Raw genomic sequence first — 57,671 nt, forward strand, 5'->3', positions numbered from 1 at the left:
TTATATGGTTAGAACTTGATTACGAGTTCTTTGTTTTATTACCGCGCAATATTTCGTCAACCATACCAAATTCTTTTGCTTCTTCGGCTCTCATCCAGTAATCACGGTCTGATGCCTTGTCAACTTTTTCATACGATGCGCCGCTATGATCAGCAATGATCTGGTATAATTCTTTCTTCAATTTGGTGATCTCATGGTAAGATATCTCGATGTCAGACTGCTGACCTTGGGCACCACCAGACGGTTGGTGTATCATAACACGTGAGTGTTGTAAAGCTGCTCTTTTTCCTTCGGCACCAGCGCAAAGCAATACAGCTGCCATTGATGCTGCCATACCTGTACAAATAGTCGCTACATCATTTGATATTAATTGCATGGTATCATAAATACCAAGTCCTGCATATACAGAACCACCAGGTGAGTTTATGTAAAGCTGGATATCGCGTTTAGCATCGGCAGATTGCAGGAATAATAATTGCGCCTGGATAACATTAGCATTTTGGTCATAGATAGGATCGCCCAGGAAAATAATACGGTCCATCATTAAACGCGAGAACACGTCTAATTGTGAAATATTTAACTGGCGCTCTTCAATAATATAAGGTGTATAGTTCATTGGGCTAATACCGGTTGGCATATTGCCTCTTTCAACGCCGGCAATAAACTTATCTACGTGATGACCACCAATTCTATGGTGCTTAACAGCGTATTTCCTGAATTCATTTTTATCAATATTACTGCTCATGATTTTTTTGTTAGTGTGCGGGTTTTAATCGCGATAAATATAGTTGTTACTTAAATACTTTTATTAACAGAAAGTTTTTTGAAAGTAAATTTATTTGGGGAAGAAGTCCGGAAAATCGAAAAAGTCCTGAAATTCCGAAAGATGAATGTGCTGTTTGATATTGGAATACGGGACTTTTCCATAGCGATGGGTTTAAAACCCATCGCTATGAATGAATTTTTGAAAAACACAAAAGCCCGAAAGTAAAAGCTATTCTCTTACTTTCGGACTTTACTGACTTTTCGGTCTTTCGGACTTAATTTTTATTTCCGAACTCGCTTGTAAAATCTGTATAAGAAATTTCTTTCGGCTCTAAAGTAACAACGCTTTTTATGTAGTCAAATACTCTTAATGCTTTTACATCTTCAAATATTTTGTTTGCATTTTCTTTGTTTTGCAGGTATTGTACAGCATATTGACCCAATTGCTCTTCGTCAATAGGCTGACCGTACATAGTAAACTGCTGACCTAAACGCGCCTTTGCCAGTTGGAAAACGTCCTCGTATTTAATCTCAAGTTCGTTGTCTTTAATTATTTTGTTTTCAATTAAAGTCCATTTAAGGTTTTGGGCAAAATCGTTATAGCCGCCTGCTAGTTCCTCGGGGGTAAGTTTTTCGTTGGTTGCCTGTAACCAGCGTTTTAAAAACTCGTCGGGCAACTCAAAGCTTACCTTACCTAAACCATATTGATAAATGTCGCCCTGCAGTTTGCGTTCCGCATCCTGCTGCATCATGGTTTCAATTTCTTCGGTAATTTTAGCCCTGAACTCTTCTTCAGTTGTTACTACACCTTCACCAAATAATTTGTCAAAGAACTCCTGGTTTAAATCTCCTTCTTCTAAACGGTTAACATTTTTAACAGTTAAACGGAAGTCCGATTTTAAATCTGCCGCTGTTTCTTCGTCAATTTTTAACAAGCCTGCAACTTTAGCTGCGTCTTTGTCAAATGCTTTCTGAATATCAAGCGTAACCTCATCACCTTTTTTCAGGCCGATCAATGATGCTTTTACAGTTTCATCTTTTACCTGGTCCAAACGAACCGATGCGGTATTGCTGATGCCATCCTCAAAAACAGAACCATCCGGCGAAAGCTGAACCAATTCGCCATAAAGCACATCGCCATCTGCCGATACGTCAGGATTTGTCATTTTGCCATAGCCGCGACGGATGTTTTTGATACGCTCTGCCAGTGTAGCCTCGTCGGCTTTAATAACATATTGGGTTAATTTATCTTTTGATGAGAAGTCGATACCGAACTCAGGAGCCAGGCCAACTTCATAGTTAAATTCAAAGTTGTCGGCAAAATCCCAGTTGTATTCGCGCTCATCACCACGTTTTGGCAATGGCTGACCTAAAACTTCAAGTTTTTCGTCCTCTAAATATTTATTCAAAGTGTCCGACAGCATGTTGTTTATTTCATCAACCAAAATGCTTTTGCCGTACATCCTTTTAATGTGCGATGAAGGCACCATACCCGGGCGGAAGCCTGGTATTTTTGCTTTTTTAGCGTGTTCCTTAATGGCTTTCTCAACACGTGGTTGGTAGTCCTCGGGGTTGATATTGATTTTTACAACTGCATTCAGGTTATCAATTTTCTCCTGTGATATATTCATCTTTTACCGGTATTTTAAACTTTAAAGTATCTAAGCGAAGCTCCTAAATTATATGCAAATAAAAAGCCCCTGCTTTTGGAGGGGCAAAGGTAGGAAAAAAGTATTGAAGTTCGAAAAGTCGGGGAAGACGTAAAAGTTGATTAAGTGAATGGTTGATTAGGTGAATGGTTGAGTGGCGAGAGTTATTAAACCACTCACCATTCTCAACTCTCCACTCACTCCGACTTAACAAAACTGTTCGCCGTAAACTTAACTACCGTATTTTTTACCGGCTTTAATGTTTTTATATAAGCGAACATCGCGCGTAAGTCGCTTTCGGTTATGCCGCTGTAATCATACCAGGGCATTATGGTTTGGGCCTCGGTGGGCGATACTTTAGCTGCTTTCTCACGATCGCTAAAAGTTTTAAAACGCTGTACAAATGCGTCGGCTGTCCAGCTGCCAATACCAGTTTCTTTATCCGGGGTAATGTTGGCCGACCGGACGGTGTTATTTCCCATCCTGAATTCGCGGCCTCCGGCAAATTCCATACCGGCTACCATTTCGCCTTTAATGTTTTGTGTGTGGCAATCCATACAGGCGCCGGCGTTAACCAGGTAAGCTCCATATTTCAAAGTATCGGCCGGGTTGGGAATGGTGCCCAGGGTTGCTTTTTTAGGCATAGTATGCACCAAAATGTTCAGCGGGAAATTATAGGTTGCCCTCGGGTAGCTGGCGTGTACCGGCTTTAGTATACGCAGGTAAGCTATTATCGCGTAAACGTCTTCGCGGGCCAGTTTTGAGTAAGATGGCCAGGGCATCAACGGAAATATAGCCACGCCATCCTTCCGCACGCCTGTAGTAATAGCGCGGAAAATTTCGCCGTCCGTCCAGTCTTTTAATTTATAGGGAGTAATGTTAGGTACATGTACGCTGCCCGGAAAACTCACCTTTTCATCGAACACTTCGCCGCCCTGGCCGAGTTTGCCGTCAAGCACCGGGCCGGCATAGCGCGAAAAATCGCGTTGCGAATGGCAATCGGTACAAAGTGCCACGTGGTTTGCCAGGTATTCGCCCCTTGCTACCAGTTGGGCTGTGGGCGTTACATGTATGTCTTCCGGCGGGCCAACATTTGGAAGGCAAAGGGTAATGTACGATATGGCAGAAACTACCACAAGTACAATTGCTATAACCAGGTATAGCAATACTTTTTTAAACTTTTTCATGACGGGTTGATTAGGTTGATTATGTTAGATTGTTTGATATGTTTGCTTGTTTTTAACGGATTGGGTTAAACTCACAAATCTTACCCGCCATACAACCAACAAATAATCAACCACGCTCTTAATCAACCCAATCAACTGGATTTAGTCCGCTTTTTCCACAGATGAAGCACCCGATTTATCGTTGTTTACAGTCGGATTGCCTTTATATTTCACGTCAGACGCGCCGCTTGAGTGCACATTTAATTTATTTAGCACATTGACTTCGCTATGGCCAATGCCCGAACTGCTGATGCTGCAGTTGCTAACTACAAAATCAAACGCATGCAATTTGCCGCTGCCTGCCATCTCCACATCATGGCTCGTTGCCTGTCCTTTTAAATTTATAGTAGTAACGCCACTGCCTGTTGTGCGCACATTGGCTGCATTAAGGTCCATGGTTAATTTTGTAGCACCCGTTAATGTGAATTCAATATCCTGGGTAGTTATTTTGCCGTCCGATTCAACTTCAACCGCACCCGAAGCCTTTAACTCATTCAAGCGTTTAATACCAACAAACACGGTCATCTCGCCTGTGTTGCAAAGGTTGCGCTTGGTCGAAATCTTCAGTCTGTCGCCGCTTACTGTGGTGCGGATATATTTGAGCAGGTTATCATCGGCAGTAATTTTTATACCAAGCGTACTATCCTGTTTTAAGATTACTTTAAAACCGCCCGAAATGGTGATTTTTTCAAACCCGTCGACTTTCCGACTCTCTGATTGCTGGTGGCCTGAGCCGTGTACACAACCTAACCTGCACGAAGCCAGGCCGCCAAGCGTGATACCTGCAATTGCCAGGGCGAATAATAACTGTATTTTTTTCATGGCTTTTTTAAGTTTTGGACTTAATACTGATTGGTTAAGTTACATCAAATTTAAAAAAAACTGCCATATTTTTTATGGCAGCTTTTAAATATATGCTTGTTATTTTATTTGAGGATTAAAGGTCGGCTAAATCAAATCCTTTAGCTGTTACCTGGCTTTGTGCTTGTTTTTTTGAAGTGTGGCAAGCTACCAGGTTTTTGTGATCAACATTTTCGTCGCGGTCGCAGCTTAAAGCGTATTCATTTACGTTACCGCTAAGGCTGGCTTTAGCGTCGTCGTTTACAGTTAAACTGGCGCTAAAGGCATCGATGTTTAATTTGGCAGATGCATGGTTGTGTAAATCAACGTCAAACTCAATTTTTGAAATATCACCGAATGATTTTACTTCTGAATTATCATAAGCTGATATGGCGCGCAAATCGTTTGCGGTAACCCACACTACCAATTTATCGGTGCTGTATGAAGCGATTCTCAATACACCGTTTTTGCTTTGTACCAAAGCACTTTGGCTGTAATATTTGTTGTAAACTTTTACCTGGTCGGCAGCGCCGTCTGATATGTAAAGCTGAACGTTACCGCGTACTTCAATTTTGTTGATGGCGCTAACGTCGGTTAAAACTGTATAGCTGTTATCTGTATTTTTTACAGTGGCTGCTGAAGCTGAATTTGTTACTCCAAAACCTAAAACTAAGGCTGCGAAGATGGTTATGATTTGAGTTTTCATGATATGTTTTATTTTGATTGTCAAGTAATTATATTTTCTAATTTCTGAATACACCAATAAGACGAACCCAAATAAAGTTCGTTACAGCAAACAGGCCCCTATTAGGTATAGAGGTGGTTTTACTCGGTAAACCGGGAAAAATGGTCGGTGAAAAAGGCCGGAAAAAAGTTCATGGTTGATGGTTCATAGTTCATGGCCGCTGCAATTGGCGCAGAGCGTCTTTTCTTGATTCCTGGATCTTGACTCTTGGTTCTCTTCTTTGCCATGAACCATCAGATATCAACCATGAACTTTTCCTATCTTGCCGCAACAATTTGCAGCTATGGAATATGTTTTAGGAGTAGATATTGGCACGGGCAGCGTAAAGGCTGTGGCTGTAGATTTGCAATGCCGGTCGTTTGCCGATAACCAGTTATATTATTCATACAACGCGCCTAAGCCCGGTTACCATGAGCAGGATCCGGAACTAATATGGGAAGCCTTTAAAACCTGCATCGAGGGTATTGTTGCCAAAATTGGTCACGCACCTTTGGCTGTAAGCCTCAGCAGCGCCATGCACAGTTTAATTGCTGTTGATGCAGAGGGCAGTGCCTTGGCCCCAATGATCACCTGGGCCGACAGCCGCAGCGCCGGTATTGCCAAACAATTACGACAAACCGATAGGGGAATGGCTATTTATAAAGCAACCGGCACACCGCTGCATGCCATGTCGCCGCTTTGCAAAATCATTTGGATAAGGGAAAATGACCCCGCACTATTTAATAAAACGTATAAGTTTATATCGATAAAGGAATACATCTGGCATAAGCTGTTTAACGAGTTTGAGCTGGATGAATCGAATGCATCATGCACCGGGTTATTTGATATTGAGAAGTTTGTGTGGTATAAAGATGCGCTAAACTTGGCAGGGATTACTCCCCAATTATTATCAAAAACTGTTGCTACCGATTTTGTAAGAAATTACACAGGCGAAGGTAATGCTGGGGTAAATTCGTTAAAACTAAACACTCCATTTATTATCGGAGCCAGCGACGGCTGCCTGGCTAACCTGGGCAGTATGGCTGATAAACCGGGTGTGGCTGCCATTACCATTGGGACCAGCGGCGCTGTAAGGGTTGCCAGCAATAAACCGTTGCGAAATGCTGCGGCCATGACTTTTAGCTATATCCTTAACCGCGACACATATATCTGCGGTGGCCCAATAAATAATGGCGGGATAGCCCTGCAATGGTGGCTGAAAACAAATAACCCAAACCCAACCGACGCCGATTACGACCATTTTTTTAATCAAATAGCCGCCATTCCCGTCGGTAGCAACGGCTTGTTGTTTTTACCATACCTAACAGGCGAACGCGCCCCAATATGGGACAGCGAAAGCTGCGGCACATTTTTCAATGTAAAGCTGCAGCATATCCAGGCCCATTTTTCGCGCGCAGTGCTGGAAGGCATTTGCTATGCGCTTAAAGATGTTTTGGATGCCGTACAGCAAAACGCGGAACCAATCACGCAAATTAACGTCAGTGGCGGCATAGTAAAATCAAACCTGTGGATCCAAACCCTGGCCGATATTACCGGCAAAAAACTGGTCGTAGTACAAAGTGACGATGCCTCTGCAATTGGAGCCGGCTTTATGGCTTTGAAAAGCATTGGGACGATTGAGGAATATCCGACCTCAAACTATGGGGATTTGAAGGTGTTTGAACCGGATGCGGGGAATGGTGCCGTTTATGCAAATGATTTTGTTATTTATAAGCAGTTGTATGCGGATTTGAAGGGGACGATGCATAAGGTCGCAGGGATTTTGTAGGAGACGCGATGCTTCGCGTCTCTCGCTGACAGGTTGTATAACTGCTAACGAATGTTACTTTTAATTTCCGTTAACCTAACGTTATCATTTCAACTTTACCATCATCCCGCCCAAATAATGCAAATCTTATTTTTAGATTTGAAAGGATGGTCTTATGCATATAGGTAATCCATCCAAACCAATTTTAAATAATGGTTAACACCGAACGTGAAAAATTAGTTGAAGCTATAGGTAATCCCGATGAAATATGGGATATAATAGTTGTTGGCGGTGGCGCTACCGGGCTGGGTACCGCGCTTGATGCCGCGTCGCGCGGGTATAAAACCTTGTTGCTTGAACAGTCCGATTTTGCCAAAGGAACGTCAAGCCGCAGCACAAAACTGGTTCACGGTGGCGTTAGGTACCTGGCACAGGGAGATATCGGGTTAGTGCGTGAAGCCTTGTACGAACGTGGATTGCTATTAAAAAACGCTGCACACCTGGTGAAAAACGAGTCATTTATCATCCCCAATTACAACTGGTGGAGCGGGCCGTTTTATACCATAGGGCTAACCATTTACGACCTGCTGGCAGGCAAGCTAAGCTTCGGACGGTCAAAACACATTTCAAAAAAAGAAACAATCCGCAGGCTCCCCGGTATTCAGCAGAAAAATTTATACGGCGGCGTGGTGTATCACGATGGGCAGTTTGATGATTCGCGCCTTGCAATAAACCTTGCCCAAACCTCTCTCGAACAGGGGGCAACGGTTTTAAACTATTTCCAGGTTACTGGTTTACATAAAGAAAATGGGAAAATAGCAGGCGTTGTTGCCAGCGATATGGAGACGGGTAAGGTTTATAACCTGAAAAGTAAAGCTGTAATTAACGCAACAGGTGTTTTTGTTGACGATTTGCTTCAGAAAGACGAACCGCATAAAAAACCACTTGTAAAGTCGAGTCAGGGCATTCACATTGTGGTCGACAAATCATTTATGCCGGGCGATGATGCCGTGATGATACCCAAAACCGATGACGGACGGGTGCTTTTTGTAGTACCCTGGCATGGCAAACTTTTGATAGGCACTACCGATACCCCACTTGATAAGCACAGCCTGGAGCCGGTGGCTTTAGAAGAGGAAATAGGCTTTGTAATGCGCAATGTGGGCGAATATTTAACCCGTGTGCCAGGAAGAGGGGACGTCCGCAGCATATTCGCCGGCCTGCGCCCGCTGGCTGCTCCGCAGGAAGGCTCAGCTAAAACTAAAGAAATTTCGCGTAGCCATAAACTCATCGTATCCGGCTCGGGCTTAATCACCATAACAGGCGGTAAATGGACAACGTACCGGAGGATGGCACAGGATACAGTTGACAAAGCTATTGAAACGGCCGGCTTAAGTCCCCGCGCCAGTGTAACAACAAACCTGCCTATACACGGCAACAAAAACGACGTCGACCGTAATGACCATCTGTATGTTTACGGAACAGACAGAGATGCAGTCCTTCATCTCATTAATGAAAATGCTGAATGGGGAAAGCCCTTACACCCGGCGCTGGAATATACACAGGCAGAAGTGATTTGGGCAGTACGGCACGAAATGGCACGTACGGTAGAAGACGTACTTGCCCGCAGAGTAAGGGCGCTTTTCCTTGATGCACGTGTAGCCATTGAGATGGCACCAATAGTTGCGCAGTTAATGGCAGGTGAGTTGAAGCAGAACGATGACTGGGTAAAAAAACAGGTTGCCGCATTTAATGACGTATCCCGGAACTATTTATTAATTCCTTTTGGTTGATTAATGATAGTTCGTACTTAATTTGTAATTTCCCCCAACCAATTACCAACCTTCATGAAAATAGCTCAGGGCACTTTCTGCCATGAACTATGAACCATGAAATATGAACCACACGATGAACCAAGACTATATTTTGGCTTTAGACCAGGGCACCACCAGCTCGCGGGCTATAATTTTTGACCACGACGGGCAGATACGCTCCGTTGCACAGAAAGAATTTACCCAGATATTTCCACAGCCCGGTTGGGTTGAGCACGACCCCAATGAAATATGGTCCACCCAGGCCGGAGTAGCCGCTGAGGCTACGACGAAAATGGGCATCAATGGCAAAAATATTAAAGCCATTGGTATCACCAATCAACGGGAAACTACCATAGTCTGGAACCGCGAAACCGGGTTACCGGTTTACAATGCCATAGTTTGGCAGGACAGGCGGACGTCCGAATATTGCGACAAACTGAAAAACGAAGGTCTAACCGATATTATCCGCTCCAAAACAGGGTTGATAATCGACTCCTATTTTTCAGCGTCAAAAATAAACTGGATTTTAAACAACGTTGATGGCGCTAAAGAACTGGCTGAACAGGGCAAGCTTGCCTTCGGCACGGTTGATACCTGGCTGGTATGGAAATTCACCCGTGGCAGGGTACACGTTACCGATGTAACCAACGCCAGCCGCACCATGTTGTACAATATCCGTACCGAGCAGTGGGATGGCGATTTGTTAAAGATATTCGGCGTACCAGCCAACATGCTGCCCGAAGTAAAACAATCCAGTGAAATTTACGGCGAAACCGACACCACTATATTCGCTTCAAAAGTTCCCATCGCCGGTATAGCAGGCGACCAGCAGGCGGCCTTATTCGGGCAGATGTGCATTGATAAAGGCATGGTCAAAAATACCTATGGTACCGGCTGTTTTATGCTAATGAACATTGGCGGCGAGTTTATCGAATCGAAAAATAATCTGCTCACCACTATCGCCTGGAAAATAAACGGGCAAATTCAATACGCATTCGAAGGCAGCATATTTATCGGCGGCGCTGTAGTACAATGGCTGCGCGACGGCCTGGGCATTATCAAAACCTCGGCAGACGTTGAGCAGCTTGCTTTAAGCGTAACCGATACCGGCGGCGTGTATTTTGTCCCCGCATTTGCGGGGCTGGGTGCACCATACTGGGATGCGGATGCTCGTGGCACCATTGTGGGCCTTACCCGCGGTACAACAGCGGCCCATATTGCCCGTGCTGCAACAGAGGCAATTGCCTACCAAACTGTGGACGTTTTAAAGGCGATGGAAGCCGACGCAGGCCTGCCGATAAAAGAACTAAGGGTTGATGGCGGTGCAACGGCCAATAACCTGTTAATGCAGTTCCAGGCCGATCTACTGGGTTGTAAAGTAATCAGGCCCCGCATAGTTGAAACTACGGCATTGGGTGCAGCCTACCTGGCTGGTTTGGCTGTGGGTTATTGGAATAACGTAGAAGAGATTCAGCAGCAATGGCAAACTGAACGCGACTTTGTGCCGGTTGAAAATACAGCCGCAGTGCAGCAGGCAATGGCAGGGTGGAAGCGGGCTGTAGCGGCTACGCAAAGCTGGTCCGCAAATTTGTAGACGCGATGCTTCGGGTCTCCCGCTTATAAGCAACCACCACACAGTTTAAAATATTAACAGCAAGAAATTACCTCAAACCCAAACAATATGTCACCATTTCTAGCCGAACTGATCGGCACCATGTTACTTATATTATTAGGCGACGGCGTTGTTGCCAATGTGCTATTAAACGATACTAAAGGCAATAACAGCGGCTGGATGGTAATAACCACCGCCTGGGGCCTTGCCGTTTTTGTAGGTGTAGTGGTTGCCGGTCCGTATAGCGGCGCACATTTAAACCCTGCGGTTACAATAGGTTTGGCTGTAGCCGGCAAATTTGCCTGGGCAAAAGTGGGTTCATATATCGTAGCGCAAATGCTGGGTGCGTTTTTAGGCGCATTTTTGGTGTGGGTGATGTATTACGACCATTTCAAGAAGACCAACAACCCCGGATTCATTCTCGCAATATTTTGTACCGGGCCCGCTATCCGTAATTATGTTTCCAATATCGCCAGCGAAATTATAGGTGCCTTTGTATTGATATTTGTTGTCTTTTACATAGCCGATGGCCAGATCATTCCAAGTAAAACGCCCTTAGGTCTTGGTTCGGTAGGAGCATTGCCGGTGGCATTTTTGGTTTGGGTAATTGGTCTTGCGCTTGGCGGTACAACAGGTTACGCTATAAATCCCGCCCGCGATTTAGGCCCACGAATTGTCCACTTTCTTCTCCCCATAAAAAACAAAGGCACCAGCGATTGGCAATACGCATGGATACCTATAGTTGGGCCGATTGCGGGTGCTGTTATTGCTGCAGAACTGTTTTTGCAGTTAAAATAGTCTTGGGATTAATTTTTATCTTGACTCTTGTTTCTTGGCTCTTGATTCTGCCCGGCAAAAACCTTAATTATGTATTTATGCTGAATTAATATAATTTAGCGATATGAAGCTCACAGCATTACGCCCTGTTATTTATTCCAAACAGGTAAAATTTACCGTCGAATTTTATATCGAAATACTTGGCTTTACCTGCAACGGGGTTACGGAGGACTGGACCTGGGCCAGTTTGTCGCGCGATGAGGTGGAGATAATGGTGTCTTATCCCAACGCCCATGTTCCGTTTGATAAACCAACCTTTACTGGTTCTATTTATATCACTGTAGATAATGTTGACGAATTATGGGAGCAACTGAAAGTAGTCACCCATAATTGCTACGGGCTGGAGACGTTTGATTACGGCATGCGGGAGTTTGCCATTTATGATAACAATGGATATTTGATACAATTCGGGCAGCCCGTCTAAATCTTTTGGCAGGGTTGCGTTGGTGTAAATGCTTGACAAGCGTTCCATTTTCGCACTCAAAAAGCAAAGGAACTAGGTGAAACCTAGCTTTATATTGAGACCAATACTTTGTTAAAACCGGCCATAAGCCTATATCATAAGCTTGGTTTTAAAAAAATAGCCGGTCCGCCATCACCGTACGAGCGGAGTAACATACAAATGGAAATGATCTTATAAGTGGTTACTTCGACGATCGTCATTGGAGGAACGATCCGCCAGCTGGCGAACTGCACATGCAAATCAAAAGAGAATGAATTAACGGGTGACCTAAAAGCGGCGTTTAGGTCACCACATTATTAAGGTTCATGAATGTCCTGCGTAAAGATAGCTTTCCCGAATAAGTCGGGATAGGCTATTCCTCGCCATCACGGTCTACTTTGTCTTTATTGCTTCCTCTGCGCTTTTTCCCAAACTGCGCTTTGCTTCTTGGTAAAGTAGCGGATAATCCCCATCAGCACAGCAAAATTCATCACGCAAAAATAGTAGGGTACAAACAAGGCTTTGATGCGAATTTGCCGTTTCTCCATAATAAAGCCGAGAAAGGCCAGGAAGTAAAACAAAATTTGAGCTACAAATATGCTGTTGTATAAAAAAGTGCGGGGCAAAAACGCATTCAGCACAAATATTAGTATCAGCAGGAAGGGGGTAACCGTCCACCTCAATACACGATGGCTGACATACTGAAAGGACAGCACCGGGAACTTAAAGGGATTAAACAATTGTGGCAGTCGTAATATAGATTGTATGCCGCCTGCCGCAATCCTTATTTTACGTTTCAGTTCTTCCGAAACATTTTCCGATGCGTTTTCTATCGCATAAGCCTCGGGTTCGTAAACTATACGGTAACCTTTGGCAGCTATTAACATCGATATCATAAAGTCATCCAGTACGGTATCTGCAGGCACGTCCTGGTAAAGCGATTTGCGTACACTGAACAACTCGCCCGCAGCACCCACCACCGAGTAAAGTTCCGAATCCCATTTTTTTAATGCCGATTCATACTTCCAATAAAAGCCCTCGCCGGCGGCACTGGCATCTGCGTTTTCATCCATTTGTACCCGCTTTTCGCCGGCAACGCAGCCCACGGTTTTATCGGCATAATGCCTGCAAATATTAATGATGGCATCGGCGTTTAAAAATGTATTGGCGTCGGTAAAAACAGCAATTTCAGTTGTTACATACTCCATGGCGCGATGCACAGCAGCAATTTTGCCTGCGCGCTGTGGCTGGTGCAAAAGCTGTACCTGCGGATATTTTGAAATAATATCAGGTGTCTTATCCGACGAACCATCAGTGACAAACAGCAGTTTTAGTTTTCCTTGGGGATAGTTAAGCTTTAAACAGTTGGTGATTTTATCCTCCATGTAGCTTTCCTCGTTGTAAGCGGCAACCACCAGGGTGCAATCGGGCAGCGTGTCATTATCAGCAAGGGGGATTATGCGCCTGCCTTTTAAAGCCCGCTTTATCTTGATTAAAAAATAAAGGAAAATACCATACCCGGCAAAGGTGTAAAAAACAATAAAAAAACTGAGCCAGAAGATGATGATCATGATATGGTTTTAATGGGATAGCCCAGGTTTTTACTGTTTTTGCCATGAGTGAAATTCCACCACGTGGCCCTTAGCAGCATTGATATAAAATTAAAGTTTTTATCTTTTATATACGATAAAATATTACGCGGTACTACCAACAAAACAAAGTAAGGATAAAAAATAAGTTTGCTAACAAAAGGGGCATTGCGCCTGATGAACAGTATACGGTTGCGGTTCATAAAGTATTCTTTCAGCTTGCTTTTTTTGCCAACAGAAATCGATTCTTTGTGGTAAATAAGGGCCTCAGTACAAACCCAAGCTTCGTATCCTGCCCGCTTAATGTGCTCGCACCAGTCAACCTCTTCATAATATAAAAAGAAGTTCTCGCTCATCAGGCCAGCCTTTTCGATAGCTTCTTTGCGTATCATCATAGCGGCGCCGTGGCAGTAGGCCGTAGGGGCGGTGATGTTATTATATTGGCCAGTATCCTTTTCGCGCAGGCCTATACAGCTATTTCGGCAGGTATAATAGTTCATTTGGGTATAACCGGCGTATTGAATTAAACCCTTATCGCTGTAATATTTTATCATGGGCGATAGCATACCGACTTCCGGCTTTGAATCCATTACCGCAACCAATTTCTCAACTAATCCACCAGTAAACTCGGTATCGTTATTAACCAAAAAAAGGTAATCGCCTGTAGCTTCTTTTATACCCAGGTTATTACCCCCGGCAAAACCCAGGTTTTCTTCCGACCGGATAAATTTCACATGCGCATAGTTAGCCTGCCAATTATTTATAGAAATAACTTTGCTGCCATTATCAACCACTATAATCTCAAGGTTCCCGTAAGTAGCAGGAATTGATTGCAACAGTTCTTCAGTAACCTTTGGCTGGTTAAAATTTACAGTAATAATAGAGACTTTCTTCATCCTGGTTTAACAGAATTATTCTTTAGAGGCCCTGTCCAGGCATTTTTGAAGCACAACTGCAAATTCTTTATCATTTGGCGGGGCAAATATGGTGTTGTGTTCGCCGGGTATATCATGTACGTTTACACCTTTAAGGGCAAATTTCTTCCACCCCATAAATTCATAATCATCCATATAAAAGGTGCGTTTTTTAGCCCTGAAGAGGTCCAAGGTAATCTCCAGTGGTTTCTGAAAATAATTGCGTTTTGCCTTCGCGCTAGCCTCATCAATCTCATTGTCATAGGCAAAAAAACCTTTCTGATTTTCGGTATTGCCTGTTATCTTCCACCACGCGCGTATGATGCGGCGGCGTATCAGTTCGCTTTTGTATTTGAATATGCCTTTAGGGTCCTCGGCCATCAACGCAAAGCTGTTAAACAGCTTCATAAACCCAAGGCGTACTCGGTTAAAGGCGCGTTTTACCGGCGGGTCAAATATGTCAGTCTGCTTGGCATAAGTATCAAACACAGCCAGCAGCTTCACTTCTTTACCCATGGCTAAAAGCTGGTGTGCCATCTCGTAAGCTATGGTGCCGCCCAGGGAATATCCCGCAAGCGCATACGGTCCGGTCGGGTTTTGGGCGATAATTTCAGCAATATAATTCGCCGCAATTTCTTCCATCACATCCAACGGTTCATCAATACCATTCAAGCCGCGGGCCTGTAAGCCAAACACCGGCTGGTCATCGTCCATGTTCATCGCCAATGCATTAAACAACAATACATTTAAGCCTGCACCATGCACAATATACAAGGGCATTTTTGTGCCTTTAGGTTTTATATGTACCAGCGAGTCCCAAGTAATGGATTTGGAATCGATGTTCAGCATCAGCGACAGTTTCTCGATGGTTGAATGCTCAAACAACGTGGCAAGCGGCAAGCGCTTACCTGTAAGCTTTTCAATCCGCGCCATTATCTGTAAAGCCACTAATGAACGTCCCCCAAGCTCGAAAAAGTTATCGTAAATGCTTATTTTCTCAAGCCCCATCAACTCCTGCCAAATCTCAGCAACCTGGCTTTCAATTTCAGTGCGTGGTGCAACGTATTCGCCGAGCCGGGCAATAGTGTTGTAGTCTGGTTTAGGCAGTGCTTTCCGGTCTATCTTGCCGTTTGGCGTAATAGGGATGGCCGTCATCACCACAAAATCATCGGGCACCATATATTCGGGCAGCACGGCCAGTAAAGCCTGCTGCCAGTTGTGGATTTTTGTTTTTAAATCTATCTCGCTACCTTCTTCTTCCAATACCACGTAACCCACCAAACGCGGGTCGCCGGGTGTATCTTCGCGGGCTATAACAACTGCTTGTTTTATATCTGCCTCTTTAACAAGGGCGTGTTCAATTTCTTCCAGTTCGATTCGGTATCCGCGCACCTTTACCTGGTGGTCCATACGGCCAAGGCAAACAATATCACCATTTTCCTTATATCGTCCCAAATCGCCGGTCCGGTACATTTTATCGCCTGGCTTGCCCGAAAAAGGATTATCAATAAACCTTTCGGCTGTAAGTTCGGGGCGGTTTAAATAACCAGCAGCAACGCCATCGCCGCCAATGATAATTTCGCCTATCGAGCCATCTGTAAGGCTGTTTAGATTTTCGTCGACAATGTACACCTGCGTATTGTCGATAGGCCTACCTATGGTTATCTCTTCGCTGCTTTCAATAAGTTTTATGGTACTCCAAATGGTGGTTTCGGTAGGGCCGTACATATTCCACAGCTGACTCGTGCGTACGGTTAGCTTTCCAACCAAATCTTTTGGCAACGCCTCGCCACCGCAAAGAATTTTTAGCGGCAGTAGTTTTTCCCAGCCGGCTTCCAGCATCATGCGCCAGGTATAAGGCGTAGCCTGCATAAAGGTTATGCCGTCGTTTTTTACCATGTCAAACAAAATGCGGCCATCTTTTGCAGTATCCGAGTTTGTCAGGGTTATTTCGGCGCCGCAAATAAGCGGCAGGTAAAGCTCAAGACCGGCAATATCAAATGATATAGTAGTAACGGTTAGTATTTTGTCAGAGGCAGTCATTCCCGGCTCTTTTTGCATGCTGAGCAAAAAATTCACCAGGTTAAAGTGTCTTATCTGTACGCCTTTTGGTTTACCCGTCGAACCTGATGTGTAAAGCACATAGGCCAGGTCATCCCCGGTTATTTCAACGGGTGGCTCATCGCCGGTATAACTTCCGAATTTTTCAAGCGCATCTTCAATCAATATCTCTGAAGCGGTTGAAGCAAAATGATTATGATATTTTTTTGAGGTGATTAATATTTTAGCTGATGAGTCGTCAAGCATAAATTCAACCCTGTCTTTTGGATATTCAGGATCGAGGGGGATATAAGCCGCGCCCGATTTTAAAATAGCTAATAGCGAGATAATCATCTCCGGAGAGCGGTCAAGGGCCAGGCCAATAATATCGCCGGATTTTATTCCATTATCGATAAGTATTTTGGCCAGTTTGTTTGAGCTTTCGTAAACCTCTTTATAAGTAAGGTTACGGCCATGGAACTTAATGGCAACCTTATTTTCATATTTTTTAGCGCACGCATTAACAAAATGCGGCAGCGCTTTTTCCCGGGGGAATTCTGCAACGGTATCGTTATAGCTGTTCGTATTTTCTAAATGTACAGGGGCACTCATTTCTTAAAATAATAGCTGGTTTAATTTATAACCAATATTTCTGCTTAAATATAGAATTTTACTTTAAAAGTAACCAGAATATTACAATCAGAAATACTTATTTATCGCTGTGTGTATGTGGGGTGTGTATAAATTTCTTATTCGCACCCTTTAATTTAAATAATAACAGCAGCATCGTAAAAAATATTACTGGTATGCGTATTAATGCACCAAAAAAATCCTTGTTGTAAAAGCTGACCGGTATTGCTATTAAAATGCCTGTATAGCAGCAAATAGTTGCAATAAGCCAAAGGTGCCAGTCGGGCCCGATACCGGGCAGTAGAAATGATACCAGCAGCATAAAAGGCATCAACCCAAGCATTAACACACGCGGTAAAATAGATAACTGGTACACTTCGTTCAAATAATCAAATTTGCCTTTAAACAACGCCGAAAATGCGGTACTGCCATATTTTTTAAGCAGGTTAAACTGGGCTGAAAGCCACCGACGTCTTTGCTTTTTAAATACCTCCTTGTTGCTTACCTTCTCGTCGTAAATCAATGCTTTATCAGCATAAGCAACACCAATTCTATCATTTGTTAGCAACAGGCCCATTTCCTTATCAAAGCCGCCTACCGCATCAATGCGCATCATCACACCGGTAAACGTTTTATAGTCCAAAGCCATGCCAGAACCTATAATTGCTGCAGAAAGATTGAAAACCCGTTGAGATTTCCGGAAAATGTGGTTGTTTACCTCTTCGCTAATGGCATCAAGCACTGCTACAGAGGTGTTTGTGTTTTTAGCAACACGGTGCCCCTGTATAACTTTTTCCCCACTTTGCAGGTAATTGTTTATCTGGTACAGAAAATCGGGAGCCGCAACGTTGTCTATATCAAACACAATTGCCGCGTCAAAACCGGCTTCGGTATTCTCAATGGCTCTATGCAATGCCTTTGATTTGGTGCTGCTTTCAAATACAACCTCCAGCACCTGCAGGGGCATTTGTTTTAGTTTGGCAATAGTAGCCGGCTGTAGCGAATCGGCTATTACGCAGATATGGAATTTATCTTTCGGATAATCAAGCGTAACCGCATTGGCGGCTGAGTTTAATATGATCTCATCTTCTTTGTACGAACAGATGTAGATAACAAACTTTGCAAGCGTATCACTTTTTGCCGGTACTTTTACCGGTACCAGTTTTCCAGCCACCGAAAAAATAAACAAGTACAGGCTGTAAATGCCCAGGTATACAAAAAGCACACTTGTAATAATTGCTGCTATAAGCCTAATGATTTCCATATGTTATGCTTTATACGCAAATTTTGCGTAAACGATTGCTTTTTATGTGATTTTTTCCGGAAACACACTTAAATACCATGTTTTTTATCAAAATTGATTTGCAAAAGGCTTTTTATTTCATCTATACGATGTTCCCATGTATTATCTGCGGCCATTTCCAGGCGTCTTTTCTGCAGTTCAGGCGTGTCATTTAAAGCCGTTTTAATAGCAGCCGAAAATTCTTTGGCATTGGTACAGTAGGGTACGGTATCGGCAGTAAAATCTTTCAAATCAGGGTTAAAATCAGTTGAAACCACCGGTCGGCCCGAACCCAGATATTCAAAAAGCTTTAGCGGAAATATATCGCTGCTTACCTCATCTTTTTTAAAGGGGATTATTGCTACATCGAAACCCTTTAACACCGCGGGTAACTCATCATACGGTACCGGGCCTGTCAAAAAAAGGTTTGGTGCCTTATATTCCTCTTCTTTTATGTAGTAACGGTCGATAGGCCCTGTCATCACAAAGCTCTTGTCGCGGTTGGCTTTAAAAAGCTCCTGCATCAAATCATAATCTATCCGCCGTTCAATAGCGCCAAAATAGCCGATAATCGGTTTGGGTATGCCTTCTAATATCTTCGATTCTGCCAAATCGGGATCAAGAGTTTTTGAACTGTGGCTGATGTTGGCTGCGTTGGGTACAAAATAAGCATTTGGGTTTAATAAAGCTTTCTTATTGCGCAGTTCCTTGCTGGTGCAGATAACCATATCCACATTTTTTACCAAAATATCTTCTGATATTAACCCGTGTTTGGTTTGGTAAGGCTCAATAATTGGGTCAACACAGTGGTAAACGCTTAACGTTGGATTTAACAGCTTGTGCAGCGTCGGCAGCGTGAAATTGTATGAATTTATGTAGATATAGTCGGTGATCTTCAGGTTCTCGATCACCTTCTTTACCCGCGAGCCAACTATCCATTCATTTAAATTCAAAGCCATCCGGTATATTTTGCCCTCGGGCAGCATATTGATAGACGGGACAGGAGGGGAGATGATGATTTTTAAGTTCGGATTATCAGTTTCTATAATGCTGTTCTTAGCCGAAAAGAAATGTGGCCTCCGGCTTTTAAAGCCGGGCGTATTCTTAAACTGTAAATAGTCGCGCCAGGTGTACGGCCTGTCAACATAGTAAACAAAGTTGTCCTTTGCCAAGAGTTTAGCCATGGTATAATTGGTGGATTCCAATTTACCATCAAACTGCATTTGCGAGAAGATGATTATATTTTTCTTTTGAAGGCTCATGTAAAAATCAGGGGTGTTTTTTAAGAGAATCAAGAAATTAAGAACCAGGAGTCAAGATAGCTATATTTAAGATTTCAATTTAAAAGATAAATCATTTTTTAACGAACAATTCCTTTTTTTCCTGGTGCCTGGTTCTTGACTCTTTATTCTATTTTCTTTTTCTATACTTATCAACCAGCTCAATCACCAGGTGTTTAGTTTCAACAAAGCCCATTTTTATAATGCCAAACATGGTGAAGTTTAAATATTTACGCAGTACCCAATACCCATAAATTACGCCTGACAAAAAGGTAAATATAGAAGCAATAGCGACACCATACAGGTTATGGAATATGGCAATTCCGGCAAAATCGCCAGCTATGTTTACAATCAGCATAATAACCACTTTGGTCATATTAATATGGGGCTTATTCAGCATGTCCAGCGTTATGCCAAAAAAGCGGTCAACCGGCATTAACAGGGCAAAGCACATAAATATGCGGAAAACGTTTGAGGCATAAGTATTTGCATACTGATGGCCGCCTAAAATGTCGATCACAAGGTCGGCAAAAATAAACGACCCAAGTGTTACCGGTACTATCAGCCAGGTTAATATGCCTGCATATTTTTTGAGTATATAGGTAAGCTGTTTTTTATCGTCGTGGTTTACAGCAGTCGACATAGCGGGAAGCGCTGTCGCTACAAAACTCCTTAGCGGTATTTCAATTACCTCCATCAGCCTTTGCGGCAGGTAATAAATACCTACCACTGTGGCATCGGTAAACATAAAGTTGATAATATAGGTGTCCGAACTCCTCAGCAGGTACGAGCTAACTGAAGTGCCCACACTGTATTTGCCAAAGTTAGCGAGTTGCTTAACGCTCTCTTTTGTCTTGTGTTTTATTGATCCAATTTTTGTCCAACCCCTTACTATGGCAAACAGGCTGGTTATCATAGCGGTTGAACAATAGGCAATAATGATGACCGGAAACGTTGTACGGTGGATGAAGATTAAGAAAAGGATTAATATCAAATAACACCCCTGCCACATCAGCTGCAATAAAAATATTCGATCGAAACGTTCTTCGGCTTGTAGTATCCACAATGCTACGCTCGATGGCAGAGTACTGAAGAATATAACCGCGAACCATTTAATAGTAAGTTCGGTTGTTGCGTGACCATGATAAAAAAGAAACGCTAAAAGGCTTATAAGGCCCGGTATGCTGGTTAATATAAATGCAATGTACCAAGTTGAGCCAGCTACTTCCTTTGCTTTTTCTTCATCGGCGCCCGAGTAAAATTTTACAAGTGATGTTTGCAAAAAGCCGCTCCTGAACAGGTTGGCCAGTGTAAATGTGGTTAAAAAAATAATCCAGTGGCTAAAGTCTGGCTTAGTCATGTACCTGGCAAGCAGACCTACGGTAACCATACCGACAACCGGCATTACTGCATTACTTGCTAACGAAAGGGTATGTTTGTTTAATAATTTCTCAAATACCGCCATTATATTTTTTCCCAGCTGTTGGTTTCAGAATTGTATCTTTTTATCACGCGGGCGGGGTTACCCACGGCAACAGAAAATTGGGGTATATCTTTTGTTACTACACTGCCTGCACCAATAACAGCATGTTTGCCTATGGTTACACCAGCGGTTATTACACAGTTTGCGCCAATCCAAACATCGTCGGCAATGGTAATTTGTTTGGTTACCACTTTTTGGATGCGGGGAGGCATAGTTACATCCTCGTAACCATGGTTAAGGCCCGATATTACTATATTTTGGGCAAGCATTACATAATTGCCCATAGTTACCGGGCCTATGATTACATTGCTTAAGCCAATTCCGCAATTGTTGCCGATAATTACATCACCAACGCCATTGTTTATGGTAGCAAAATCTTCAATTATACAGTTATTGCCTATTTCAAATTTATTAAATGGGAACAAGTCCATCCGGCTGTTATACCGTATTACCGTGTTTGTGCCTCGCTTATGAACAAACGGGTTAACAACCAGGCGTGTCCATAACCTCGGCTTCGACTGGCCGCTCGGTATTAGCATCCAGTGCGCTATTTTTTTAAGCTTCGGATTCGATTTTATACTCGATAGTAAGGACATCCCTTTTGTTTTTTTTGCTTGTGGTTTTAGCTGCTACGACCGGCTTAGGCCAGTTTTTTTGTTTATCCAATCGCATGGTTACGTTTATTACAGCCATTGCCAGGTAAAACAAAATATTTGTGGGGTATTGTACGAAAGCCTGCTGGGGAAAGTTACCAATATCAAGTGCGAAAATTATCAGCACCATGGCCATGCAATACGTTTTTAGTTCAGGGTCTTTGATAATATAATAGTAATAAATACCCCTTTGCAGTATAATAAAGTTGAATGCGCAAAATAGTAGCAGCCCAATCCAACCCGTTTCGACAGCAACCCTTACGTAGCCGCTATCGGGCGGAAACTTTGCCAGGAACGAGTTTGGCGCAAAACGCTGCCCCCACACGCCGACCGATCCCAAACCGCCACCTATAGGGTGCGAAAGGATATATGGCTGGATACGGCGCTGATTTTCGGCACGTACGTTATACGAGGCGTCTTTTGAAGGGTTAAACGCAGTTTGAAAACGCACCAGGCTGGGGTTTGAAGTTGGTACTTTAATTAATACCACCAAAATAAATCCGGCGATAAGCACAGCTACCAAAATTCTGCGATTGAATTTTAATATTGCCAGCATGCCGATGGCAGCCGGGATTAAAACATACGCTGCCCTGGTGCCAGAGTAGAGCATTACCGTCAAAAAAAAGCATATCAGGCTAACCAGTACGCCTTTTTTAAATGGCCTGATGTCGGCAAAAAGAAGTCCTAGGCACAGTATTGAAGCTGCCACCATGTTATAGGCAAATGTAACCGGGTCTGAAAATATGCCGAACTTGCGCATGTGCCCGTAAATAAAAAGTAAGTTCAACCGCAACGGATCGGAGTTTAACCACCTGGATTCAAAGCCGAAAAAGCCAATGTTTTCCTGTACAAACGCAGCCAGCCCGCAGATGAACTCCAATATCAACCAAACCTTAAAAAGTAGCTTGATATAATCTTTTGTGCGTATCTGGAATACAAATACAAAATATAGCAACATTAAAACCGCTATAGTGCGCACGGTGTAAACCCAGGCCAACACCGAAGCAGCGGCAGGGTTGATAGCCTCAAGCAGGTTGTAAATTAACCAGGCCAGTATAAAATAGCTAATTGGGTCGCTAAAATACGCCCAGTTTCTTTCGTGTTTTTGTTTGATAAAAAAGCCCAGGATTAGCATATAAGTTAGGGCGTCCATCACCAGCCCAACCGGCGTGTCTGGCGGCACCAGGCTTAAAATAAACTGGTAATTGATAAAGAAAGCAGCTATTATAAAAAGAATGATGCCAAATTTAGGGTAGTTAATCGCCCCATACATCAATGGCAGTGCAATCATGAGTATAAGAATAAGCACACCAGCCACCATACCCTGTTTGGCTATTGCAAAACTTATAAACAATGAACCCAGTAACAGAAAAACGATGACTACAGGCTTTGAAAATTTATGGATAACAATATTTTCCCAAATTGTTTTTTTAGGTACACTATCTCTTATCCGGTCATCAGTCATCTATTGTCGGCAGTAATAAATATTAAAGAAACAAGATTTTAATTACCCAAACAAACACACTCAAAAAAGCAACAACTACCGCTGTGTAATAGCATTTTCTTTCTAAGGGGCTTAGCTCTTTTAATGGGGTATCGGCTATTACATTGGTTGGCTCAAGCTTCATGATGCAATATTTATTTTATACAATTAAATATAACTTACGCCGGCCGGCTTTAGTTTTTGCTCTTTTTTGACGCGCCGATTATGGTGGCTTTGTTTAAAATCCAGCCGGCGAATTTATTGTTCAGTGTTTTTAAATAAGCAATATATTCTTTATGCGAATTTTTAACGCTACGGTTGGCCTCAAAAACTGCTACGGTTTTGTTTGCGAATAAAATCCACTCCTTAGCGTTGTTTAATGAGTCGAGTGGCGGCAAGTCAATTAAAATAATATCGTACCGTAATTTAAGTTGTTCAAATTGGGCTGCTATTAATTTTTCATCATTAATCTCGAGCAATGTTGTATCGGCACCGCGATTGCCCAATACACTTATCTTGGCATTATCCCATTCGGTGTACGACGTGGCCCTGAAATAGTCCTCAACAAACAAAGTAGGTTGCACGCTCAGGGTTACAGAAGGATTAACAAAGTTGCCATCAATAAGCAGTACCTTTTTGTTTATCGAGCTGTATGCGTAGGCAAGGCTTGTAGCAATTAATGTCTTGCCTTCACCTACCCCTATGCTGGTGATGGCCAACACTTTTTCGCCTTTTAATTCCTGGTCAATTTCAAACCTCACAGATCGCAGCAATTCTTTAAACTGCTGCATTTTAGTCCTGTTCTCAACGTCCCAAAGCTTCCTTAAATCTGGTTTTGGGCCCTTTATCATGTTTAGCGCACCAAGCATTGGCAGGTTAGTCCGGGCTACAAGCGTTGATGGCTCGGTTATGTTATCATCAAGATAATACAGAATAAATAACACCAGCAGGGAGAGAAAAAGGCTCGCCATGCCGCTAAGCCCAATCAGCAACATTTTTTTCGACGGCTGCGCGACATCTGGTGTGGCAGGCTCAACCTGGGCTAATCGGATTGAAAATTTGGATTGTAAGTTAGTAGCATTATACCTGCCCAATACATCCAGGTATTCCTTTGTGGCTATGTCGATATCAAACTCATAGGTTTTTACGGTTGCATCAAAGGGCACCAGTCTAGAAAATTTAGCATTCAAACTAGCCAGCTCCTTGTTTATCGACTTTTCGCTATACTTCGCAAGGTCTCTTGAAACTTCCAGCTCCTGGGCCTTCACCACCAAATTGTCTTTACCTATCCGCGGGTCAACCAGGTATTTGTCCGAAGTTGTATGCAGCTGTTTTACAAGTGTTGATTGCAGCGAGTCAATCGCCGGCTTGTATTTTGGGTCGAAGCCTGCGTGAACGTATTCATCGGTAAGCGCCTTTAGCTGGTCGTTAGTTGTAGCAATTTCGGCATTGTTTTGGTTTATTGATGCCTCAATGTATTTCCGGCTGTTTGGGTCGAATTTCGACAGTACATTTTGCAGGGCACCTTCATTAGCCGCCAGCGTTCTTTGGTTTTCCAGCTTTTTATCAGTGTAAGCTAAAATTTGGGCGAATATGGTTTTTGACTGGTCGTCAAGATTTAAAATGCCGTTTTTAATTTTATACTGCTGCAGCTCTTCTTTTTTCTGGTTAAGCGCGTTGCGTTTTTCTTCAAGCAAATTCGATAAAAAGTCGACCGCATTGGATTCGTTCTTTTTAATATTTACGCTATAGTAATCAATAAATTCTTTAGCCAGCGTGTTAACCACAAACGCCGACAACTGCGGATTTTCGGACGTGAATTGCACCGCTATGAAATCGCTTTCTTCGTCCCGTGCAATGTCGAGGTATTTCCTTAACGAACGCTCATCATAATGCATCGAGATAAGCAATTCGTTTAGTCCGTTTTCGTCTTTATTATATAACGATAGGGGAGCGCCGGTTATCAGCTTGGCCCGGTATACAACAAGTGCATGTTGTATCGCTGCCTGGCTTAATCCTTTAAAATCATTTTTGAGTTTTCTGAAAGGCGCGGAACTGCTTAAATCGTGGATAATAAGTTGATACGATACCTGGTCAATGAGCTTTTTTAGCTTGATGATTTCCATCAGGTTGCTAAACTCACGGTTTATTTGGTCACTTTGCGCATTGGGGCTGTTGTCTTTATCAAGTATGTGTGTTGATGCATCAACAATGCCGGTAGCAATCTGGGTACGCGAAACGTATTCGTCGGGAAGATTTTTTACCCAAAAATAAGAAGCCACCACTGCCGCCGCTACGACAACAATAATTACTAGTATATATTTTTTTAACAGTTTAAAATAACCCGATATTTCCATTAATCTATTTAATGCTTTCCAACTTGTCCCCTATAAGCTCTTCAAGATTAGTTTTGGCGGTAAAAACATTTAACTCAGCCTGTATCCTAAATGAATTTTGATTGTAAAGGTTATTCAGCGCCTGATTATAAATGTCAAACGAAGTTTCACCTTTTTCAAACGTATACTTAAGATTTTTGGTAGCCGTTTCGGCATTTGTTACAGCGGTAACTTTATTTCGCAGGTCGGCTTGTGCTGCTAAGTAAGCAAAATAAAACCGTTTTATCTGTGCTTCAAGTGTTAAATAATATTCCTGCTGTGTAAATTCAGCAACTTTAACTGCCTCTCTTGCGTTGTGAATGGTATAAGGCCGTTCAAAAAGCGACCCCAAACTAACAGAAGCCACCAACTGGTAGCCTTTAAAAATAGTTGGCTGTATTATATTAACGGATGATTGCGGACTATAGATATACGAAGCACTGAAAGCTTCCAGCCAGCCAAAACTTGCCTGGTGAAAGGTGCTGCGGGCTATTTCAACTTGTTTTTGTTTTATTTTTGCTTCAGGATAGTTTCTCTTAGCTGCCGCAATAAGTTTCTCCATGTACGGGTACGACAAATCCTTAAATAGCGTTTCCTGGGCGAAAAGGTTACAGGCTAAGGTCGAGAGAAATATTGAGAGACAAATAATGCGTAATTTATTATTCATTTTGTTACACTTTTTCTTTCTGAAAAACTGCTGGCACCGTTCTTATAAGTATTTTCCAATCGAGCCAGAATGAATAGTTTTGTGCGTAAAAATTATCTAATTTTTTTCTTTCACGCTCAGACATATCTGCTTTTCCCCGTTTGGTTATTTGCCACAAACCGGTTAAACCGGCAGGCCCCAAAAAACGCATCGACCACTCGTTTGATGTCAGCATTTCTGCTTCATAAACCGGCAGTGGCCTGTTGCCAACCAACGACATATCTCCCAGTAATATGTTGAATAATTGAGGGAGCTCATCGAGGCTCGAATTTCGTAAAAATTTACCAAGTTTGGTTACGCGCGGATCGTCTTTAATTTTAACAAATGCTGCTTTTGTGCCCCCATCCTCATTTGCGTACTGATTTTGTGTGGATAACTCAACTAACATTTTATCAGCGTCGGTTCGCATCGACCGGAATTTGTAAAAATCGAATATCTTATAACCTGTACCAACCCGCTTGCTTTTGTAGATCACAGGGCCTTTTGAGCCCAGTTTAATGGCAATTACTACAGCCAGCATAACCGGCGAAAGGAACAAAATCATCAAGCCCGAAATAAACAAATCCATAAAGCGTTTTCCGGCAGGCATGCTGTACTTTATATCAACTTCTTTTGATATTTCGAGCAGCCTCGGTTTTATCAGTTTAAATTTCACCAGGAAGTTTAAACGCTCGCGCAAATCTGAGATAGAGAAAGGGTAAATATAAAAATCATGCACCTTAAGGCGCATGGCATCCTGTTTTAATGATTTATCGTTCGACAGGGAAAGCAATACGATAATAAGCCCGCTAAACAATGGGTTGCCTTTAAGTCGCTCGATAAGGTCGAAACACTCGCCTTGCTCGTCAACTTCAAGCAAAATAATTTCGGGTAGAGTAAGGATCGATTGGTTACCCAAAAAATCCTCAACCTGCGAAAGGTAATCGTTATAGGAAATCTGGAAGTACGGGTCAAGCTCCTTCGACACGATATCCCTTAAGGCTAAACCGGCATAGGCTATTTTGGTATGTGAACCTGCGTTCTCATTCCATTCAGTTGCTATGGGATTCGTCATAAATACTTATTACTTGATTAATGGCTGATTTTAAAGATGCAGGGTTAAATGGTTTGGGCATATAGGCGTCGACCTGGAAAGGCATATTAGCAACCTGTGCGTCCAAATCATGCGCGGCAGAAAGCATAATAATTGGAATATCACGAAAAAGGCCGCTAATTTTCACATTTTTTATAAATGACTGTCCGTCAAAATAAGGCATTTGCAAGTCAGATATGATTAACTCAGGAATGTTGCCATCCTCCAGCCAGCTAAAAGCATCAATCCCGTTATTCCTAACAACGATATCGTAATCTTTCGACAGAATAAAATTCAGAAGCTTTAAAATACTCAGGTCATCGTCAACAATTAGTATTCTTTTTTTCATTCTGCTAATCTTGTATTTTAAATTTCACTTGATTACGAAAATTCCCCTAAAAAGGTTTTGCAAACGACGAATTTAAATGCCTTGCTTATTGGCGCAAGCCTTTAAATATGGAGGGTTTAGGCTCAATAATTTGCTTTTATTCTTTTATTTTATAAAAATACTGTTTTGCTAATAATTATTACTAACTATTTTAGAATTTTTAACTGTTACATTATGAAGAAGATAAATGTTGTTTTTAACGTCAGCTGCAGCTTTTTGGTTAATTGTTGGCTATAAAGGCTGCGGAAAATTGGTAGTGGCAAGATCAAAAAACGAGATTTTGTCGATAAGTTGGTTGCCGGCCACGCTGGCGATGTATTGATTATTAAGATTAAAGCTATTTATGACCCAATCCTCGTTTGACGCGATAATGCCGTCGAACACGGCTGTTGTACCATCAAGGCCCGGTAGCAACCGCAGATCGCAATCGAGGCCCTGGGCAGTTGCTTTGGTAATAGCTTCCTTGCGTGTCCAAAGTTTGAAAAAGCGATGGATGGCATCAGTCTCCGTTATGTAATTGCATTCCCTGGGGCTGAAGTTATCGGCTAAAACATCGCGATATCCAAAATCCTGGTTTATAAACTCAACGTCGGCGCCAATCGGGGAATCGGCCACAGCCAGTAATATCGCATCGCCCGAATGGGAGAGGTTGTACTGTAAGTTATTTTGATTGCCGCTTTTTATAAACGGCTTTTTATTAAGACCGGATTCAAATTCGATAGCTTCGGGAGCTATGTTTAAATACTTGCCTAAAATAGTGCGCAATGCTGCCCGGCTTATTATAAATCTATTGCGGTCCTTTTGTTGGTAAAACCTGTCGGCCCGGGCAATTTCATCGCCCGTGAGCATTGACTTAAAGCTGTCAACCAGTTTTGGGTTTAAATTGGGGTTTGCTTTCCAAACGTCTATGTTGTTACTAATTTTAAAACTGCAAGCCGAACTATCAAGCCAGGTTATATCAGCTAAAAAATTATTGGTGACGTTGATTGACAGCATACTGGGTAAATGAGCGCAGCAAGTTACTTCTTTACTGCGTCATCTAAACATTTTTGCAATACCTGCGCAAAAATTTTGTCGTTAGGTGCTTTAAATATGGTATTGTGTTCTCCGGGAATTTGGTGGATATGCACGCCTTTAAGCGCATATGGTTTCCAGCCCAGGTATTCAAAGTCGTCCATATAAAAAGTGCGGTTTTCGGCCCTGAAAACTTCAACGGCAACATTGTAAGGCTTTAACTGGTAACGACGCTCGGCAAGGTTGTTCATCTCGTCAATTTTATTCGAGTATCCAAAAAAGCCTTCCTGTTTTTGTTCCTTACCATATTTAAACCGCCACCATGCGCGCTTAAATCTGCGCGTTAATGATAGTTTTTTGTCGGATATGGTTTCTTTAATGCCGCTTGACGAAGAAAGCGCATACGCCATTTTGTCCTTAAAAAACCGGCTTCGTTTTATTAGTTTAATCAAAACCGGGTCGTGATGTGGCGACCGGTAAGCATAGGTATCAAACATTGCCAAAACCTTAACTTCTTTACCCATGGCTTCAAATTGCTTAGTCATTTCGAAAGCGATGATACCGCCGAAAGAATAGCCCGCTAAAGCATAAGGGCCATCGGGGTTTTGCTTCATAATCGACTCGATATAATGCGCTGCAATTTCTTCGATGCTACCAAGTGGTTCTTCAACCCCGTCGAGCCCTTTGGCCTGTAAACCGAAAACCGGTTGGTCTTCGGCCATATTCATGGCCAGGGTATTGAATAACAGTACGTTTAAACCTGCACCATGCACCATATATAAAGGCATTTTATTGCCCTTTGGCTTAATAGGAACCAATGAATCCCAGGTGATGGATTTACCATCCATTTGCAGCATCAGTGCCAGTTTTTCAACTGTCGATGTTTCAAACAGGGCAGCCAACGGTAATCGTTTACCGGTCTCTTTTTCAATGCGGGTCATTACCTGCACTGCAATAAGCGAATGGCCGCCCAACTCAAAAAAGTTATCGTATACGCCAATTTTATCTATGCCAAGGTATTCTTTCCAAATGTTCGCAACCAATTGTTCAACATCGGTGCGTGGTGCAACAAAGCCATGGCCGGTATCAACAGCTGAGATGCCGTGTTTAGCCAATATTTTCTTATCAACCTTGCCATTTGGGGTTAGTGGCATTTCGTCCAGCACCACAAAATTATCAGGCACCATATAATCAGGCACCGAATTTCGCAAGGTTTCTTTCCAGTTTTGCACCTGGGCAGCTTCATCCTGCAAGGCGCTGTCTTTGTTAACAACTACAAAAGCCACCAGTTTATCAATGCCGAAATTGTCGGGCCTTGCTAAAACCACGGCTTCTTTAACATTGGTGTTATTAACCAGGTTATATTCAATCTCCCCGGTTTCTATGCGGTAACCACGGATCTTCACCTGCGCATCCACACGGCCCAGGCATTCAATTTCGCCATCAGGCATAAAGCGACCCAAATCGCCTGTGTTATACATTTTGGCGCCTGGTATTTTTGTGAAAGGGTCGGCAACAAACATTTCAGCGGTCAACTCAGCGCGGTTTAAATAGCCTTTGGCAACACCGTCGCCGCCAATATAGATTTCACCGGGGATGCCAACGCCTAATGGCCTTAAAAATTTATCTAATATGTAGATAGAGGTATTGTCAATAGGCCTGCCGATAGATATTTTGTCAGCAGCTTTTATTTCTTTTACTGTCGACCATATGGTGGTTTCAGTTGGCCCGTATACATTCCATAGGGAGCTTGCACAAGTTAAAATTCTTTCCGCCAGTTCGGCAGGTAAAGCCTCACCGCCGCAAATTGCTTTTATGGCAGTGTCTTTACTCCATCCAGCCTCCAGCATTATGCGCCAGGTATAAGGTGTGGCCTGCATAACGGTAGCGCCATGGTTTTTAATAATATCAAGTAATGCGCGTCCGTCTTTTGCAGTGGCGGCATCGGCCAAAATTATTTCGGCGCCGGTTAAAAGGGGCAAAAACAACTCAAGCCCGGCAATGTCAAAACTAATGGTAGTAACAGCAAGAAATTTATCGGCAGGGGTTAAACCCGGCTGTTTTTGCATGCTGTATAGAAAGTTTACCAGGTTATGCTGCGCAATTTGAACGCCTTTAGGCATACCGGTTGAACCAGAGGTGTAAAGGATGTAAACCAAATCATCGCCGGCAACAGTAACTTCAGGGTCGGTAGTTGGGTAATCGTCAATGGCTAACCACTCATCCTCCAAAACTAACTCCCTGGCGTTGGACTGATATTTTCCTTTGTAGTTAAGGGAAGTCAATAACACAACCGCCTGCGAATCCTCAATCATGTAATTGATACGGTTGATTGGGAAAATAGGGTCGAGCGGGATATAAACGCCACCGGCTTTCATTATAGCAAGCATGCTGATGACCATTTCGGTCGACCGGTCCATCGAAAAGGCAACTTTATCACCTTTTTCAACGCCGTTTTTTATCAGGATGGCCGCCAATTGATTGGCACGCTCATTTAATTCTTTATAAGTAGTTTTTTGTTCGCCAAAGGTTATTGCCGTTTTGCCCGGTGCTCCGGCGGCAATGTTAGCAATCAGCTTATGCAAGGGCGTTTCGCGGGGATAGGCGCAGGCCGTATCATTCCATTCTACCAACTGATGGCTCAATTCGGCTGAATCCATGGTTAGGATATTGCCTATCAATACGTCAGGATCCTTCACCAATTCGCGCAACAAAAATTCGAAGCTATCCATCATTTTTTTGATGGTTGACGGCTTGAAAAGTTGTGTGTTGTACGACCATTCTAAAGTCGGCGATTCTTCGTGACCAGCAATGTTCAGGAATATCTCAAAGTTCTCGTACTCGCGCGGGTTGCTGATCAGCTTATGATGCAGCTGGTAAAATTCTACATCGTCATCAAGCCCCATGTCTATGTTGAACATCACCGGCACCAGTGGTAACCTTGATGAATCACGGGCTATGTGTAGTTTTTTCAACAAACTGCCGAAAGTGTATAATTGGTGCTCATAAGCATCAAGCACCTCGCTGCGGCGCTGTCTTAAATATGTTTTAAATGATATATTGCTTTTTGGATAACTGCGCAACGCAAGCAAGTTAACACAATGCCCAACCAGCCTGTAGTTGTCGGTAGCAGGCTGACCGGCCGCAGGCAAACCAACAATAATTTCTTCCTGACCGGTTACCTGTTTTAAAAATACTTCGAATGCAGCCAGTAATGTAGTTACAAAGCTCGTTCCGTTGGTTTTGGCCAGTTTTTTTACATCACTTGCCAAAGCGCCGTCCAAAATCAGGTCGTCGCGATGGCTTTTGTAGGTACGTAGAGTTGGGCGTGGATAATCAGTTGGGATGTCCAGAAGATGACCACTGCCAATAAACTGGTCAATCCAGAACTGCTCCGTTTCTTTATTTAAGCCACTGTCGGTATGCACCATTTCGTTAACGGCATATTCGCTGAACAGGGGTGGGGCAGGTAGTTTTATGTATTCGTTTTTTGAGTAAGCAGAATAAAGCTTACTCAAATCCTGCATCATAATGCCTATCGACCATCCGTCGCAAACTATATGATGGGCAACAAAAGTTAAAAGGTGTTCGTTTTCTGATAGTTTAAATAACGATGCCTTAAATAACGGGCCGGTAACCAGGTTGAAAGGCGTTAAGGCAATTTGCTTATTATATTCGTCTACGAAATTCTTTTGTTGTGCGGCGGTTGACGATGAAATGTCTTTGTAGTCGATATCAAGCACCAGCTCCTTATAAACACAGATGTTTTTGCCATCGGCGCTAAACGACATCCTCAACGCTTCGTGCATGTTTACCATTCCCTGCAAAGCGCGCATCATGGCGTTGGTATTAAAAATGCCGGTTAACAGCAGCGAAAAGCATTCGTTATAGGCACAGTTAGCCGCCGCGCCTCCGATAAGGCACGATGTCCAAATCTCAACCTGCGGTTCAGTTGCAGGTGCAATTAATGAAATTTCGGGCCCTGCGAAAGGATCAAACTCTACAGGGTTTGTATCTACCATAATAGTTTCCAACCTTCTTATTTTACTTGTAAATACTTGCCGGGGTTATTGCTGTCAACTATAAACCAGCCCGGGTTACCGTCTTTATCGCGACCAAGCCTGGCGCCAGGGAAGGGTGATTCCATAAAAGGGTTAAACTCCTCTTTTGTCTCAGCCTTTTTTGAGGGGAAGAACCCTGATTCAATCATCTCATCAACACTTTCCCTAAAGGCTTCGATAATTTTATCAACCTCTGCCTTGGTGTGCGATGCTGTAAGGAAGCAAGGGAACAAATCCCAAATGTGAATACCTTTATTACGCATCAGCGTAAACAGCAACTCTCCGTACGGAAGCTCATCCTTAAATTTTATTTTCCATAATGAGCCAAACGATGGTGAATATAGCGGAATACCTGTGTTCTCACATATGGCATTCAGTTCGCCTGCTAAATATGCGGTAAGCTTGTTTAAGCCTTCCTGTAAAGCTGGGCCGTGTTCTTTCATATATTGTAACGAAGCCTTACCTGCAGCAAGCGCTAACGGATGCCTTACAAATGTACCTGCAAAGTATGTTACGCCTGCTTCGGGCTGCGAATTATCGCCATATTGCCAAAAACCGCCGTCCAATGCATCCATAAAATGTTTTACACCGGCAATTGCGCCAATCGGCATACCTCCACCAATAACCTTGCCATAAGTACCCAAATCGGCTTTTATGCCGAACATAGCCTGTGCGCCGCCGGGGTGCATACGGAAACCGCTGATCACCTCGTCGAATATTAAACAGGTACCGGATTGTTTTGTTATTTCCCTAACCTTTTTCAGGAATTCGACCGGCTGGAACTCTGGTCTGCGGCTTTGTACCGGTTCAACCAATACGGCTGCAAGCTCATGTGCACGCTCCTGTATAATCCTTAACGTTTCGTCTGTACCGTAATCCAGTATCAGCATATTTTGCACCACCTCCGGCATAATGCCTGGGGCGGCAGGTATGGTTTTTAATTTTTTAGTTCCGCGTACGATAACCTCATCATTAATGCCGTGGTATGACCCGCTAAAGGCAACCATCAATGAACGACCGGTTACCGTGCGGGCTATGCGCATAGCACCCAATACCGCTTCCGACCCGGTGTTGCACAACGCAGCGCGGTCAAAATTGGTCAGTTCGGTTATCAGCTTACAAACATCGCCGGCTAAAACATGTTGCGGGCCAATTTCATAGCCGTTCTCAACTTGTTCCAGTACTGCTTTTTTCAGCACGTCAACCTGGTACCCCAAAAAATTTGAGCCGAAGCCGTTTAAGGCATCAATGTAGTCGTTACCGTCAATGTCCCAAACGTGGCTGCCTTTTGAGCGGTTTACCACCAACGGGTAAACAACTTCTTTAGTCAATGGCCTGAAACCGCTAACCACACGCGGGTCAGCCATGTGTTCACGGTGTTCCTGGGTGTAGATTTTACTGCTCTTTGTTTTATCGTTATAGCTTTTGGTTAAGTCGCTAAGAAATTTCTGTTGTTTATCGCTCAGGCCCTGCACTTGTTTTTCGATACGTGCCGTGGCGCCGAATGGTTTTTTAACTTCTATTTGTTCTTCGGCGGTAAGATCATATACAATGCCGTTTTTTGCGGCTGGCGCTTCTGGTGCAAGTACAACCGGAGCCGAGGACACCGGTGCGGGCGCTTGTGGTGCGCTGCCGGTTTGCATCATTGCCAACTGGCTGGCCAGCATTTGTATCTGCTGCTGTATCATATCAAGCGCCGGGTTAGCTGCAACAGGTGCAGGCGCAGTATGGTTATAAACGGGCTGGTGGCTTGCAACCGGTGCCGCAGTTTGTGGCTGGTAAGCGCCTGCAGGCAGGCTTGCATCCAAATAAGATGCCAGCGAGTCGATAGTATTGTACTCTTCAAATAATTTTCTGAAGGTAATAGGAACGTTAAACTCTTTTTTAAGATTGGTTGCAATTTGAGTCAACAAAAGTGAATCAAAGCCAATTTCGATAAAATTCATATCGGTTGATGCGCCATCAATCTCAATTCCGGAAGCATCTTCAAATAGTTCCTTTAATTTACCGGTTAATAGTTCTTTTCTCATCAGGGATTGTTGTATGGGTGTTTGTTCTTGTTGTATTGTTGTTACTTGTACTTCTGTTATTTGTATTTGTTCTGTTGCCTTTACCGGCAGCGGGGCATCAAGCCAGTAGCGTTTATTATCAAATGCATAAGTTGGTAAATTCAGTTTTAAGCGTGTCTGGTTATTATAAAATGCCTTCCAATCAGGCTCCAAACCGTTTAGCCACAACTGGCCCAACGCCCTTAATACGGAATAGTACTCGGTAAGTGTTTCATTTTTTTCAAATCCTGCAATAATTGGCGTAGTTTTCACCGTAATCTGCTGTCTCGAAAGGGTTGCCAGTACGATTCCAGGCCCAACTTCCAGTAAAAGGCGGCCTTCGTCCTCCTGCAAAGTATTCACTGCGCTGGCGAAAAGAACGGTTTTGCGCAGGTGATTTGCCCAATATTTCGGACTGGTTGCTTCGGCCTCGCTCATCCAGGTGCCGGTAACTGTCGACACAATGGGTTTTACCGGCGCAAATAATTTCACTGATTTAACTACAGCCTCAAACGGCGTCACAATATCATCCATCATTGCCGAGTGGAATGCATGGCTGGTCTGTAGTAAGCGGCCGGGAATATCCATTTTTTCCAGCTCGATAGAAAATTCAGCTACAAGGTCATCAGGGCCGGCAACCACGCATAGTTTATTGCTGTTAATGGCAGCGATGGATAAACCTGCTGGTAAAAGTGTCTCCAACTTGTCGGCCTCGCATCTTATTGAAAGCATGCTGCCCTTATCAACTTCGCTAACCATCCTGGCACGGGTTGAAATTAGTAGCAAGGCATCCTTTAAGTTGAAAACGCCTGCCAAATGCGCGGCAACAAATTCGCCGATGCTGTGGCCGGTTAAAATGGCTGGTTGTATACCCCAGCTCATCCATAGCTTGGCCATTGCATATTCCATAATAAATATGGCTGGCTGGGTATAGAAAGTATTTTTTATAGCTGCGGTTGATAAGTCATCAATTACGGCTGGGTAGATGACATTAAATATGTCTGCCTGCGGCGAATCTTTTAATAGTTCAATACATTCATCAACAGCCGCTGCAAAAACAGGCTCCGTGTCGTAAAGTCCTTTGCCCATATTAATGTATTGCGAGCCCTGGCCCGGGAACATAAATACTACTTCGGATGCTTTTGACGCGAGTTTTTTTGCGGATGATGGCTCAACAGGTGCACTTAATTTGGTTGATAACTCTTCTGTATTACCCGCAATCACAAACCTGCGGTGGTTGAAATCAGCACGGGTATTTTGCAGGGTAGCGGCTATATCCGCAATGTTTGTGTCTTTATTTTTTTGAGCAAAGTTGGCAAGTTTTTCGGCATAGTTGCCCACGCTCGCTTCGGTTTTTGCCGACCAGGTGATTAAGCTTAGAGGTTTAGATTTACCTGTTTGCATAGGTATGTTTTCAAACTCCTCTAAAATAATGTGCACGTTGGTGCCGCCAACCCCAAAAGAACTAACACCTGCGCGCCTTTTTTCGGCCGAGTCCCAGTTTTTAAGCCTTGAATTAACGTAGAAGGGACTTTCTGCTAAATTGATATTCGGATTAGTATGTTGATAAAATATGGATGCCGGTATTTGCTTATGGTGCAAAGCTAACGCAGTTTTTATTAAGCCCGCCACGCCAGATGCTGCAGTTAAGTGCCCTATGTTGCTTTTTACCGAACCGATAGCGCAAAACTGTTTGCTTTCATGAGCGCCAAAAGCCAGGTTAAGGCCTTCAATTTCTATCGGGTCACCCAGCGGGGTTGCGGTACCATGCGCTTCTATGTAGCTAATGGTCGATGCATCAATATCAGCATCGTTAATAGCCATTGCGATTGCGCCGGCCTGGCCCTGCGCGCTTGGGCCGCCAAAGCTGCCTTTGTCGGCACCATCGTTGTTTATTCCTATTCCTTTTATTATGGCGTAAATAGTGTCGCCATCGCGTTCGGCATCTTCGCGGCTTTTTAAAAGCACTACGCCTGCGCCATCGCTAAACACCGTTCCGGTTGCATCAGCATCAAATGGGCGGCAATGGCCGTCTTTACTCATGATTGAGCCTTCCTCGTAAAAATGCCCGCTTTTTATGGGTGAGGTAATTGACACCGCACCGGCAAGCGCAATGTCGCATTGCCCGTCACGTATCGCGCTAACCGCCTGTGCTATTGCCAGTGATGATGTTGAACACCCCGAGTGTACAGCCACCGCAGGCCCTTTCAGGTTTAGCTGGTAAGAGGCGCGGGTTGCTATGTAATCTTTTTCATTAAGTGTCCGTACATTAAACTGGCCATACTGATCCGCTTTAGCTGGATGGTTGAGTACATTATTGGTATAATAAGTGTTATACCCTGTACCGGCAAATACCCCAACCGAACCATTATATTTTTGTGGCAGGTAGCCTGTACTTTCTAAAGCTTCCCAGGCAATTTGTAAAAAAATGCGTTGTTGCGGGTCCATTAACTCGACTGAACGCGGGTTGAAGCCAAAAAATGCGGCATCAAATTCGTCTGCACCATCAATTAGCCCCCTTGCCTTAACATAAGCAGGGTCATTTTTTATATTTGATGGGATAGATATGTCAATTTCATCAGCCGTAAAAAAGCTGGTTCCTTCTCGGCCCTCAATCAATAAATCCCAAAACTCTTCAATATTTTTTGCGCCAGGGAAACGACCGGCCATGCCTATAATGGCGATATCGGCGTTTGCTTTTTTGTTTTTATCTTTCTTAAATGTAAATGTCGAGGCTTTGCTCGCACCGGTAATAAAGCTAACCAGGCCACCGATCGTAGGGTATTGGTATAGTTTTGTGATGGGCACGTCGTAATTAAACTTATACTTCAGTTCGGCAACGGTTTTTAGCGCAAGCAAGGAGTTGCCGCCGAGCTCGAAGAAATTGTCGTCGGTGCCGATTTTATCCAGCAGCAACAGTTCCATCCAAATACCTGTAATGTTTTTTTCGATAGGGGTGGACGGGGCTTTATATAAAACACTTAGCTCCGGCCTTTTTAAGTCGGGTTTTGGCAAGGCTTTACGGTCGACTTTGCCGCTGGTTGTTTTTGGGAATTCTTTCACCCATACATAAGCCGATGGGTGCATAAAATCGGGCAACTGCTTTTCAATGCTCTTGCGCACATAGTCAGTATCTTGTTTATCGTTACCCGATATCATGTAGGCAACAAGGCGTTTTGAGCCAGGCACATCTTCGCGGGCAACTACTACCGCCTGCTGTATATCATTCAGTTGGTTTATTAAAACCTCTATTTCGCCTATTTCAACGCGGTTGCCGCGGATTTTTACTTGCGTGTCTCGGCGGCCTAAATAATCGATATTTCCGTCGGGCAAATAGCGGGCAAGGTCGCCCGTACGGTAAATGCGTTTTATTTTGCCGGGCGTTTCTTCCCATTGCATAAACTTTTCAGCCGTCATTTCCGGGCGGTTCAGGTAGCCATCGGCAAGGGACAGGCCTGCAACGCAAAGTTCACCGGTTTCCCCATAAGGTACTTGTTTTAACTCTTCATCCAGTATCAGTATCTCTGTTTCGTCAATCGGGATGCCTATGTTTGGCAGGGGCGGCCACTGTGTTGGGTCGCCATCCAGTTTCAATTGGGTAACTACGTGGGTTTCTGTCGGGCCGTATTGGTTGTATAAAACACATTCCCGCAATGCTGAGAAAAAGCGGACAATCTGCGGGGTTATTTTTAACTGTTCTCCTGCAGTTATCACTTCTTTTAAACAAGCCGGGAAATATTTTTCTGCGTCCGCCGCCTCAGTTAAGTACTGGAGCACCACAAATGGTAAAAATATGCGGTTTACATGGTGTTGCTCAATATAGCGCAGCAAACGATAAGGGTCAACCCGCATTTCTTCATCAACCAAAACCAGTGTGCCGCCGGTGCCTAACGTGGCAAAAATTTCCTGGAACGATACATCAAACGTTAAAGGTGCAAACTGCAACGTATTGATACCGCCAGTTGAGATCGATTCTTTTTGCTGCCACGAAAGCAAATTAGCTAACGCTGTATGGCCCATAGAAACTCCCTTTGGGGTTCCTGTTGAGCCGGAAGTATATAAAACGTAACAAGCGGATTTACTTTCAGGTATAACTGTATTGCTGGCTTCATAGTTGTTATCAGATGTTAATATATTTATGCCCAGTGGCTCGAAAAAATGCTTGTGCGATGATGTTGCCACGCACAAATCAATGCCCGAATCGGATACAATTTGCTGCAGGCGGTCTTGCGGGTAATCCGGGTCGAGGGGTAAATACGCCTTGCCGGCTTTTAAAATTGCCAAAACACTCACAATAGTTTCTAGTGCCCTGTGGGTGCTTACACCCACGTTTAGTGACGTTGGTGATTTTTTGAAGATTTGAGCCGCCAAATTATCAGCCTTATGGCCCAACTGGCCATAAGTTAAGCTTTGATTGCCAAAAATTATCGCCACTGCGTCTGGCGTTTTATTTTTTTGCAACTCGAACAGGTTATGTATCAGCAAATTGTTCATTTTTCTCTTTTGTGCTTCGGCCAGCGATTTTTGTCCCCTAAATTTATTAAAACGTTTTGAATTATAGCTTAATTGTTCAATTGTAACTTAAGTCATTATTTACCATAAAGCAAAATTTATAAAAGCGGGGTAAAAAATATACTTTAAACTAATTATAACTTTTTATACGTGTCATTGCAAAATTTGGTTATAGCCAGCCGGAATATTAAAATGCCGATGTTTACGTTAATGCTAACATTTAAACACTAATTCCACGAATTTTTTCGAATTCCACGAATTGGCCTTTTAAAGAAAAATTCTTATAATTCGCATTGACAGATGCTTATTAAAAAACAAATTCGTGTAATTCGTATTAATTAGTGTGAATTTGTGCCTGTTAAATATCTTTGCCTCCGATGATTAAAAAATACCTGTTCGTTTCATTGCTCTGTTTGTTTTCCTGTGTCAGTGCACATGCCAATTTTATTTTTAATGCCAATTGTGTTGAAGCCTATAAAGACATTTTAGCGCTGCGGATGAACGACGCCCGCGCGTTGATTAAAAAGGAAAAACAAACCAATCCTGCTAACGGCATTGTGGTATTATTGGAGAACTATATCGACTACTTCAGCCTGTTGGCATCGGAAAATAAGAATGACTACGAGCGTTTGAAAGACAATAGATCGATCCGGGTTGATGCGCTTGAGGAAAATGATAAAAACTCGCCCTGGTATTTGTTTTCGCAGGCAGAGATTTACCTGCAATGGTCGTTTTTAAAGGCGAAGTTTGGCGATTACATGTCGTCCGGCTCCGATGCTAAAAGCGCCAATAGCCTGCTAAAAGATAACAGCAAAAAATATCCCGACTTTTTACCCAACAAAAAAAGCCTGGCACTGGTAAATATCATTTTTGGAAATATACCCGCCAATTTTAGGTGGATAGCGGGGATGTTAGGAATGAAAGGCAACGTTCAATATGGCATCAACCAGTTGGTTGAGCTGAAAAAGCAACTGCCCAGATCGTCTTACAACTTTTATGATGACGAGATCATATGGTTTTTATGTGTTACCGATATCAATGTGCTCCACAGTAAAAATAGCTACGATACGCTAATAGGTTACCTGGCGGGCATGGATAATAACAGTATGCTCAAAGTGTATTTGCAGGGATACGTATCGTCAAAAACAGCGCATAACGATGAAACTATAAAGTACCTTGACGCGGCACCCAAATCGGGGCAATACATAGCTGTGCCTCCGATATATTACATGCTTGGCTGCGCCAAACTTAACCGTATGGATGGCGATACACCAGCTGCCTTAGCCCGTTACGTTAATGAGTATAAAGGTACCGCGTTTATTAAAGATGCATACTTAAAGATCGCATACTTTTATCTCCTTCAAAACGATGCTGAAAAATATGAAGAATATCGTAAGCTGGCACGCGGCAGGGGAAATACTATCGACGGAAAAGACAAAATTGCACTCCGTGAAGCAAGCGAACCGAAACCCGATATCGACCTGCTAAAGACCCGATTTTATTTCGACGGCGGTTATTATAGCAAAGCAACGGCGCAACTAGCTGGTAAAGATGTAAATAGTTTTAAGCTAACCCGGGACAAAATTCAATATTACTATTATCTGGGCCGCATTAACGACAAAATAAATAAAAACGCTGACGCAGTTTTATATTATCAAAAGGCAATTGCGCTGGGCAAGGAAACCAGCTATTATTATGCTGCCAATGCAGCCCTAATGATTGGTAATATTTACGAGGAAGTTAAAGACAATGCAAAAGCCGCAAACTACTATCACCAGGCCATCGACATGAAGGCACACGATTATCAAACTGATATTGATAATGATGCAAAAGCCGGGTTAAAGAGGATTGGTCAGTAGGTAAGGTTGCCCGGCTCGTCGGTAAAACGTACGGTTTTGCGCATGCTTTGCAGGTGATGCGCGTTTACATTTTGCTTTAGCGTGTCAAAATTGAAATCGTGATTGGTGCCGCAATCAAGCAGCGTCATGTTGGCTGATGGTTTGGTGCTTTCGTAATATTCCAAAACGTTGCTGCTCCATATCAATTGGCAATCACCTTTTACACGGGTCATAATCTCGTTTATGCCGTTTTTAAATTGGATATGCCTGATGTGCTGCGATTCCAGTTCGGCCTGGGGGAAAAATAGCAGGATATTGCCCGGTTCGTTTAAAAGTTCCGCAGCGTATTCAATACTTTCCTTTACCGACCACGCGTTAGGCTCCACAGAGAAAGAGCCAACGTACTTCAGCCACCAGTTTTTCTCCATCTGCTTTTTAACCGACATGGTATACAAGCCTTTCAGCTTTTGCTGCTTGTCAATGTGTTTAAACGCAATGTAGTAAGAGAAAAAGCCATCCAAAAACCCAAAATGGTTACACATCAACACATAGGAGTGGTTGGGCTTTATATCAACCGGCGTGATCTTCATTTTATTAAACCGCCGCCTGAAAAACCACATCAGCACAGATGAGCCCCCCCTGATAAATGGTAATGGTAACGTTTTGGCCTTAATCATCATGACAACAGCGCGGTTAATTGAGTAACAAAGTTCTTTTTTATCATCTCGTGCCCTTCATCCAACACAATTGTAGTGGCATCTTTTACTTTGGCGATAAAATCCTTTCCTATTCCCGGCGGGAACGACTTATCGCGTTTGCCAAATATAAAAATGCTTTTTATGTTTTGTTCATTTAATGCTTTCAGCAGGCGAGCCTCATCAGTTTCAAAAGTTCGCAGGTAGGTAAAACAAGCATAGAAATTAAACCTGAGTTCAGGCGTGCCAATTTCGCCATATAAAATTTTATAGGCTTCGGCGTCGATAATCCTGAGTCGTTTAAACAACTTCAACATCCGTACCAAAAAAGTTTCGTTAAGCGCCAGTTTTTCAAGCATTTTATTGCCGGTTTTGCTTTTGCTAAAAAACGGTATCAGTTTGCCGGGGTTTAAAGAGGAGGGGGCCGCAGCAATAAATTCATCCACAAGGTGTGGTAGTTCTTCGGTAACCACGCTGGCAAAATGCGTACCCATTGAGTACCCGATAATTGAAAAACGTCCGATGCTTTCGTGCCTGCAAAACTCCAATATCAAGTCGGCAAATTGCTTTTTGGTAATGCCTTTTTTAACGGCTTCAAGGCTTTGGTCTTTAAGCTTTGTTTCTTTATGGAAAAACAGGTCGAACCCGATGAAGGTGTATTTTTCTCCTAAAGTTGATTCAAGGATTTTAAACTGCTTGCCATGCATGCCATATCCGTGAAAGCCGAGCATAATTTTAGGGCCATTACCAAATTTATAGTAATGCAGCGTAACCAGGTCATTTTCAAAGTAATGGTCGGTCATGCTTTGATTATGAAATGTTTTCAATAAACGCTATCGCCCAGGCATAATTCCCATCGTGCGAAATGGAAAGGCCGATGTCAAATTTGAGCCCGTCGCGATGAATAAACGCGGTTGGTCTGCCAACGGGCTTATCTCTAAGTATTTCGATTTTTTTTGGCCCAAGAGCCGATGGATCAACCTGTTTTATGGCTTTGTAAACAGCCTCCTTAGCGGCCCATGTTGAAGCATAACGGAGCAGCGGGTTTTCAAACTGCTCGCAATAAGCTATTTCGTTTTCAGTATAAACTTTGGCTTTAAACGATGGTGTAAACGATTTTTCGAAGTCAGGAATAAACACAATATCGTTGCCTGCCGAAAATTTTTGAGCGGGTATCAGTTCTTCCAGTGCTGTTTTAATTTCCTTCTCCATCTACACCAAGCCCCATAACGTTAAACCCGCCATCAACAAAATGAATATTACCGGTAACTTTTTTTGATAAGTCAGAAAAGTAGTACAGCGCGGCATCGCCAACATCACCAGCGTCGATGTTACCAAGCGGGGCCGTAAATTTGCCCATCTTACGCAGCTTGCGCACGCCGAAAATACCGCCTGACGATGTCGTCATCACCAAACCTGCCGAAATAGCATTCACCCGCACACCTGTGCCTCTGAAATGGCTGGCGAGGTATATCATGATATTTTCTAATGCGGCCTTGCAAATAGCCATGCCAGCATAGCCTGGAAATACCCTTTGTGAAGCGTTATAGGTAAGCGTTAAAATAGACGCGCCTTTTGCCAGCAGGGGCTGGGCTACCCGTGCAACACGCAAAAGCGAATAAGCGCTGATATTAAACGCATCCATAAAATCATCAAACGGGATATCTATATAAGATGGCGCCGGCTCGTTGCTGCCCGGCAAGCTGTAACACATCACCGACTGGCTGCCAAAGGCCACACCGTGCAGCACATAATCTATCGGCCCCGCAGTGTCATACACCATCCGCATAAAGGCGCTTATTTCCTCTTCGGACCTTATTTCAACCTGGGCAGATAAAGCGGTATCCATGCCATTTTGCTGCATCAGGTATAAAACTTCGTTTTTAGTGTCTGCAACATAGCTTAGGGCCACCTTGCAACCCGAACGGTGTAATTTTACAGCAATATCATACGCTATGGAGCTTTCGTTCCGAACACCGAATATTACCGCAACCTTATTTGTATTATCTATCATCCCGTGAAACTGCCATGGCGCTGTTGGTGCCGCCAAAACCATAATTTAAACAAACTATTTGGTTAATTTCCTTCTCTACTATTTCCTGCGAAATTAAGTGCCGGTAAGCTGCTGCAGGTTTGTCTGAGCCCTGCCAGCCGTCTTTCTTCTGGAAGTTTTCCGGCTCGGTATTTAACTCGTCGGAATTGATACAGGGCAATACTTTTTGATTTTTAAGCATTAGCAGGGTTGCAATAAACTCTACCGACCCTGCCGCCCCAAGCATGTGGCCGAACTGCGCCTTTGGTGCAGCTACATGGTAGCCGTCTTCGCCTAAAGTGTCGACAACGCTTATCAGCTCTAAAATATCTCCAACCGGGGTAGCCGTGCCGTGCACTTTAACTACTTCGGGTTTAATTTCGGCATCCGCCATTAAGCCTTTCCACAAACGGCGCTGCCCATCGTACGATGGATAGAACATGTTGCCGTCACCGTCGGAGTTATTGAAGTAGCCATCTATAACGCCCAATATGTTTGCACCTCGCGCCTTTGCCATTTCATATTCTTCAAGCGCCACAATACCGGCGCCAAATGAACAAACAAAACCATTACGTTTTACATCAAAAGGGCGTGAACTTTGCTCAGGTGCAAAACCTTTGCTCAATACCTGCATGGCGTCAAAGCCGATAAAAGTTTCCAGAGCAGTACCTTCAACACCGCCGCAAATAGCACGGTCCTGCAATCCGAATTTTATCAGGCGATAGGCATAACCGATATTTCCAAGCCCTGTAGCACAGGCTGATATAATAGACTCGCAGACGCCTTTATTTCTTATCAGGCACGATACGTTGGCTGCCTCGCGGTACGACATAGCCCTGTCTACAGTATGTGAACCAGCCATTCGGGTTTTTTTGCCCAGTTCGTAAAATGCGTGCCATGCGTGGCGCGATACCACGTTGCCGCCGCCGCCCGAAGCAACAACCACGCCGGTTTGTTCCGATTCGGTTTCTTCCTTTGTCCACCCCGCCATTTCAATTGATTCCAGCGCGCCGATCATGGCCCAAACACAACCGAGGTCGGCTGTAGCCAGGTTAAGGTCGGGTATCCGACCAAGGTGGTCTACGTAGGTTTCCGGCCATTCTGTTTCCGGTACCGGGTGAATAGCTTCCAGGTTCATTTCCGGCTCGGTAATATAACCGGCCACGGTCGAACGGATTTGCTTGGGGTATTGCAGCGCTTTGGGCCATTCGCGTATCAGGCTCTGGCCGGTAAATAATTTTTTATCAAACTCCTCAAGCCCCGCACAGGTTGGAAAAGCCCCGCCCATACCAACAACTGCAACTCTTCGTCCTGCTACACTCATAAATTATTTATTTGCACTGCGTTCCATAACCATAATGATCAAATCGATAACATCCTTAACTTTCGAACCCATACGGTCGATGTCCTCATCCTCAAACTCTATGTCGAATTTTTGCTCCACCTTAGCTGCAATGTTGATCAACTCGGTTGATGGGGTGTCCATATCAGTTAAAAAGTCGGTTTCTTCGGTAACACCCTCCAATTTTGCCGGGTCAATTGTGCGTACAGTACGCAGTACTTCCAGTAAACCTTCAAGTATCTCTTGTCTTTCGTTTGCCATATTATGCTAATTTGTTAAATTGTTCTATCAGTATTGCCCGGCCGGTAATGTCGTGCAGCTCGGCCACTTTTATAAAATCTTTGCTAATATCATACTTTAATAATCTTTCCTCGGTAAAATCACTAAAATATTCATCCAAATCGAGCCCTTTTGGTACCCGGTAAATGCGTCCATCGCAAACCATTTGCCGCCATTTCCAGAATGTTATGTTGCCGATGCTGATAAATGTATCGCCAAGCTCCAGGTAATTCTGAAAGTTGACATTGCCAATGCTGATAAAAGCCGGTACAAATGTATCCCTCAATACATCAGGCAAACAATTTTGTTTGCGGCATTGCAGGAAAGTGGCGCACGATACGATTGTGGCCTGGGCGAACGCCTCTATCTGGTCGACCCCGCGGAATACATTGAAGTGGTCTTCAACATCCCGTTCGGTGGGAGAGTAGCTGGCTACTATGCCTTTGTTGGGCGAATGCCAATGGTAAGCGCTCACCAGTCGCTTGGTTGGGCCATGAAGCAGTAAATTTACAGGGTCCACACCAACCAGGTTACCGTGTTGAATAATATCCAAATAAACTTCTTTTTCTTCGTCTGTCATATTAAGCCGCCGTTGATGTGGATATTTGTGCCGTTAATGTATGATGCCTTGTCTGATAGCAGGAACTCAATTGTATCCGCCACATCATCAACCCTTCCAAATCGTTTAGCCGGTATCATATTAAAATATTTCTGTTTGATAGCTTCAGGTATGCCTGCGGTCATATCGGTTTCTATAAAACCGGGTGAGACGCTTAATACCCTTATTTTGTGCTCGGTATTTGTGGCGGCCGCCTCTTGCGCCAACGAGCGTGATAGCGCTGCTAAGCCCGCTTTGGTAGCTGCATAAACCGACTGAAACGCATTGCCGCTTTCGCCTACAACCGAGCTGACGTTAATAATAACCCCCTCCTGTGTAAGGCTGAATATTTTCATAGCTGTTTTGCAGATCAATATCGGAGCTTTTAAATTTACATTCAGCATGGCGTCAATTTCGCGCTCGGGCTGATAGTTTAGGGGTTTGTCATAAGTTACGCCGGCATTGTTGATTACGCCGTATAAGTCGCCATGTTCTTTTTTTAGCTGCTTACAAAAGGTATTGATGGCTTCAGCGTCCGAAAAATCGGCGTATAAAATATGGCTACCCGGGATGACCTCAGTAAAACTTTCGGGTTTTGATGCGTGTAATATTAACGTATATTGGCCTGATAGCTTTTTCGAAATGGCCAGCCCTAAACCCTTACTGGCACCGGTAATTAATATTTTTCGTTTCTCCATCAGGACTGTTATAGTGATTAGAGGTTGGAGATCAGAGGCTAGGTTAACAAATCGTTAAACTTCGTCTAAATCTTTACAGCAAATATGTTGATTTATAATAATAATTTCGGCAAGTTGTTTTAATATTCGACCTGTAAATAGTGAACCCTGAGACTTACGGAGGTTCAAAAACTTCGTAAGTCTTCCACAAACTAAAAAATATGTTCCGTAAATATTTTATTTTCAGTATTTTATATTTGTTGATACTGCCAATCTCTAGCTTTTCGCAGCAAAAAAAAGCCTTTAAAATTGTGCCGCTTGGTGTAAAAGGTGGTGCTGACGAAAGCAATCTCTCAGCCTATATGGTGGCTGCATCTGAAACCAACGACTATATCTGTCTTGATGCGGGGACGCTGCATGCCGGTATTGAAAAGGCCATCGCCAATAAAGTGTTTAGTCTACCTGTTGAGCAAGTGCTCCGCAAATACATCAAAGGCTATTTTATTTCGCACGCCCATCTCGACCATCTCGCCGGGCTGATCATCAATTCGCCGGACGACACCGCCAAGACCATTTATGGGCTGGCAAGTACATTACAAACCATCAAAACGCATTATTTTACCTGGGATAGCTGGGCCAATTTTTCCGATGAGGGCGATGCGCCGTTGCTAAAAAAATACCATTACCAGCCATTATTGCCCGACAGTAGCATCGCCATAAAAAATACGTCAATGACGGTTATCGCCTACCCGTTAAGCCATTCCAATCTTACTAGTACCGCATTTTTAGTAAAAAGCAATGGTGCTTATATTTTGTATTTAGGCGATACCGGTCCGGATGAGATTGAAAAAAGCAACAAGCTGCATAAACTATGGGAAGTGGTTGCTCGGTTGATAAGAAGCAAAAAGCTTAAAGCTATAATGATTGAAACCTCGTTCCCGAATATTCAGCCCGATAAAACGCTGTTCGGTCATTTCACCCCCAACTGGCTAATGAAGGAAATGAATAACCTGGCAGTTTTAACTGGAGCGGACGCGATTAAAGGATTTAATTTGATAATAACGCACGTAAAACCGCCACAGGTTAATATTGATAAAATAAAAGCAGAAGTAAAAGCGGCGAATAAATTGGGATTTAATTTGATTTTCCCGGAGCAGGGGAAGGAGATAGATTTATGAACTTTTCCAAGAAGCAATATTTTACGCCTTGGAAAACTAACCGACGTTTTAAATATGAACAACATAAGCATCAAACGAATTTACAATCCCGCAGAAGAACCTGACGGGTTTAGAATATTAGTTGACCGTTTATGGCCCCGTGGCATGAAAAAGGAAGACGCCGCGATTGACCTTTGGCTGAAGGCTGTTGCCCCAACAGATGCACTGCGCAAATGGTACCACCATGATGGCGGCAGGTGGGATGAATTCAGGCACAAATATGTGCTGGAACTGAAAGACAACCCTGCAGTTAATGACTTATTGTTGTTAATAAAGGAGCACAAAACAGTTACGTTGCTATATGCAGCAAGGGATGCAGAGCAAAATCATGCGCTGGTTTTGCTGGAATTTTTGCAAAATCATTAATAAGGATAGGTTTTGAACTTTGCCGCAAAGCGTTCCATTTTTCCACGCGGAACACCTGGAACGCTTTGGAATATGCTAATTATCAGGAATTTAAATTTTAATGTATTTGTGGATACCTCCACCAGGTCGCCAACAAGCAGAGGAACATTTGGTGTTCAAAAAGCCAGTGTACAGGTGGTGTTAACGGAATTTATTGGTGTATAACCGCTAAATGCAATCAGTGCTCGAAAATAATTTGCTCTTCTGCTACGCCCAGACCTTTTAGGCTATCAATCATATCAGTGGTGAATTTATCCGGACCGCATACATAATAGTTTGCGAATTTGCCGGCATATGTACTGAGCATGGTTTTATCAATGATTTTTCCGTCCGGAACTTTAATCACATTAATAAAATTTTCGCCCAGCAATTCCGTCAACTCATCCTTCAAAATAATATCGGCAGGGGAGTGGTTGGCAAATAGCTGCACGTTGCCCGCCAGCTTTCCATCTATTTTTAATTGCCTAAGTATCGATATAAATGGGGTAATGCCTGCACCGCCTGCAATAAACAGACCGGGCTGATGGTAAGCAATGGCGCCAAATACTTCATGAATAATTAATTCGTCGCCGGCAATAATGTCCGCGAGCTTTTCTGTAATGCCGTTATTGCCCTTGTAAATTTTAATAGTAAATTCAAGGTGATCGTCGGTGTTAACTGATGTAAATGTAAATGGCCGCAGCTCATCCTCGAGGCCAGGTTTGTTTATGGATACATCAGTAGCCTGGCCGGATACATAAGTGTACCCGGCTGGTTTTTCTACTTTAAATCTTTTAACGTTGTGGGTTACAAATCCGGTTTCTAAAACTTTAACCAGGTGCTTTTCCATTATATTGTTTTTTGAGATAGTTTTGAAAGTGAGAAAGCACCGATAGCCATAGCCCAATCACGAACCGCAACATCATAATAGTTAGCTGCTGCAATCAAATTCAACGCTATTAGTACCAACCAGGCGCTTACCAGTAAACCACCCTTTTGCGGGCTTATAAATACTAATATACCTGCAATAATTTCAATTACGCCAACAATCGACATAAAAACATGGTCGCTTACGGGCAATGCCGATTTTAATGCCGGACTTAGATAGTGTGCCCAGTCGGTAAGCAGGTTGGTGAATTTATCGGCCCCGGCAACAATGGGAATAAGCCCGTAGGTAAACTTTAAAATAGTTTGTACCCGGGTTGTGTTACTTGTGTTTTGCTCCATTTTATTGATTTTTTAAACATTAGAGAGAGGCTGCTTAAAAAGGGTTACAAAATGGGTTGTGGTGAGTGGTTGAAGACACCGGTAAGCATTAATCCAGCAACTCTAAAACGTACGTCAGAATCCACCGGTACTCATCAATCAAAAAGGGATAATCTAATCGGGCTCTGCCGGTTTGTTTGAAGCCGTACGATTCGTAGAATAACTTTGCGGGACTACTCTCCATAACCTGTAATAACAGTGTGGTGCATTGTTTTTTGTTTGCAAAGTCGAAAATGAAATTCATAACGGTTTTGCCGATACCTTTACCAGTGGCCGATTGTAGTAAATATAGCTTTTCTATTTCCAGGCATTTTTTTTCGGAATTAAGCGAGCTTAGGCTTTCTTTTAATTTGAAATAACCAACCAGTTCATCATCGGCGTAAACGAAAAAATAATAAACGCCGGGTTTCGCTATATCTGTTTTAAAGTCAGCCGTATCATAAAATTTTTTAAGATAAGCTTCAGCTTCATCGAGCCATAAATAGTTGTAGGTTTGTTTGTAGGATGTTATGGCAATTTCGGCTAATAAATAAAGCTGGCTAATATCGCACTGTGTTATGGTTATCAATTTGATGGACTTGATTAATCAGGTATTTTACAATTTTTGTAACCCTTTTGCATCAGGATACACTATAGTTTAATAAAATCCTGTTTTTAATGATTACGGCCAAAGATACTTTTAATTTAAAAATGAGCGACGAAGAAATTGTTGATAGGGTAGTTAAAGGTGAACAACACTTGTACGAGCATTTAATGCGCAAGTATAACCAACGGATGTATCGCATCAGTATGTCGATTATTAATGATGATAAAGAGGCGGAAGATATTATGCAAACGGCTTACATAAATGCTTACCAGCAGTTAAAAAATTTCCAGGGCCGCAGCAGCTTTGGGACGTGGCTGACCCGGATATTGATATACGAAAGCCTGCTGCATAAAAAAAGAAAATTAAAACTTCAAAAAGTGCTGATGGAAAAACCTGGTAACGATTATCATAACGATACCCCACTAAAGGGGCTGATGAATAAAGAACTAAAAGGACTGCTTGAAAGAGCGGTTGCCCGATTGCCCGAAAAATACAGGCTGGTATTTGTAATGCGCGAGGTGCAGGAAATGAGTACTAATGAGACAATGGAAGCGCTTAATATTGGCGAATCGAACGTGAAAATCCGCTTGAGCCGTGCTAAAGAAATGCTGCGCGACGAATTGGATAGTTACTGGCGGCCGCAACAATTGTTTGAATTTAATTTAGTTAGATGCGATGTGGTGGTTGATTTTGTAATGCAGAGAATTGGGGCCACTCAATGCGATTAGATTTACGAAGTTTTACAACTTCGTAAATCTTTTTTAACATTTTATTTAGTTGCTTTTTTTACAGGCGCGGCTTTTGTAGTTGTTTCCTTTTTTACAGCTTTTGGCGCAGCTACAGCAGGCTTGCTATCAACGGCAGCAAGTTTTTGGGCTTTTGCAACCGGCACAGCACTAGCTTCAGCTTTTACCTTTGTGGCTTTAACATGTTCGCTTTTTACCGGTTTTGCCAGTTTTTTTGCCAATTGTTTAGCCGCTTTCTCAATGTCTTTTTCAATTTTTTTGGTAGTATGGCCAAGTTTTGTGGCAAATACTCTCAATTCTTTTATTAAATTTTCTTTAATAGTTTTCTTTTCTGCTGCATGTGCAGCTTTAGCGGCCGATTTTGTTTTTTCTTCTTTCATAGTTTAAGGATTGCTGCAAATGTAGGTTATATTAAAGTTAGTTCAATGTTATCATTATGTTAACAGTGATTTTGTGCATTAATATTGAGTTATTAATACCTTAGTAATGAGATGATTATTATTTTAATTGCTTTTTACTGCACCAATACTGCTCACAATTGTACATTTTATTGGTGACAACCTGTATAAATGACATTACATATTTGCTTAAAACAAATTAAAAATGTAATTCTGTTGTGTAAACCGCTGCCATCAGCTTAAATATCCCGGATGAAAAAACTATTGCTGCTATTGTTGCTTTGCCTGCCTGCATTTATAAAGGCACAAAGCAGTATCCACCCCGAAAACTTGCGTTGCGAATACCTGGTAAATCCGGAAGGCATTGATGAGCCTCTACCTCGCCTAAGCTGGACATTAGCCGCCATCAACGTACATGCTTTTGCACAAAGACAGACTGCATACAGGGTGTTGGTTAGTTCATCGGCAGAGATTTTAAATGCTGGTAAAGGTGATATGTGGGATTCGGGCTGGGTAAAGTCGGATGAGATGCAGCATGTGGTTTATGGCGGAAATCCGCTGGTATCTGATAAATTATACTGTTGGAAAGTTTGCGTTAACGATGAGTTGGGAAAGACTTCAGGCTGGAGTTCGGCGGCACATTGGAGCACCGGTTTATATAATCATGCAGAATGGTCTGCCGCATGGATCGGTACAGGCGATGTGAACGACCCCACACAGGTAGATTGCACCATAGCCGACCCGTGGTTACGCAAGACCTTTGATTTAACAGTAAAACCTGCAAAAGCGATGATGTTTGTTGCATCAATAGGCTACCACGAGTTGTATGTAAATGGCAAAAAAATAGGGGAAGATGTGCTTTCGCCCTGCGTGAGTGATAATACTAAAAGAGCAAGATATGTGGCCTATGATATAAGTAGAGAATTAAAGCCCGGCAAAAATGTAGTGTCGTTATGGCTGGGGGCCTCATGGTCGATATACGCGTCATATCATACTGACGACAAACCGCTTGCGCCGATTGTAACCGCGCAGGCTGATTTATATAATGCAGTTGGTGACAAACAGCCGGCGATGCGCATAAAAACTGACGATACCTGGAAGACCCACCCAAGCCCTAATAAGCTTTTGGAACAATGGAAATTCCTGAACATGGGCGGCGAGCTTTGGGATGCATCAAAAGAAATACCCGACTGGAACCTGGCGAGCTGTGATGAAACTACCTGGAAGCAGGCAGTGGTGTATCATCCGCGGTTAACGCTTTCGGCTCAGATGGTTGAGCCCAATCGCTTGTATCACGAAATTCACCCGATAGCAATTGAGCAGCGCGTTGATGGAACGTTTCGGGTTGACATGGGAATAAACTTTTCCGGCTGGACGGAGATTAAGTTGAAAGGCCAGCCAGGGCAGCGTATTGATATTAAGTTTTCTGAACGCGAAAAAGAAGATATGACGTTTCGTATACATAGCGCCTATATTTTAGGGGCAAGCGGCGAGGGTACATTTAAAAACCGTTTTAATTACAGTTCGGGTAGGTGGATAACCATCAGTGGCTTAAAAGATAAGCCAGCGTTGACCGATATTAAAGGCTGGGTAGTGCGCACCGCTTACGATAATGCTGCCACATTCGCCTGCTCCGACTCGTTACAAAACTGGATTTATGATAAAGTGCGCTGGAATTTTGAAAATCTCTCGTTGGGTGGTTACGTAGTTGATTGCCCGCAACGCGAACGCATGGGTTACGGCGGCGACTCGCATGCTACATCCGAATCAGGCTTATACACATACCAGCTTGGGGCATTTTATACCAAATGGATGGAAGACTGGCGCGATGTACAGGGCACCCGCTCGATGGATGCGACAAACTATGGCGGTAATGCTGATTATGGTATTTTACCGCATACGGCGCCTACATATTGGGGTGGTGGCGGGCCTGGTTGGGGCGGTATTGTAATATCGCTGCCATGGCTGCTTTACCAGCAACAGGGCGATACCCGTGTGCTTGAAAAGAATTTTGATTTGATAAAAAATTGGCTGGCATTTTTAAACTCACATGCGCAGAATAATATGCTGGTACGCTTCGGCGGCGACTGGGATTTTTTAGGCGACTGGCTATGGCCCAATGCAGGTGTTGAAGGAATGAATAATGGCAAGCCGCAAAATATATGCTTTAACAACTGCTACTGGGTTTATAACCTGCGTACTGCCGCTAAAATTGCCCGGCAAATAGGCCGCAAGGAAGAAGCCCTGCAATGGGAGAAGCAAGCTGCCATAACCAGCATGGCCATACAGGCTGCCTACTATCACGAAGACGACCACAGTTATGCCGATAGTTCGATGGGAGATTTAGCTGCGGCGCTATTAGCAGAAGTACCACCGCCCGCGTTACGTGATTTGGTAATTAAAAGGCTGGAAAATGAAATATTGGTGGTACGCAAAGGGCATATCCACGTGGGTATTACAGGCGGGGCCATGCTGTTTAAACTGTTACGCAGTTTGGGCCGTGATGATTTGATTTACTCCATGACGTCGCAAACTGATTACCCGGGTTGGGGATATATGAAGGCAAACGGGGCTACCAGTCTTTGGGAAATGTGGGAAAAGGATTTGCCCGGTCACTCGTTGCTGCATAGTTCTTATTTGTACCCGGGCGCATGGTATATTGATGGCGTTGCCGGGATCCGCCGCGACCCGGATGTACAAGGCTTTAAAAAGTTTGCCATCCATCCGCCTAAACTAACTGAACAGCAGATGACCTGGGCTAAAGCAAGCTACGATTCGCCGGCGGGCTTGATAAAATCCGCCTGGGAGCGTAAAAACGGCAGTCTTTACTTATCCGTAACCGTGCCGCCTGGCACAACAGCTACAGCATATTTTCCTGCACCTAATATAGCCGGCGTTAAGGTGTCTTCGGCTTACGCAAAATATATCGGCAGTAAAAATGGATATTTAGAATATCATTTGCCTGCAGGAGAATACACGCTATCCGGTAAGGAAATGCACCAATAAAAAGCTAATGTTATGACCATTAACAACTCAATATCCAATCGCACCAATGCAGCTCCCGGTAAAGCGCCGGTTGAACTGGACTTGTCCGGCTTTTTATATGAAGCGATTGATACTGCTGAGTTTATGGATGTGAGTAGCTGGAAGCTGGTTTTTGATGAAATTCCGGTCGACCCTTATATAAAAGAAGGCTATCGCTATAAATCGATAGGTTGGTTCAGAATAAAGCATCAAATGGCTGATGCGGTAGCAGAGATTGATGAGCATATAAAAACGGTGAATGAGTTAAGTGGGTTGAATGATGTTGAAAGCAGCCGCTACCTAAGTACAAGCAAACCCGCCTGGCACTCGGATGAAACAGGCTATAGCTGTTGGCATTTGCCGCAATATGCTATGCAACAATCCATTTTGTACAACCCGGTTCATGGTGGCATGCGCCGGGAATATCCGCCTATAGGTAGCGATATAACTGACAGCGCCGACTTTCACAAGCTGTTAATTAAATACGCGACATTTTTTGGTTGGGGCGACGCTATTGTGTTGGTACAGTTTCAAAGGGTTGATTGCAATACCATTCGCGTCGGTTTACCCGCTGTTGAGGGCTTTCACCAGGACGGCAACCGCCACGTAGGCATGTTGGTGGTTAACCGCAATAACCTGGCTGTTGACTCGGGTGTGAGCCAGTATGTGATGGATGACAATGGCAAAAAAACGGACGAAATGATATTTAATGCCATGGTACCTGCAGGGCAACTGATTTTCTGGAATGATAAAAGGGTATGGCATTATGGCACCGAGATTAAAGTTGCAGATGCCAATGCAAATGGGGGCAGGGGTACCAGGGATATCATCATCATGAGTGCAAAAATACCGCCGGCCAACATGCCCATAGGGCCGGTTCCTGCACAATTTAAGTAAATTGCACTTGAAAATTAGAAGTTTAACGCTTAAATTGCTCCATTATCGCTGTAAGAATACCCTAAAATTCTCCCTAAAAAAATGAGCATTAACCGCAGTATTAAATACTATTTTATATTTTTTTTTCTGTTAGCTACCTGCCCGGCTGTTTTGGCACAGGGCTCTGCAACTGCCAATGATACATTAAAAGGCCTAATCAATGTCACGCTTACTAATCAAACTGCGAAACTTTTTGTTCATTACGATAAAACGGTCTATCTCCCCAGCGAAAATATTTGGTTTACCGCCTACCTGCTCAATACCGATGCACTCCGAAGTAGCGGAGATATACTTTCTGTAGCTATCATAAAAAATACAGATCATACTATTGCTGTACAAAAAAAGTTCGTTATAACAGGGGCGGCATCCTCAGGTGGCATCTTAGTTCCGGATAGTATTGCAACGGGCGACTATTCCGTACTTGCTTACACTAATCATTTTGTAAAAGGAAAACCCGATGCAATATTTACACAGCGCATCGCTATTAAGCGCATTGAGCAGCCCGATACAAAAACTAAGTCACAGCTCGTTCAAGCTCCGGCATTAACCCGGACCGATTCTGCCAAAATCAGCATTAAATTTTATCCGGAAGGCGGTAACTTGGTGGCAAATTTACCCCAATTTGTTGGTTGGGAAGCTAAAGACAGTGCGGGCGCGTTGTTGAAGTTAAAAGCAGTGCTTTTAAAGGATGGGGAATTTATCGATACAGTCGAAACCTCTGCATTTGGCATGGGTAGATTTTTTATAAGGCCTAAACCCGGAAGCAGCTATGCATTAAAGACAATTGGTTTTGATAACAAGGGCCAGTTCAGTTTGCCGGCGGCAATGGAGCAAGGCGCTGTGATTACCCTGTCATCCGCAATAGCGCGCGATACTTTAGCTTTTAAAGTCGCCGGTACACTCAACGGTAAAGTTCATGTTGTGATTCATAACAACCAGCAGGTATTTTATGCATTAACAAATATCGAACTTAAAAAACACGGCGTTTTTAAAGTAGCCCTGGATAGTTTACCCCGGGGGTTGGCCACGATTACCGTTTATAACGAAAATTTGCAGCCCTGCGCCGAACGTGTTTTTTTTGCACATTATGACAAGGCGGCGGCCCTGCAAATAGTTGCGGATCAGGCAAAATATGGTAAAAGAAAGAAGGTTATTTTACATCTCACTTTTAATTCTTCCACATCCAAACAAGGCCTGGTGTCTGTAGCATGTGTGCGTACCAACCGTATTGACCGTAAGAATTTCAATGATATTGAAAGTTTTGCCTATTTGGAAAGTTCGATAAACAACCTGGCATTTTCATTCGATAACCGTAATTCAACCGAAAAGAAAAAATACCTGGAGGACGTTTTGCTGGTACATGGATGGAGAAGATATATTGAAGATACTCCGCAACAAAATTACCATCAAAACGATACCTCCTTTCGGTTTCATGGTATAGTCACAATTCACAATAAACCGCTAAAGAAACCTAAAATGCTGATGTTCTTTGGCGATTCGGTAACCAGGCCTATACTTACTGACAGCATCGGCAGATTTGAAATGGCCACAACAGATTTACTTACGCACAGGGACAAAAAACTGACGATAATGGCCACCGGTGATGATGCAGAAAACTTCCTCATCAGGCTAGTTGACCCGTATGGCCCGCTAAATCAAAACATAGCCAAGTCATTACCAGCGTATAGTATATCGGCACCTTTAAAAATGAGTGATCAAAACGATGAGATTTCAATTTTAGAAAATAGGATATTGCTTAAGCAGGTGACTATTAAGGGCAGCAAAGGTGATGAATATGGTACAGGTCCTAATAAATGCGGCGATTATGTATGCAGATACAATTATTTAAACTGTCCAAGTTTTGGGCACAATAGAGATAGCCATCCACCGGTTAAAGGAGAGGTATATTTGGTGCCGGGGGGAGGGACAACAATGTACCAGGGCTGCCAGCCGCAACCTGCCAAGGGGACTCATTTTGACGGAATTAATATAAAAAAAGAGTTTTATCCATACGGGGAAAGCGATATTATTTTATCCGAGCCGTTATATGAAAATACCTTGTTATGGAAAAATCAACTTCAGTTAGATGAAAACAAAGGAACGATACTTAGCTTTTATACCGGCGACATAAAAGCCGGGTTTACGGTAATTGCCCAGGGCATCACAGATAATGGGGTGTTGTTTGACGAACAGCATTTTGAGGTTGAATAAGCCCGGTTTTATTATCATTATTTAAAGACAAAACCAGCCATGCAGCAAGGTGTAGTGTTTTTTAACAAGATGCTCGAGCTAACTGTCATCGATTTTTTCACCAGCAAAATGGGGATAGAGGATTTGGGTTATAAAGGTAACCCCCCAGTCAAATGGGAGGGGGGCACAGAACGTATTGAAGAAATACGGGTTGGAAAATGTGTGATTTTTGCGGAGACACAATACTTTGTGGCTC

47 protein-coding genes (1 of these 47 cut by a window edge) are annotated in these 57,671 nt (G+C 43.3%); 14 read left to right on the plus strand and 33 right to left on the minus strand.

The window, feature by feature from the left end; all coding sequences use genetic code 11:
* Positions 1–19 precede the first annotated feature (19 nt).
* The 5 genes from NAF19_RS08890 to NAF19_RS08910 form a co-directional block, all read right to left on the minus strand.
* Positions 20–745: an ATP-dependent Clp protease proteolytic subunit gene (locus NAF19_RS08890; RefSeq protein ID WP_256484253.1), complete on the minus strand. Its 726-nt coding sequence runs from the start codon at positions 743–745 to the stop codon at positions 20–22.
* Between the two features lie 295 nt (positions 746–1,040).
* Entirely contained in the window at positions 1,041–2,396 is a 1,356-nt protein-coding gene (gene tig / locus NAF19_RS08895) for a trigger factor (protein WP_252789643.1), read from the minus strand.
* A gap of 215 nt (positions 2,397–2,611) precedes the next feature.
* Complete coding sequence (locus tag NAF19_RS08900; RefSeq protein WP_252789644.1) at positions 2,612–3,601, minus strand: c-type cytochrome; 990 nt, start codon at positions 3,599–3,601, stop codon at positions 2,612–2,614.
* Positions 3,602–3,742: 141 nt separating this feature from the next.
* Positions 3,743–4,462, minus strand: a complete 720-nt coding sequence (locus NAF19_RS08905) for a head GIN domain-containing protein (protein WP_252789647.1) — start codon at positions 4,460–4,462, stop codon at positions 3,743–3,745.
* 115 nt (positions 4,463–4,577) lie between these two features.
* Complete coding sequence (locus NAF19_RS08910; protein ID WP_252789649.1) at positions 4,578–5,186, minus strand: GIN domain-containing protein; 609 nt, start codon at positions 5,184–5,186, stop codon at positions 4,578–4,580.
* 301 nt (positions 5,187–5,487) lie between these two features.
* Between NAF19_RS08910 and NAF19_RS08915 the strand changes: the two genes are divergently transcribed.
* The 5 genes from NAF19_RS08915 to NAF19_RS08935 all read left to right on the plus strand — a co-directional run bounded on the left by NAF19_RS08915 (position 5,488) and on the right by NAF19_RS08935 (position 11,659).
* Positions 5,488–6,993, plus strand: coding sequence for a gluconokinase (locus tag NAF19_RS08915; RefSeq protein WP_252789651.1), 1,506 nt, complete (start codon positions 5,488–5,490; stop codon positions 6,991–6,993).
* A gap of 191 nt (positions 6,994–7,184) precedes the next feature.
* Complete coding sequence (locus NAF19_RS08920; RefSeq protein ID WP_252789652.1) at positions 7,185–8,765, plus strand: glycerol-3-phosphate dehydrogenase/oxidase; 1,581 nt, start codon at positions 7,185–7,187, stop codon at positions 8,763–8,765.
* Positions 8,766–8,880: 115 nt separating this feature from the next.
* Positions 8,881–10,380 (plus strand): glycerol kinase GlpK, encoded by a 1,500-nt coding sequence (gene glpK, locus NAF19_RS08925; RefSeq protein ID WP_252789654.1) that lies wholly within the window; start codon positions 8,881–8,883, stop codon positions 10,378–10,380.
* Between the two features lie 87 nt (positions 10,381–10,467).
* Positions 10,468–11,196, plus strand: coding sequence for an MIP/aquaporin family protein (locus tag NAF19_RS08930; RefSeq protein WP_252789656.1), 729 nt, complete (start codon positions 10,468–10,470; stop codon positions 11,194–11,196).
* Positions 11,197–11,299: 103 nt separating this feature from the next.
* The gene (locus tag NAF19_RS08935; RefSeq protein WP_252789658.1) at positions 11,300–11,659 is read left to right on the plus strand and encodes a VOC family protein; all 360 of its coding nucleotides are present in this window, start codon (positions 11,300–11,302) and stop codon (positions 11,657–11,659) included.
* Between the two features lie 422 nt (positions 11,660–12,081).
* On the opposite strand, the gene NAF19_RS08940 is transcribed toward NAF19_RS08935, so the two are convergent.
* The 16 genes from NAF19_RS08940 to NAF19_RS09015 form a co-directional block, all read right to left on the minus strand.
* A complete protein-coding gene (locus NAF19_RS08940) occupies positions 12,082–13,248 on the minus strand; it encodes a glycosyltransferase family 2 protein (RefSeq protein WP_252789660.1) in 1,167 nt (388 codons plus the stop codon).
* On the minus strand, positions 13,245–14,162 hold the full coding sequence (locus NAF19_RS08945) for a glycosyltransferase family 2 protein (RefSeq protein WP_252789661.1): 918 nt from the start codon (positions 14,160–14,162) through the stop codon (positions 13,245–13,247). The genes NAF19_RS08940 and NAF19_RS08945 overlap by 4 nt, the downstream gene beginning before the upstream one ends.
* A 15-nt stretch (positions 14,163–14,177) precedes the next feature.
* Positions 14,178–16,832 carry a non-ribosomal peptide synthetase gene (locus NAF19_RS08950; protein WP_252789663.1) on the minus strand — a complete coding sequence of 885 codons (2,655 nt, stop codon included), beginning with the start codon at positions 16,830–16,832 and terminating at the stop codon, positions 14,178–14,180.
* Positions 16,833–16,929: 97 nt separating this feature from the next.
* A complete protein-coding gene (locus tag NAF19_RS08955) occupies positions 16,930–18,114 on the minus strand; it encodes a glycosyltransferase family 2 protein (protein ID WP_252789664.1) in 1,185 nt (394 codons plus the stop codon).
* Between the two features lie 68 nt (positions 18,115–18,182).
* Positions 18,183–19,394: a glycosyltransferase gene (locus tag NAF19_RS08960; RefSeq protein ID WP_252789666.1), complete on the minus strand. Its 1,212-nt coding sequence runs from the start codon at positions 19,392–19,394 to the stop codon at positions 18,183–18,185.
* Between the two features lie 148 nt (positions 19,395–19,542).
* Positions 19,543–20,877 (minus strand): lipopolysaccharide biosynthesis protein, encoded by a 1,335-nt coding sequence (locus NAF19_RS08965; RefSeq protein ID WP_252789669.1) that lies wholly within the window; start codon positions 20,875–20,877, stop codon positions 19,543–19,545.
* On the minus strand, positions 20,877–21,491 hold the full coding sequence (locus NAF19_RS08970; RefSeq protein WP_252789671.1) for an acyltransferase: 615 nt from the start codon (positions 21,489–21,491) through the stop codon (positions 20,877–20,879). The genes NAF19_RS08965 and NAF19_RS08970 overlap by 1 nt, the downstream gene beginning before the upstream one ends.
* Positions 21,451–23,013 carry an O-antigen ligase family protein gene (locus NAF19_RS08975; protein WP_252789673.1) on the minus strand — a complete coding sequence of 521 codons (1,563 nt, stop codon included), beginning with the start codon at positions 23,011–23,013 and terminating at the stop codon, positions 21,451–21,453. The genes NAF19_RS08970 and NAF19_RS08975 overlap by 41 nt, the downstream gene beginning before the upstream one ends.
* A 22-nt stretch (positions 23,014–23,035) precedes the next feature.
* On the minus strand, positions 23,036–23,176 hold the full coding sequence (locus tag NAF19_RS08980; protein WP_252789674.1) for a hypothetical protein: 141 nt from the start codon (positions 23,174–23,176) through the stop codon (positions 23,036–23,038).
* A 49-nt stretch (positions 23,177–23,225) separates the two neighbouring features.
* Entirely contained in the window at positions 23,226–25,388 is a 2,163-nt protein-coding gene (locus NAF19_RS08985) for a GumC family protein (protein ID WP_252789676.1), read from the minus strand.
* Between the two features lie 4 nt (positions 25,389–25,392).
* The gene (locus tag NAF19_RS08990; protein WP_252789678.1) at positions 25,393–26,073 is read right to left on the minus strand and encodes a TolC family protein; all 681 of its coding nucleotides are present in this window, start codon (positions 26,071–26,073) and stop codon (positions 25,393–25,395) included.
* Between the two features lie 4 nt (positions 26,074–26,077).
* Entirely contained in the window at positions 26,078–27,166 is a 1,089-nt protein-coding gene (locus NAF19_RS08995) for a sugar transferase (RefSeq protein WP_252789679.1), read from the minus strand.
* Positions 27,144–27,533, minus strand: coding sequence for a response regulator (locus NAF19_RS09000; protein ID WP_252789682.1), 390 nt, complete (start codon positions 27,531–27,533; stop codon positions 27,144–27,146). Before NAF19_RS09000 ends, NAF19_RS08995 begins: the two co-directional genes overlap by 23 nt.
* Before the next feature lie 270 nt (positions 27,534–27,803).
* The gene (locus NAF19_RS09005) at positions 27,804–28,568 is read right to left on the minus strand and encodes a 4'-phosphopantetheinyl transferase family protein (protein ID WP_252789684.1); all 765 of its coding nucleotides are present in this window, start codon (positions 28,566–28,568) and stop codon (positions 27,804–27,806) included.
* Between the two features lie 23 nt (positions 28,569–28,591).
* The gene (locus NAF19_RS09010) at positions 28,592–32,608 is read right to left on the minus strand and encodes a non-ribosomal peptide synthetase (protein ID WP_252789686.1); all 4,017 of its coding nucleotides are present in this window, start codon (positions 32,606–32,608) and stop codon (positions 28,592–28,594) included.
* 17 nt (positions 32,609–32,625) lie between these two features.
* Entirely contained in the window at positions 32,626–39,189 is a 6,564-nt protein-coding gene (locus NAF19_RS09015) for a polyketide synthase (protein ID WP_252789687.1), read from the minus strand.
* 395 nt (positions 39,190–39,584) lie between these two features.
* Here NAF19_RS09015 and NAF19_RS09020 point away from each other — a divergent pair, with 395 nt between their 5' ends.
* Positions 39,585–41,066 carry a tetratricopeptide repeat protein gene (locus tag NAF19_RS09020; protein ID WP_252789689.1) on the plus strand — a complete coding sequence of 494 codons (1,482 nt, stop codon included), beginning with the start codon at positions 39,585–39,587 and terminating at the stop codon, positions 41,064–41,066.
* Here NAF19_RS09020 and NAF19_RS09025 read toward each other — a convergent pair.
* Genes NAF19_RS09025 through NAF19_RS09060 form a run of 8 tightly spaced genes read right to left on the minus strand, consistent with a single transcriptional unit; the run spans position 41,060 to position 46,689 of the window.
* Positions 41,060–41,725 (minus strand): 1-acyl-sn-glycerol-3-phosphate acyltransferase, encoded by a 666-nt coding sequence (locus NAF19_RS09025; RefSeq protein ID WP_252789691.1) that lies wholly within the window; start codon positions 41,723–41,725, stop codon positions 41,060–41,062. The two genes, NAF19_RS09020 and NAF19_RS09025, sit on opposite strands and share 7 nt — an antisense overlap.
* A complete protein-coding gene (locus NAF19_RS09030; RefSeq protein WP_252789693.1) occupies positions 41,722–42,543 on the minus strand; it encodes an alpha/beta fold hydrolase in 822 nt (273 codons plus the stop codon). Before NAF19_RS09030 ends, NAF19_RS09025 begins: the two co-directional genes overlap by 4 nt.
* Positions 42,544–42,550: 7 nt before the next feature.
* Complete coding sequence (locus NAF19_RS09035) at positions 42,551–42,952, minus strand: holo-ACP synthase (protein WP_252789694.1); 402 nt, start codon at positions 42,950–42,952, stop codon at positions 42,551–42,553.
* Positions 42,936–43,790 (minus strand): enoyl-ACP reductase FabI, encoded by an 855-nt coding sequence (locus tag NAF19_RS09040; RefSeq protein ID WP_252789696.1) that lies wholly within the window; start codon positions 43,788–43,790, stop codon positions 42,936–42,938. Before NAF19_RS09040 ends, NAF19_RS09035 begins: the two co-directional genes overlap by 17 nt.
* Positions 43,744–45,096: a beta-ketoacyl-[acyl-carrier-protein] synthase family protein gene (locus tag NAF19_RS09045; RefSeq protein ID WP_252789697.1), complete on the minus strand. Its 1,353-nt coding sequence runs from the start codon at positions 45,094–45,096 to the stop codon at positions 43,744–43,746. Before NAF19_RS09045 ends, NAF19_RS09040 begins: the two co-directional genes overlap by 47 nt.
* A gap of 3 nt (positions 45,097–45,099) precedes the next feature.
* Positions 45,100–45,375, minus strand: a complete 276-nt coding sequence (locus NAF19_RS09050) for an acyl carrier protein (protein WP_252789700.1) — start codon at positions 45,373–45,375, stop codon at positions 45,100–45,102.
* A gap of 1 nt (position 45,376) precedes the next feature.
* The gene (locus NAF19_RS09055; RefSeq protein ID WP_252789701.1) at positions 45,377–45,973 is read right to left on the minus strand and encodes a hypothetical protein; all 597 of its coding nucleotides are present in this window, start codon (positions 45,971–45,973) and stop codon (positions 45,377–45,379) included.
* Positions 45,970–46,689 carry an SDR family NAD(P)-dependent oxidoreductase gene (locus NAF19_RS09060; protein WP_252789703.1) on the minus strand — a complete coding sequence of 240 codons (720 nt, stop codon included), beginning with the start codon at positions 46,687–46,689 and terminating at the stop codon, positions 45,970–45,972. The genes NAF19_RS09055 and NAF19_RS09060 overlap by 4 nt, the downstream gene beginning before the upstream one ends.
* A 200-nt stretch (positions 46,690–46,889) precedes the next feature.
* On the opposite strand from NAF19_RS09060, the gene NAF19_RS09065 reads away from it, so the two are divergent.
* From NAF19_RS09065 to NAF19_RS09075, 3 genes are read left to right on the plus strand one after another with little or no spacing between them, the layout of a single operon-like run.
* Positions 46,890–47,846 carry an MBL fold metallo-hydrolase gene (locus NAF19_RS09065; protein ID WP_252789706.1) on the plus strand — a complete coding sequence of 319 codons (957 nt, stop codon included), beginning with the start codon at positions 46,890–46,892 and terminating at the stop codon, positions 47,844–47,846.
* Between the two features lie 54 nt (positions 47,847–47,900).
* A complete protein-coding gene (locus NAF19_RS09070; protein WP_252789708.1) occupies positions 47,901–48,251 on the plus strand; it encodes a DUF488 domain-containing protein in 351 nt (116 codons plus the stop codon).
* Positions 48,252–48,263: 12 nt separating this feature from the next.
* Positions 48,264–48,455 carry a hypothetical protein gene (locus NAF19_RS09075; RefSeq protein ID WP_252789710.1) on the plus strand — a complete coding sequence of 64 codons (192 nt, stop codon included), beginning with the start codon at positions 48,264–48,266 and terminating at the stop codon, positions 48,453–48,455.
* A 13-nt stretch (positions 48,456–48,468) separates the two neighbouring features.
* On the opposite strand, the gene NAF19_RS09080 is transcribed toward NAF19_RS09075, so the two are convergent.
* The 3 genes from NAF19_RS09080 to NAF19_RS09090 form a co-directional block, all read right to left on the minus strand.
* Positions 48,469–49,119 (minus strand): ferredoxin reductase domain-containing protein, encoded by a 651-nt coding sequence (locus NAF19_RS09080; protein WP_252789712.1) that lies wholly within the window; start codon positions 49,117–49,119, stop codon positions 48,469–48,471.
* Complete coding sequence (locus NAF19_RS09085) at positions 49,119–49,496, minus strand: hypothetical protein (RefSeq protein ID WP_252789714.1); 378 nt, start codon at positions 49,494–49,496, stop codon at positions 49,119–49,121. Before NAF19_RS09085 ends, NAF19_RS09080 begins: the two co-directional genes overlap by 1 nt.
* Positions 49,497–49,584: 88 nt before the next feature.
* On the minus strand, positions 49,585–50,103 hold the full coding sequence (locus tag NAF19_RS09090) for a GNAT family N-acetyltransferase (protein WP_252789716.1): 519 nt from the start codon (positions 50,101–50,103) through the stop codon (positions 49,585–49,587).
* A gap of 89 nt (positions 50,104–50,192) precedes the next feature.
* On the opposite strand from NAF19_RS09090, the gene NAF19_RS09095 reads away from it, so the two are divergent.
* Positions 50,193–50,849 (plus strand): RNA polymerase sigma factor, encoded by a 657-nt coding sequence (locus NAF19_RS09095; RefSeq protein WP_252789718.1) that lies wholly within the window; start codon positions 50,193–50,195, stop codon positions 50,847–50,849.
* Between the two features lie 41 nt (positions 50,850–50,890).
* On the opposite strand, the gene NAF19_RS09100 is transcribed toward NAF19_RS09095, so the two are convergent.
* Positions 50,891–51,247, minus strand: coding sequence for a hypothetical protein (locus tag NAF19_RS09100; protein WP_252789719.1), 357 nt, complete (start codon positions 51,245–51,247; stop codon positions 50,891–50,893).
* Between the two features lie 270 nt (positions 51,248–51,517).
* Between NAF19_RS09100 and NAF19_RS09105 the strand changes: the two genes are divergently transcribed.
* The 4 genes from NAF19_RS09105 to NAF19_RS09120 all read left to right on the plus strand — a co-directional run.
* Positions 51,518–54,271 carry a family 78 glycoside hydrolase catalytic domain gene (locus NAF19_RS09105; RefSeq protein ID WP_252789721.1) on the plus strand — a complete coding sequence of 918 codons (2,754 nt, stop codon included), beginning with the start codon at positions 51,518–51,520 and terminating at the stop codon, positions 54,269–54,271.
* Positions 54,272–54,283: 12 nt separating this feature from the next.
* Positions 54,284–55,186, plus strand: coding sequence for a 2OG-Fe dioxygenase family protein (locus NAF19_RS09110; RefSeq protein WP_252789723.1), 903 nt, complete (start codon positions 54,284–54,286; stop codon positions 55,184–55,186).
* Positions 55,187–55,267: 81 nt separating this feature from the next.
* On the plus strand, positions 55,268–57,436 hold the full coding sequence (locus NAF19_RS09115) for a hypothetical protein (RefSeq protein WP_252789725.1): 2,169 nt from the start codon (positions 55,268–55,270) through the stop codon (positions 57,434–57,436).
* Between the two features lie 39 nt (positions 57,437–57,475).
* Positions 57,476–57,671 carry the 5' portion of a gluconate 2-dehydrogenase subunit 3 family protein gene (locus NAF19_RS09120; protein ID WP_252789727.1) on the plus strand. 116 nt of this gene lie beyond the right edge of the window, so 196 of the gene's 312 nt are visible here — the first part of the coding sequence; the start codon lies at positions 57,476–57,478; the stop codon falls past the right edge of the window.

The sequence above is a fragment of the Mucilaginibacter flavidus genome, from assembly GCF_024055575.1.
Classification (GTDB): domain Bacteria; phylum Bacteroidota; class Bacteroidia; order Sphingobacteriales; family Sphingobacteriaceae; genus Mucilaginibacter; species Mucilaginibacter flavidus.

Coding starts and splice junctions, on each gene's coding strand:
- NAF19_RS08900 (WP_252789644.1), bottom strand. CDS start 3,601: ATGAAAAAGTTTAAAAAAGTATTGCTATACCTGGTTATAGCAATTGTA.
- NAF19_RS09010 (WP_252789686.1), bottom strand. CDS start 32,608: ATGGTAGATACAAACCCTGTAGAGTTTGATCCTTTCGCAGGGCCCGAA.
- NAF19_RS08985 (WP_252789676.1), bottom strand. CDS start 25,388: ATGGAAATATCGGGTTATTTTAAACTGTTAAAAAAATATATACTAGTA.
- NAF19_RS08960 (WP_252789666.1), bottom strand. CDS start 19,394: ATGAGCCTTCAAAAGAAAAATATAATCATCTTCTCGCAAATGCAGTTT.
- NAF19_RS08920 (WP_252789652.1), top strand. CDS start 7,185: ATGGTTAACACCGAACGTGAAAAATTAGTTGAAGCTATAGGTAATCCC.
- NAF19_RS08955 (WP_252789664.1), bottom strand. CDS start 18,114: ATGGAAATCATTAGGCTTATAGCAGCAATTATTACAAGTGTGCTTTTT.
- NAF19_RS09020 (WP_252789689.1), top strand. CDS start 39,585: ATGATTAAAAAATACCTGTTCGTTTCATTGCTCTGTTTGTTTTCCTGT.
- NAF19_RS08930 (WP_252789656.1), top strand. CDS start 10,468: ATGTCACCATTTCTAGCCGAACTGATCGGCACCATGTTACTTATATTA.
- NAF19_RS09030 (WP_252789693.1), bottom strand. CDS start 42,543: ATGACCGACCATTACTTTGAAAATGACCTGGTTACGCTGCATTACTAT.
- glpK (WP_252789654.1), top strand. CDS start 8,881: ATGAACCAAGACTATATTTTGGCTTTAGACCAGGGCACCACCAGCTCG.
- NAF19_RS09105 (WP_252789721.1), top strand. CDS start 51,518: ATGAAAAAACTATTGCTGCTATTGTTGCTTTGCCTGCCTGCATTTATA.
- NAF19_RS08935 (WP_252789658.1), top strand. CDS start 11,300: ATGAAGCTCACAGCATTACGCCCTGTTATTTATTCCAAACAGGTAAAA.
- NAF19_RS09095 (WP_252789718.1), top strand. CDS start 50,193: ATGATTACGGCCAAAGATACTTTTAATTTAAAAATGAGCGACGAAGAA.
- NAF19_RS09100 (WP_252789719.1), bottom strand. CDS start 51,247: ATGAAAGAAGAAAAAACAAAATCGGCCGCTAAAGCTGCACATGCAGCA.
- NAF19_RS09060 (WP_252789703.1), bottom strand. CDS start 46,689: ATGGAGAAACGAAAAATATTAATTACCGGTGCCAGTAAGGGTTTAGGG.
- NAF19_RS09000 (WP_252789682.1), bottom strand. CDS start 27,533: ATGAAAAAAAGAATACTAATTGTTGACGATGACCTGAGTATTTTAAAG.
- NAF19_RS08980 (WP_252789674.1), bottom strand. CDS start 23,176: ATGAAGCTTGAGCCAACCAATGTAATAGCCGATACCCCATTAAAAGAG.
- NAF19_RS09080 (WP_252789712.1), bottom strand. CDS start 49,119: ATGGAAAAGCACCTGGTTAAAGTTTTAGAAACCGGATTTGTAACCCAC.
- NAF19_RS09035 (WP_252789694.1), bottom strand. CDS start 42,952: ATGGAGAAGGAAATTAAAACAGCACTGGAAGAACTGATACCCGCTCAA.
- NAF19_RS09115 (WP_252789725.1), top strand. CDS start 55,268: ATGAGCATTAACCGCAGTATTAAATACTATTTTATATTTTTTTTTCTG.
- NAF19_RS09070 (WP_252789708.1), top strand. CDS start 47,901: ATGAACAACATAAGCATCAAACGAATTTACAATCCCGCAGAAGAACCT.
- NAF19_RS08995 (WP_252789679.1), bottom strand. CDS start 27,166: ATGACGAATCCCATAGCAACTGAATGGAATGAGAACGCAGGTTCACAT.
- NAF19_RS08940 (WP_252789660.1), bottom strand. CDS start 13,248: ATGATCATCATCTTCTGGCTCAGTTTTTTTATTGTTTTTTACACCTTT.
- NAF19_RS08970 (WP_252789671.1), bottom strand. CDS start 21,491: ATGTCCTTACTATCGAGTATAAAATCGAATCCGAAGCTTAAAAAAATA.
- NAF19_RS09045 (WP_252789697.1), bottom strand. CDS start 45,096: ATGAGTGTAGCAGGACGAAGAGTTGCAGTTGTTGGTATGGGCGGGGCT.
- NAF19_RS08975 (WP_252789673.1), bottom strand. CDS start 23,013: ATGACTGATGACCGGATAAGAGATAGTGTACCTAAAAAAACAATTTGG.
- NAF19_RS08950 (WP_252789663.1), bottom strand. CDS start 16,832: ATGAGTGCCCCTGTACATTTAGAAAATACGAACAGCTATAACGATACC.
- NAF19_RS08990 (WP_252789678.1), bottom strand. CDS start 26,073: ATGAATAATAAATTACGCATTATTTGTCTCTCAATATTTCTCTCGACC.
- NAF19_RS09110 (WP_252789723.1), top strand. CDS start 54,284: ATGACCATTAACAACTCAATATCCAATCGCACCAATGCAGCTCCCGGT.
- tig (WP_252789643.1), bottom strand. CDS start 2,396: ATGAATATATCACAGGAGAAAATTGATAACCTGAATGCAGTTGTAAAA.
- NAF19_RS09005 (WP_252789684.1), bottom strand. CDS start 28,568: ATGCTGTCAATCAACGTCACCAATAATTTTTTAGCTGATATAACCTGG.
- NAF19_RS09065 (WP_252789706.1), top strand. CDS start 46,890: ATGTTCCGTAAATATTTTATTTTCAGTATTTTATATTTGTTGATACTG.
- NAF19_RS09085 (WP_252789714.1), bottom strand. CDS start 49,496: ATGGAGCAAAACACAAGTAACACAACCCGGGTACAAACTATTTTAAAG.
- NAF19_RS08945 (WP_252789661.1), bottom strand. CDS start 14,162: ATGAAGAAAGTCTCTATTATTACTGTAAATTTTAACCAGCCAAAGGTT.
- NAF19_RS08890 (WP_256484253.1), bottom strand. CDS start 745: ATGAGCAGTAATATTGATAAAAATGAATTCAGGAAATACGCTGTTAAG.
- NAF19_RS09015 (WP_252789687.1), bottom strand. CDS start 39,189: ATGAACAATTTGCTGATACATAACCTGTTCGAGTTGCAAAAAAATAAA.
- NAF19_RS09025 (WP_252789691.1), bottom strand. CDS start 41,725: ATGATGATTAAGGCCAAAACGTTACCATTACCATTTATCAGGGGGGGC.
- NAF19_RS08910 (WP_252789649.1), bottom strand. CDS start 5,186: ATGAAAACTCAAATCATAACCATCTTCGCAGCCTTAGTTTTAGGTTTT.
- NAF19_RS09050 (WP_252789700.1), bottom strand. CDS start 45,375: ATGGCAAACGAAAGACAAGAGATACTTGAAGGTTTACTGGAAGTACTG.
- NAF19_RS09055 (WP_252789701.1), bottom strand. CDS start 45,973: ATGACAGACGAAGAAAAAGAAGTTTATTTGGATATTATTCAACACGGT.
- NAF19_RS08965 (WP_252789669.1), bottom strand. CDS start 20,877: ATGGCGGTATTTGAGAAATTATTAAACAAACATACCCTTTCGTTAGCA.
- NAF19_RS08905 (WP_252789647.1), bottom strand. CDS start 4,462: ATGAAAAAAATACAGTTATTATTCGCCCTGGCAATTGCAGGTATCACG.